Raw genomic sequence first — 57,671 nt, 5'->3', positions numbered from 1 at the left:
CATCCGGATTCAGGTTCAGTGCTCTACAGCGTGACTGGACAAACTGAGGCAGGCGGCTGAGGTCTGGCGTAAGACAATTTACCCAGCAGCCACGGGAAGATAAGGCTTTAAACCACTTAGCATTTTCTTGGGCTTTGGTGAGCTTAGTGCCAATCACGACTAAAATGATGTCACTGTGCAACACTTCTGAAATGCCTACTAGCTCTTTTGCAATCGCCGCGTTTACTCCTGATTCTGGGAGCTCTAACTCAATCAATTGGCGCGATGAAAACAGGCTTAATGCTTGGCAACTGTCATACACCAAGTTCCAATCAAAGCTGTTGTCTACTGCGAAACGGTGTCGTTCTTCAAAGCCCTGAGTGTAAGCGGCTTTTTGAATGGACTGACGAGATTCTTGTAGTAGTAATGGCTCATTGCCAAAAATCAGGTAAGTAGGGTGGAGCTGCTTATTGAGCTGCTCCACCAGCCGATCTGCGAAGATTCGCATAGGATTCTATTGAACCGCTGAGTTACTGTCAGACGCTCCTTGAGGCTCATCTGACGAATAGGTTTTGATTCGGTACTGCTCTTCGTCTGTTTTTAGTTGGATCTCTTGCTCTTCCATATCAAGCTCGTTAGCTTCGATATCTGCCTTTAAACGTGCCATTTGACGAATGATCTGAGTTGCAGCCAGTTTACGCATTTCATCTTCGATCATATCGCGTTCCACTGACTTCGCCAGTGCTGTTAGCGGGTTATCTAAGTAGCTGCGAGTAACACTGGTTGAAAAAGTCTTCGAACCTAGTTCAGGGATAGTTACACGGTAAGACGCTCGGAAGGTAAGTTCCTTCTCTGCTGCACGAGTATTTTGATAAAGAGAAAGTGTACGTTCACCAACACCTTCACTTGCTAAATGAAGATTCGGGATATTGTCAGAAGGCGGAACAACTTCAATCTCACTCATACGCAGTTGGGCTTTCATCATTCGGGTAAACGTACTGTACTGGTCATAACTGGTAAGAGACATCGTGTCGAGATCTTCCGGGATAGAGTAATCACCACGGAGATGGAAACCACAGGCAGACAGCAGGCTCGCTGCAAGTACAACGCTGGTGAGCTTAATAGTTGAGATTGAAAATAGGCGCATTAGTTGATGTTTCTCGATTATTTGAATACTTATCTAAGGCTACTCAGTGAATAGGCTGAGATAAGTAAAGCAGGGTAAATATACCCTGCTTAAGACTTTAGTTTAACGAATTAGTTCGCAACACTTTCTTTACTTTGCAAATGCTTAGTTTGCAACGATATTCAGAAGCTTACCTGGTACGTAAATTACTTTACGCACAGTCTTGCCGTCAGTGAACTTAGTTACGTTCTCATCGTTTAGACCTAGAGCTTCAATATCGTCTTTAGAAATATCGGCCGGAACAGTCAGTTTCGCACGTAGCTTACCGTTAACTTGAACGATGATTAGCTTCTCGTCTTCAACAAGGGCTTTTTCATCGTGAGTTGGCCATGTTGCGTTGTCGATGTCAGTTTCACCAAGACCTACCCACATTTCGCTAGAAATATGAGGAGTGATTGGGTAAAGCATTGCAACAACTGCTTTTAGCGCTTCATCAAGGATTGCACGATCTTGTGCAGATTCTTGTGGTGCTTTCGCTAGCTTGTTCATTAGTTCCATGATCGCTGCGATTGCTGTGTTGAACGTTTGACGACGAGCAACATCATCCGTCACTTTCGCGATAGTCTTGTGAACGTCACGACGAAGTGCTTTTTGGTCGCTAGACAGTGCCGAGGTATCCACTGCTTCTGCCGCGCCTTTCGATGCGTGCTCGTTTACGAGTTTCCAAACACGTTTCAGGAAGCGGTTAGCCCCTTCTACGCCAGACTCTTGCCACTCAAGTGTCATGTCTGCTGGAGATGCAAACATCATAAATAGACGTACTGTGTCAGCACCGTATTTGTCTACCATTTCTTGTGGGTCTATACCGTTGTTCTTCGACTTAGACATCTTGATCATGCCTGAGTGTTCAACGTCACGGCCAGTGTTGTCTTTCGCTGAAGTGATGCGGCCTTTACCGTCACGTTCAACAGTCACGTCAGTAGGTGCAACCCACTCAGTACCGCCTTTCTCGTTCTCGTAAGAGAATGCATCAGCCAGTACCATGCCTTGACATAGTAGGCGCTTGAATGGTTCATCAGAGGTTACGTAACCCGCATCACGTAGCAATTTGTGGAAGAAGCGAGAGTACAGTAGGTGCATACAAGCGTGCTCGATACCACCGATGTACTGGTCTACTGGTAGCCAGTAGTTTGCTTTTTCTGGATCTAGGATGTCGTCAGCTTGTGGTGAGCAGTAACGTGCGTAGTACCAAGAAGACTCCATGAAGGTATCGAACGTGTCAGTTTCACGTAGAGCTGGTTCGCCGTTAAATGTCGTCTTCGCCCACTCTTTATCAGATTTGATTGGGCTGGTTACGCCGTCCATTACCACGTCTTCTGGAAGGACTACTGGCAGTTGGTCAGCGGGTACTGGGTGAACTTCACCATCTTCAGTGGTTACCATTGGGATTGGTGCGCCCCAGTAACGTTGACGAGATACACCCCAGTCACGTAGACGGAAGTTAACTGTCTTAGTGCCTTTGCCTTCAGCTTCTAACTTCGCTGCGATTGCATCGAATGCTGCTTGGAATTCAAGACCGTCGAACTCACCTGAATCGAACAGTACACCTTTCTCTGTGTACGCTTCTTCAGAGATGTTCAGTTCACTGCCGTCAGTAGGCTTGATCACAGGGATGATGTCTAAACCGTACTTAGTCGCGAACTCGTAGTCACGTTGGTCGTGTGCAGGTACTGCCATTACAGCGCCTGTACCGTAGTCCATCAGTACGAAGTTAGCCACGTAAACAGGAACCTCACGGCCGTTCAATGGGTGAATAGCAGTAAGGCCAGTCGCCATACCTTTCTTCTCCATTGTCGCCATTTCAGCTTCTGCTACTTTGTTGTTCTTACACTCTTCTACGAAAGCAGCTAGCTCAGGGTTAGTTTTAGCGGCTTCTGCTGCTAGAGGGTGACCTGCTGCGATGCCTACGTAAGTCACACCCATTAGTGTGTCTGGGCGTGTTGTATAAACTTCTAGGTCAGCTTGACCTTTTACTTCGAACTTGAGTTCAACACCTTCAGAGCGACCAATCCAGTTACGCTGCATGGTTTTAACCATTTCCGGCCAGCCATCTAGCTTGTCTAGGTCATCGATCAGTTCTTGAGCGTATTCAGTAATTTTGATGAACCATTGAGGAATTTCTTTCTGCTCAACGATTGCGCCTGAACGCCAGCCGCGGCCGTCAACAACCTGCTCGTTCGCAAGAACTGTTTGGTCAACTGGATCCCAGTTAACTGTAGACATCTTCTTGTAAACTAGGCCTTTTTCGTAAAGCTTAGTGAAGAACTCTTGCTCCCAACGGTAGTACTCTGGCGTACAAGTTGCGAATTCACGGTTCCAGTCGTAACCCAAACCAAGCATTTTAAGCTGGTTCTTCATGTACTCAATGTTTTCGTAAGTCCATGGTGCAGGTGCCGTGTTGTTCTTAACCGCTGCGTTTTCTGCTGGTAGACCAAATGCATCCCAACCAATTGGTTGCATTACGTTTTTACCTTGCAGGCGTTGAAAACGAGATACCACATCACCGATGGTGTAGTTACGCACGTGACCCATGTGCAGTCGACCACTTGGGTAAGGGAACATAGAGAGACAGTAGAATTTTTCTTTATTTGGGTCTTCACTTACAACAAAGGTCTTGTTGTCATCCCAGTGCTTTTGAACTTTCTGTTCAATATCTTGCGGGTTGTATTGCTCTTGCATCGATGATATCCGGTTATCTTGGAAATTGTGAGTTCAGTTAGAACAGACATAAATAGATCGTCATAGAATACCTAAAGGAGAGGAGCACAACAATAGCCTACGGGCGCAATTCTCCCGAGTCGCTAGAAGGAGGTCACTATGCCAAAACGTAAAGCAGGTTATGAGGAGATGTTTGAGGATGTTGTGGAAGCGCTCAAACATAGCCCAGATGAAGTCAACCACGTTTTTGAAACCTCAGAAAAGGTCGTTGAGGCGGCCAACGATTTGACTAAAGATGAACTGGCTTTGGTGTCAGCGTATGTGAAGTCAGATTTGAAAGAGTTTGCTGATAGCTACGAGGAATCGAAAGGGGGGCCTTTTTATCTTATGGTGGCAGACTCTATCTGGCAGGGGCTATTGGATATCACAGACCGAACAAAGGTCGAATGGGTTGAATTGTTTGCTGACTTAGAACACCAAGGGTTGTATCAAGCCGGTGAAGTGATTGGGTTAGGTATTTTAGTGTGTGACGAATGTGGTCATAAAACGCAATACAACCATCCAACCGTGATCATTCCATGCACGAAATGTGGTGGGAAGGGCTTTAGCCGCCAGCTTCTGAAACCCTAAATGAAGTGTTCCTACTACTGACAAAAAGGGTGACGTTTGCACGTCACCCTTGCGATTAATCTACTATTACTTTCTCAAACGCCAACCGGTAACCAAACTTAGTATTACCCAGATGTAGAGTGGCCAAGTACCGAACTCTCGATAGGGAGTCTGCCCTTGGGTAGAGGTGACCTCTGCGCGCAATACCTCCGTCTCGAACTGAGGGATCTGTGTGGTGATGTTGCCTTTGTAATCGGTCACTGCGGTGACGCCATTATTGGTAGAGCGAATGACAGGTTTACCTAGCTCAAGCGCTCGCATTCGAGCAATTTCCATATGTTGCAATGGGCCGATTGATTTACCAAACCATGCATCGTTGGATAGAGTGAGGATAAAGTCAGTGTCATCTGTGACATTTTCACGCACTTGCTCGTTGAAAATAATCTCATAACACAGTGCCGGTGCCATCTGCTTGCCATTAGCCTCAATATTAGGCTGTATAAAGTCGCCACGACTAAACGAGGACATCGGCAGGTTAAAAAATGGCGCCAACGGCCTCAAAATCTCCTCAAAAGGCACAAACTCACCGAATGGTAACAGGTGATGCTTGTGGTAGCGCTCGCTCATATCAAAGCTGTAATCGCCATAAGGTGTTTTACCGACAGTAAGTATGCTGTTGTAAAACTGACGGTCTTCTCCTTGATTAACCACACCTGTTATGACAGCACTATTGTTCATTTTAGCGGCCGAGTCTAAGTTACTCAGATAGGAAGAGATTTCAAACTCAAACGCTGGAATGGCGGCTTCTGGCCATATGATGATATCAGCATCCCAGTTTTCGCGCGTCAGATCAGTGTATTTCATGATGGTCGGCCAGCGTTCTTGTGGTAACCATTTCTTTGCTTGATCGACGTTGCCCTGAATGAGGGCTATTTTGGTGGTGCTATTTGGGTCAACTGTTACCCAATTGGCTGACTTAAGTCCATAGCCGGTGGAAAAAATAACAGCAGGGATGAGAAGATGAAGCCACTGTCGTTGGCTAAAGGCATAGATGATACTGCCAGCACTGATTATCAGCAGTAGAGTCAGTAACTCAACGCCACCAATCGGAGCAAAATTCGCGAGGGGGCTGTCGATTTGGCTGTAGCCAAGCCATAACCATGGGAACCCTGTCATGACCCAACCGCGCAGCCAGTCACAAATCAGCCAAATAGCTGGAGCGGCAAGCAGAAAGCGTGTGCGGTTACTGTGTGGAAAGTAACGATTAAGGCTCCAAGCAAACAGCGCAGAATAAATTGCAAGATAGCCGACCAGTAGCGCCATGAGAAAAACGCTGGCGATTTTCGGCATACCACCAAAATTGTCAATGCTGATGTGTACCCAACTGATCCCAGTTGCAAATTGACCAATTCCCCACGCGTAGCCAATCCATAAAGCACGCTTTGCACTTTGTTGATGAATTAAGGCCAACAATAGCAGTGGGCTAAGGATCGCCAAAGGCCAGAGCTGAAACGGAGCAAATGCGAATGTAGTGAGGGCGCCAACAAAAACGGCCGCAAGCGGCCGTTTTAGGCGATGAAAAAGTGTTTTTATCATCGTTATACTTCTGAGTATCCCAGTTCGGGAAATTAGCGTTACTCTTCGGCTGGTTCCGGAAGAGGCTCTTCGTCGGGGATGGTTACTTGAAGCTGTAACACGCGACGATTGTCCGCAGAGGTAACCTTAAAGCTATAATTTTCCAATTCAACCACTTCACCGCGTGAAGGAAGATGACCGAAAGCTGTCATTACCATGCCACCAACTGTGTCGACTTCTTCATCACTGAATGAAGTGTTGAAAGTGTCATTGAATTCTTCAATTGTCGTTAGGGCTTTTACTGCATAGGTGTGTTTGCTGAGTTTACGAATATCCAGTTCTTCTTCATCGTCGAATTCATCTTCGATTTCTCCAACGATTTCTTCGAGAATATCCTCGATAGTCACAAGACCAGAAACTCCACCGAACTCATCTACGACAATGGACATGTGATAACGTTCCTCACGGAACTCTTTTAATAGGCGATCTACTCGCTTACTTTCAGGAACAACGACCGCAGGGCGGATCACCTGTTCGATATCAAATGGCGCACTGCCTGAGCCTAAATATTTAAGTAAGTCCTTCGCTAACAGGATGCCTTCAACATGGTCTTTATCTTCACTGATGACTGGGTAGCGAGAGTGCTGAGCGTCAGTGATAAGGTTAACCAATGCGTCTAAATCGTCGCTACGGTCAACGGTAACCATTTGTGAACGTGGGATCATAATATCGCGCACGCGCATTTCTGCGATTTCCATAACGCCTTCAAGCATGTCTCGGGTGTCATGGTCAATCAGGTCATTTTCTTCTGAGTCGCGGAATACCTCCACAAGCTCCTGGCGATCTTTAGGTTCGCCTTGAAATAGTTGACCTAGGCGTCCGAAGAAGGACTTTCTACTCGGACCTTCAGATTTTTCTTTTTTACCTTCTAGAGAAGAGGGCGAATTGTCTTCGTTCATTGTTTCTCAATTAAGTAACGCTATCAGAAGTGTGATAGCTCACGTTGAGGGTATGAGAGAGGTAAATAATGAACTCTCAAACCCTCACATGCGAGTGACCCTAAGGTGACTCTTTTTCAGCTATATATGGGTCTTCAAACCCCATACCCAGCATGATTTCTGTTTCGAGGGACTCCATCTCTTCGGCTTCGTCATCCTCGATATGATCATAACCTAGCAGATGCAGGCTACCATGTACAACCATATGCGCCCAGTGTGCCATTAATGGCTTAGATTGCTGATCGGCTTCTTGCTCAACCACCTGTCTACAAATGATCAGATCACCCAGCAAATCCATTTCAATACCCGGAGGTGCTTCGAAAGGAAAAGACAGCACATTGGTTGGTTTGTCCTTGCCGCGATAGTCATGGTTAAGCTGGTGGCTTTCTTGCTCATCGACAATACGGACAGTAACTTCGGCTTGAGGCTGAAACTTTGCCACAGCCGAAGTTAACCAGAGATGAACATCTTCAGAGCTCGGTAAGCCTTTTTCATCTTCGACTGCTAATTGAAGATCTAGTTCGATGCTCATGACGGTTTCGTCTCCGGAGTCACAGAAGACTGAGCCGCTGGCGCTTCCTGAAGTTTTGCTTCGCGCTCTTCACGACGACGCTTTTCGTATTCTTTACGCTCTTTTTGATCTTGCGCTTCCCACTTTTCATAGGCATTGACGATACGTGCAACCACTGGGTGTCGAACGACGTCGTCAGACTGGAAGAAGTTAAAGCTGATTTCATCCACTTCATTCAGCACTTCAATCGCATGGCGAAGGCCTGATTTTGCGCCGCGTGGTAAATCGATCTGAGTGACGTCACCAGTGATGACTGCACGGGAGTTAAAACCGATACGAGTCAGGAACATCTTCATCTGTTCTACAGTGGTGTTTTGACTTTCATCGAGAATGATAAAAGCGTCATTTAGTGTACGACCACGCATATAAGCCAACGGTGCAACTTCAATGACGTTACGTTCAATCAACTTTTCGACTTTTTCAAAGCCAAGCATCTCGAAAAGCGCGTCATAGAGTGGACGTAGATACGGGTCGACTTTTTGGCTTAGGTCACCTGGGAGAAAGCCCAGCTTTTCGCCCGCTTCGACAGCAGGACGTGTTAGTAGAATACGACGAATCTCTTGACGCTCTAGAGCATCTACGGCGGCAGCAACGGCAAGGTACGTCTTACCTGTACCGGCAGGGCCAATACCGAAAGAGATGTCATGTGTGACCATATTGACCAGATACTGAGCTTGATTCGGTGTACGCGGTTTAATCACGCCCTTCTTGGTCTTGATAAAGACTTCTTTACCATGCTCAAGGTTGGACTCAGTGTCTTGTTCAAGTACACCCGTCTCTTTGATAGCCAAATGAATTTCTTCTGGTTCAATATCCGGAATATTGCCGCGGACAGGCGCAGTATTGACGTAAAGGGTTTTGATGATTTCCAGTGCAGCCGCTGAGGTATGAGGTTTACCCACGATGGTAAAGAAGTTGCCTCGGTAGCTGATTTCGACACCTAAACGGCGTTCTAAGTGTTTGATGTTATCATCGAAAGGACCGCACAGACTCGCTAGACGGCGGTTGTCAGAAGGTTCTAGATCAATCTCTAGAGTCACAATTTTATTGCTCAAAGTTGCCTCTCATTATTGGCCATTTCCTAGAAGCCCGATTTAGACCGGGCTTCCAATGGCTTTATATACCTATATCTAAGATGGTCACTCAGATAGGTATTTTCAAGCTTAAGGCGTAAAGGTTGCTACACCTAGCTCATCTTCGCGTTTTGTTTTTGCCATCATCTGAGTTGGCGAAATCACAGTACGCAGATCCATGTCTTTCTCTGTTCGCACAATTTCACCACGTAATGAATTAGCGAAGACATCAGTAATTTTCACATCGACAAACTGACCGATGAGTTCAGCATTGCCTTCGAAGTTCACTACGCGGTTGTTCTCAGTACGTGCGCGAAGCTCCATTAGATTCTTTTTCGAAGGGCCTTCAACCAAAACGCGTTGCTCTGTACCAAGCATCAGACGAGAGAAACGCATTGCTTGCGCATTCACGGTTTGCTGAAGTTCGTACAAACGCTCTTTCTTGGTCTGCTCTGACAGATCACATGGATAGTCGGCAGCTGGCGTCCCTGGACGCGGAGAGAAGATAAAGCTGAAGCTCATGTCGAAATCGACATCTTTGATCAGCTTCATTGTTGCTTGGTGGTCCATATCGGATTCACCTGGGAAACCGACGATAAAGTCAGAGCTGATTTGGATATCAGGACGTGCTTTACGCAGTTTACGGATAATCGACTTGTATTCGATACCTGTGTGCGGACGCTTCATCATTGTTAGGATGCGGTCGCTACCACTTTGCACTGGCAGGTGCAGGAAGCTCACAAGCTCAGGTGTGTCTTCGTAAACAGCAATAATGTCATCTGTGAACTCAAGTGGGTGACTGGTGGTGAAACGAATTCGGTCGATACCATCAATCGAAGCGACAAGGCGAAGTAGCTCGGCAAAGCTACAGATATCACCTTCGTGCGTTGGGCCACGGTATGCGTTAACGTTCTGGCCGAGAAGGTTTACTTCACGAACGCCTTGTTCTGCTAGCTGCGCGATTTCGAACAAGACATCATCCATTGGGCGGCTGACTTCTTCACCACGCGTGTATGGAACAACACAGTAGGTGCAGTACTTCGAACAACCTTCCATGATGGAAACAAACGCGGTTGCGCCTTCTGCACGAGGTTCTGGTAGACGGTCAAACTTCTCAATCTCAGGGAAAGAGATGTCCATAACAGGCGCTTCATTACTTTGTGACTGCTTGATCATTTCAGGCAGACGGTGCAATGTTTGAGGGCCAAAGATAACGTCAACGAACGGCGCACGCTCGCGAATGTGGTCACCTTCCTGAGTAGCTACACAGCCCCCCACGCCAATAACAACACCTTCTTTTTTATCTTTAAGGGTTTTCCAACGACCTAGCTGGTGGAATACCTTTTCTTGTGCTTTTTCGCGGATAGAACAGGTATTCAGTAGTAGTACGTCTGCTTCTTCTGGTTCTTCCGTCAGCTCATAGCCGTTAGCAGCATTCAGTAGATCGGCCATCTTAGATGAATCGTATTCGTTCATCTGGCAGCCCCAGGTTTTAATTAGCAGTTTTTTACTCATGTTGTTCGCTCGATCGTTAGTTTAAATTAAGGGAGCAAATCGCCCAGTGTGGAACAGTGTCAACGCTGCATATTTCATGTGGTTGACTATATTTTAGCCGCCCTCTCGGCGGTAAGCGGCGTATTGTACTGCTTTAAAAACCTACTGACTAGTGCTGTCACACATTCAGTTAAATCCTATGTAGTGCAAGGGATTTGCCCTTATTTGTGTTGAGGTTTTTAGTTACATTTTAGTAATGAAAAAGTACAATGAAAATCAGCCAGATAATCAACAAATAAAGTACAAATTATGACCAGATATGATGTTGCCGTTATCGGTGGCGGTATGGTTGGTGCGGCGATTGCGATCGGTTTCGCCAAGCAAGGCAGAACCGTTGTTGTCGTAGAAGGCACGGCTCCTCAGGCGTTTTCAGCAGAGCAGTCGATGGATATTCGAGTTTCGGCGATCTCAGAGCATTCTGTATCGATATTGGAAGAGCTGGGTGCATGGCAGGCAATATCACAGATGCGAGTATGTCCTTATCGTAGGCTGGAAACTTGGGAACATCCAGAATGCAGAACCCGCTTCCATGCTGATGCACTGAATATGGAGCGGCTTGGCTACATTGTCGAAAACCGCTTGATTCAGTTGGGGCTGTGGGGGGAATTTGAGCGTTACTCTAATATTACGCTTTGCTGCCCAGACCGATTAGAGCATATTGAGTTTGGTCAACCTTGCTCTGTTAGCTTAAATTCCGGTCAGTCCTTTCAGGCTGACTTAGTTGTGGGGGCTGATGGAGCAAATTCTCAGGTCAGAACTCTGGCTGGGATTGGCGTGACGGCATGGGACTATCGTCAACATTGTATGTTGATCAATGTTGAGACAGAACTTCCACAGCAAGACATTACCTGGCAGCAATTTACGCCATCAGGACCGCATTCGTTTCTTCCGTTATGCGGTAATCAGGGGTCATTGGTCTGGTATGATTCTCCTCAGCGAATCAAACAGCTGTGCTCTATGACCAATGAGCAGCTAAGGCAAGAGGTTCTGAGTCATTTTCCTGCCGAATTAGGCGATATTAAAGTGCTCCAAGCTGGTTCATTCCCTCTAACCAGACGACACGCACAGTCCTATTCAGCGCTTGGTTGTGTGCTTGCCGGCGATTCGGCGCATACAATAAACCCGCTGGCAGGGCAGGGGGTGAATATTGGCTTTAAAGATGTTGAAGCGTTACTTGAAGTGACAGAAGGAAAAATACATTTTTCGCAGGAAGTGCTCAGGCTCTACGAACGTAAACGTCGCCCTGATAACCTGCTTATGCAATCGGGCATGGACTTTTTCTACAAGAGTTTTAGTAACGATCTGGCTCCACTGAAATTTGTCCGCAACGCGGCATTGAAAGTGGCTGAGAATGCTGGGCCGTTAAAAAGTCAGGTGTTGAAGTATGCGTTGGGGCTAAAATAATCTAAGATAAAGGCAATAAAAAACGCAGCTGAGTCGCTGCGTTTTTTTGTATTTGGCTAAGTAAAAATTACTTAGTTACGCGTAGGACTGGTGTTTCACCTACGGATACTGAACCAGATAGTTTGTTCAGCTCTTTGATTTCGTCCATGTTAGAGATAACGACAGGCGTTAGAGTTGATTTTGCTTTCTCTTCTAGAAGCGCTAGATCGAACTCGATGATAGTGTCGCCAGCTTTAACTGTTTGACCTTCTTCTGCAATACGCTTGAAGCCTTCGCCTTTTAGTTCAACAGTATCGATACCGAAGTGAACGAATAGCTCTACGCCGTCATCAGACTCGATTGAGAATGCGTGGTTAGTTTCAAAGATCTTACCGATTGTACCGTTTACAGGAGCTACCATTTTGCTGCCAGCAGGTTTGATAGCAATACCGTCACCAACGATTTTCTCAGCGAAAACGACATCTGGCACATCTTCGATGTTTACGATTTCACCAGACAGAGGCGCGATGATTTCAATTGCACCTGCGTCAGCACTGTCGTCAGATACTAGCTTCTTAAGTTTGTCAAACAGACCCATTGTGTCATGCTCCTAACGTTTTATTTAATTCTGTCGAATTATAGTATACCAATCTCACAAGATAGACGACTATTTTTAGCCGTCTATCTTAATGGTATCAGTCAATTATTGAGTTTTCTCTGCGATGAATTTTTCTACAACGGCTTCAATTTCTGCCGCTGTTGGTAGAGAAAGCGCTTCTTCTGCCATTGCTTTTACTTCTGCAAAGTTCGAGTTACGAATCACTTTCTTCACTTTAGGAATAGAGATGCCGCTCATAGAGAACTCGTCTAGCCCCATACCTAGAAGTAGAAGTGTCGCACGCTCATCACCTGCTAGCTCACCACACATACCAGTCCACTTACCTTCAGCGTGAGAAGCGTCAATCACTTGCTTGATTACTGTAAGTACAGCTGGAGACAGCGGGTTGTATAGGTGTGAGATCATCTCGTTACCACGGTCTACTGCTAGTGTGTACTGAGTAAGATCGTTAGTACCGATAGAGAAGAATGCGACTTCTTTCGCTAGGTGGTGTGCGATAGCAGCGGCTGCTGGAGTCTCAACCATTACACCGATTTCGATGTTTTCGTCAAATGCATGGCCTTCAGCGCGAAGTTCTGCTTTGTATTCTTCGATAGCTTTCTTCAGTTCACGGATCTCTTCAACAGAGATGATCATTGGGAACATGATGCGAAGTTTACCGTGTGCAGATGCACGTAGGATGCCGCGTAGCTGGTCACGAAGGATTTCACGACGGTCTAAGCTGATACGAACTGCGCGCCAGCCTAGGAATGGGTTCATCTCTTGTGGTAGATCCATGTATGGAAGATCTTTGTCACCGCCAATGTCCATTGTACGGATGATCACTGATTCACCGTTCATTGCTTCCGCAACTTCTTTGTACGCTTGGTACTGCTCTTCTTCAGTTGGCAGAGCGTCACGGTCCATGAATAGGAATTCAGTACGGTACAGACCGACACCTTCACCGCCATTACGGATAATGCCATCACAGTCTTTAACCGTACCGATGTTACCGCACACTTCTACACGGTGACCGTCAGTAGTCTCTGCGTGGAGATCTTTTAGCTTCGCTAACTCTTCTTTTTCAGCAAGGAATGCTGATTTCACCGCCTTCGCTTCTTCTAGTTCAGCTTCCGATGGGTTGATAACGATTTTGTTGTTCATCGCATCAAGAATCAGCATGTCGCCGTTCTTCACTTGCTTAGTGATGTCGTTAGTACCAACGATAGCTGGAAGCTCAAGAGAGCGCGCCATGATTGAAGTGTGAGAAGTACGACCGCCGATGTCACAAGCAAAACCAAGAACGTAATCTAGGTTGATTTGTGCAGTTTCAGATGGCGTTAGGTCGTAAGCAACTAGGATAACTTCTTCGTTGATATCGCTAAGTGAAACGATATTGATGCCAAGAGCATTTTTAACAAAACGTGTACCGATATCACGGATATCTGTTGCACGTTCCTTTAGGTATTCGTCGTCTAGAGATTCAAGAGCAGTCGCTTGTTCTTCGATAACCGTGTGAATCGCGTTATCGGCGTGCATCTTGTCGTTTTTGATCAGTGCTAGGATTTCTTCTTCTAGCTCTTCATCTTCAAGAAGCATGATGTGACCTTCGAAGATCGCTTCTTTCTCTTCACCGAATGTTTCAAGGGCTTTCTGCTTGATAGTTTCAAGCTGAGCTGCTGATTTGTTACGTGCGTCAAAAAAGCGAGCTACTTCTGCTTCAACTTGAGCATCAGTAATTGAGTGAGTGTTTAGGACAATTTCATCTTCTTGAAGTAGTAGTGCTTTACCAATAGCAATACCTGGAGATGCTAGGATGCCTGAAATCATAGCCTTACCTTAAATTGGTCAACTTTAAACGGGAGAAAATATGAGTGCGCTAACGATAATGTGTAGCTTAAATCTTGGTCTATTTCCAACAAAGCCACTTTGCTTTCACAAAATGGCTTTGAAAATAGGAGACCGGATTAGTGTAGTTGATCCATTAGAGCAACTAGGTGGTCAACAGCTTGTTGAGCTTGAGGGCCCTCAGCTGAGATAGTAACCTGCGTACCTTTTACTAGGCCAAGAGTTTGAAGTTTGAACAGGCTTTTCGCGCTAGCGCTTTTACCGTTAGAAGTCACAGTGATGTCTGCATCAAAGCCTTTTGCTTCTTTAACAAACTGTGCAGCTGGACGAGTGTGAAGACCGTTTTCTGCAGTGATTTCTACTTGCTTCTCGTACATGTTATATACCCCAATTGATTTATATTTTGATAGTTTCTAAATCAGATTCAGCTTAACCCCGAATGTCGCTTTGTGCCAAATACACAATATTCATTTAGTGTCATAGTCGATACTGATTGCAAATTTTCCAGTCATGATTCCAATCTGTGCTGGATCTCATCACTGGGATAAATTCTTATTTAGCTTTTATTTTGAAGCTAAAAATAAAACTGCCCTGATATTACCAAAGGTGAGGCAGGGATCAACAAAAAAGCCCCATAAAGGGGCTTTTTTAGACTAAAAATTGATTTGGCAACGAATTACTGTTGGTTCTCTTTCTCTGTAAAGATGCCCGCAAACAGCGCTGTACTTAAGTAACGCTCACCTGAACTAGGAAGTACGGTTACGATAGTTTTTCCTTCAAATTCAGGTAGTTCTGCCAGTCTATTAGCAGCGACAACAGCCGCGCCAGAAGAGATACCTGCTAGAATACCTTCCTCTTCCATCAGTCTACGTGCCATTTCGATAGCTTCTTCAGAAGTGACTGACTCAACACGGTCCAAAAGCTCTAAATCTAAGTTACCAGGGATGAAGCCAGCGCCGATACCTTGAATTTTGTGTGGTGCAGGTTGGATTTCTTCGCCTGCAAGTGCCTGTGCAATGACAGGTGATTCTGCTGGCTCCACGGCAACAGAAACAATGTTCTTACCTTTCTCACCCTTAATGTATCGGCTTGTACCTGTAATAGTACCGCCTGTACCCACACCAGCAACGAATACGTCAACTTCGCCATCAGTTGCTTCCCAGATCTCAGGACCTGTGGTTTTTTCGTGAATCTGAGGGTTGGCTGGGTTGTTGAATTGCTGAAGAAGTAGATATTTGTCTGGGTTAGCCGCAACAATTTCTTCTGCTTTAGCGATTGCGCCCTTCATGCCTTTTGCTGCTTCTGTTAGCTCAAGGTTTGCACCTAGCGCTTTTAGCAGTTTACGGCGTTCTAGGCTCATAGACTCGGGCATCGTTAATGTAAGTTTGTAACCACGAGCAGCTGCAACGAATGCAAGAGCAATACCTGTATTACCACTGGTTGGTTCAACAAGCTCTACGCCTGGTTTCAACGTACCAGCTTTTTCAGCTTCCCAAATCATGTTGGCACCGATACGGCATTTAACACTGAAGCTTGGGTTACGAGCTTCAATTTTCGCCAATACTTTACCTTTACTGACCTTGTTCAGGCGTACCAGTGGTGTGTTGCCGATGGTAAGAGAGTTATCTTCGTAGATTTTGCTCATGTCGTGATCCTTCATCTGTTAAAAGCTAATTTGTCTCTGAAAAACCGAGAGCGATTAGCTGGTAATCTGTGTGCTCATTATAGAGTTCGTGGATAGAAGAGTAGGCTAGCTAAAAATTCTAGAGAAGGATTAAAAAGTTATAACTTATTAGAATGGGATGAAGTGCATGTTATTCATCTAACATGCACTATTTGTTACTCAACGTTTGAACTCAGCAACCCAAATGGCTGTCGCACCACAGACTGCAACGGGCATCACGATAAGGTTTAAGATCGGGATGGTAGTAAAGATGGCCACCAACGCTCCAAAGCTGTAAGCCTTGCCTTGTTTTTGTTTCAAACTGTTACGCATTTCGTTAAATGGCACTTTGTGATTGTCAAAAGGGTAATCGCAATACTGAACGGCCAGCATCCAAGCGGTGAACCCAAACCAAAGAATTGGCCCAAGCGTCTGACCCAAAGCGGGAATCAGAAGCAAAATGAACAGGCCGATAGCTTTTGGCAAAACATAAAGTAGCTTTTTCCATTCGCGAGCAAGAATACGAGGAGTGTCTTTGACTACGGCTAACATCCCATCGTCGTTAACGGCTTTACCTGTCAGATGCTCTTCTACTTTTTCGGCCAATAGACCGTTAAATGGTGCGGCAACGAAATTAGCCAGCGTACTAAAGAAGTAGGAGAAGGTGGCAAGTATGGTCAGGACCAGCAAAGGCCACAATATGTAACTTAACCAGGAAAGAAATCCGGGTAGTTGCCCCATTAACTGCTCTATCCAAACATCTAAGTGTGAAAACAGATAAAACAGCGCACCACCCACAAGCAAGACATTTGCTAATAAAGGAAGCAGAACAAATTGACGGATACCGGGCTTGACTGCGAGTTCAAGTCCGTAGAAGAAGTAACCAAAACCGGATCGTTGTTGTATGTTTGAATTCATAAGCCCTGACTGTTGGTGGTGTAAAATCGAACGCTTTTTATCTTAACAAGAAAAAAGCGTGTTCAAAATCACAACATTGCGTGAACTTCTCACATTAAGTTGTTCTAAAACAGGGGAGAGTTTTGGTAGAGTTACTTATAGAAAGGTTTAACCAAATTCGATAAGTTGGTTTACGGACTAGGTATATCGAGTAATTTGAGAGCGAAAAATGCAGGAATTGCGATTTGTACTCATAATTGTCGGAGCTTTAGCAATAGCAGCGCTATTGTTCCACGGTTTATGGACAAGCAAAAAAGAAGGAAAGGCCAAGTTTGGCAGTAAGCCTCTTCGTAAATTGAATGCCGATAAAGAGGATGATCCTGAGGCGATGCCAGAACGTGCATTTGCACCCGAAGACGATTTTGAAATCATTCGTAAAGAGCGCAAAGAACCCGATTTCGCTGAAGAGAAACTCACAGCCGATCCATTGATCGATGGTTATGTTGAGCCAGACGTTGATCTTGAGCCTCAATCTCAGCCTGAGTTGCCTTCTGAGAACGTTGAGCAAAAGGTGATCGAAGAGCCTGATCTAGACGTGCCATCAATTTCTACCAAAGCGCTGGATGAGATTGAAGCGAGCGTGGAAACAGTTGTAGCCTCAGAGCCAGAAGACACAGAACCTTTGCCGGGAATCAACGAGCCAGTTGAGCCTGAAGCCACCGTTGCTGAGCCGGAAATGCAAGTGATTGTGCTTAACGTCCATTGTGCTGGAAGCGAGCCGTTTGTTGGAACTAAGTTGTTTGATAGCATGCAGCAAAATGGCCTGCTTTATGGAGAAATGGACATCTTCCATCGTCATTCAGATCTATCCGGAACAGGCAAGGTGTTGTTTAGCGTCGCTAATATGATGCAACCTGGTACGCTTGAGCATGCAGACCCAGCAGAATTTACAACCAAAGGTATTTCATTCTTTATGACGCTACCTTGTTATGGTGACCCAGAGCAGAACTTTAAGTTGATGCTAAAAACAGCTCAGCAGATTGCAGATGATTTAGGTGCGAACGTCCTCGATGACGCTCGTAACTTAATGACGCCAAATCGTCTGGATGCGTACCGAGCGCAAATTCAGAGTTTTAAAACAGCAGAATCTGCGTAAGCTACCCATAATTCATTCAAGGCTCCGAATCCGGAGCCTTTCTTTTTTTGAACAAGGTATAGTTGCGAACCAGACAAAGCCTGTTCATACTCCTGCAAACTATGATCCCGACATCGATACGATATCGGTCGTTAAAACGATTAAGTACAGAGTTAGTTATGTCACAAGAGATTCAAGAAAGACTCAATCAATTACGCGAGACGCTCCATTACCACGGAGTTAAGTACTATGTAGAAGACAATCCTGAGGTTCCTGATGCGGAATATGATCGTCTGATGCGTGAGTTATTGGAACTTGAGGCAGAGCATCCAGATTTGGTGAGTATTGATTCTCCAAGTCAGCGAGTCGGTGGGCAGCCACTTGACGGATTTCAATCGGTGGCGCATGAAATTCCGATGCTGTCTCTGGACAACGCTTTCGATGACGAAGAGCTAGAAAGCTTCCATAAGCGTATGTCTGATCGTATTCCAACGGCAGAATTCAATGTATTTTGTTGTGAACCTAAGCTAGATGGCTTAGCCGTTAGCTTATTATATGAAAATGGCATCTTAGTTCAGGCTGCAACTCGTGGTGACGGTACTACTGGTGAGAACATTACTGAGAATGTTCGTACTATCAAATCGATCCCGCTGAAGTTGAGTGGTCAAGGCTGGCCGCAACGTATTGAGGTACGTGGTGAAGTCTTTATGCCAAAAGAAGGCTTCGACAAGTTGAACCAACAAGCCCAGAAAAAGGGTGAGAAAGTCTTTGTCAACCCACGCAACGCAGCAGCAGGAAGTCTGCGTCAGTTGGATTCCCGTATTACTGCCACACGTCCTCTTAGCTTCTACGCATACAGCGTTGGTGTTGTGGAAGGAAATGCATTGTCTGACAGCCACTATGAGCGCTTTCTGCAACTGAAAGGCTGGGGGCTGCCAATGTGCCCTGAAACCCGTCGAGTTGCTAATTTGACCGAAGTTAAAGCTTATTATCAGGACATTCTAGAGCGTCGAGAAGCCTTACCTTATGAAATCGATGGGGTTGTGATTAAAGTCGACGATATTGCGTTACAAGAACAGTTAGGCTTTGTTGCTAGAGCACCACGATGGGCGATTGCTTACAAGTTTCCTGCGCAAGAAGAGATCACCTTGCTTAATGATGTTGAGTTCCAAGTCGGACGGACTGGAGCGATTACACCTGTTGCCAAACTGGAACCCGTGTTTGTTGGCGGTGTGACAGTAAGTAACGCAACATTGCACAATGCGGATGAAATTGAACGCCTTGGTGTGAAAGTTGGCGATAGCGTCATCATTCGTCGCGCAGGAGATGTAATTCCACAAATTGTTTCTGTGATTGAAGAGCGTCGACCAGATAATGCTCGCGACATCGTATTCCCTGAGCGGTGCCCTGTGTGTAGCTCAGAAGTGGAGCGTGTTGAAGGTGAAGCGGTTGCTCGTTGCTCTGGCGGTTTAGTGTGTCAGGCGCAACGCAAGGAAGCCCTTAAACACTTTGTGTCGCGCAAAGCTCTTGATGTTGACGGACTTGGAGAGAAGGTGATTGAACAGCTAGTGGATCGTGAGATGGTCGAAACACCAGCAGACTTATTCAAGCTATCTGCAGGGGTAATAACTGTCCTAGATCGTATGGGCCCGAAATCGGCGCAGAATATTGTTGATGCATTAAACCAAGCTAAGTTGACAACACTACCTCGATTCCTCTACTCCCTTGGCATTCGAGAAGTCGGCGAAGCCACAGCAGCGAATCTCGCTCAGCACTTTAAAACTCTGGATGCAGTAAAAGCTGCTAATCACGAACAGCTCATTGAGGTCTCTGATATTGGTGACATTGTTGCGAGCCATGTTATTGCTTTCTTTGCACAGGATAAAAACCAACAAGTCATCCAAGATCTTCTCGACCAAGGGATAGAATGGCCTGAGATTGAAGAGCAGAGTGAAGACACTCCCCAGCCGTTAGCTGGAAAAACGGTGGTTCTTACGGGCTCCTTGTCACAGTTATCTAGAAATGATGCGAAATCTGCACTGCAGGCGCTAGGTGCGAAAGTAACGGGTAGTGTGAGCAAAAAAACAGACATTTTATTTGCTGGTGAAAATGCAGGCTCTAAACTAGCAAAAGCACAAGAGCTAGGTATAGAAATCAAAACAGAGCAGGACTTAGTCGATCTGATCTAAATCTAGTTACAATAGTAGAAAGGCCACCCATATGGGTGGTTTTTTTTTGCGGTAAAAATACTGATGTTTTTAACGGTTGTAGAGACCAAAATTAATGCAGTGATCAAGATCTTATAACTGAGAAAGTTCCCTTTTTCATTATTTTTATGCGAGTCACTTCAAAGTTAATTTATCTGTTTTTATGTTTAAGTTTTTGATTTCTAATGATTATTTTGTTTTTATCTTAATTGTTATTAGGGTAGGTGGATCTTGATCACTATGTTTAGAAAAATTTGTAGCTGGTCATATTTTTTTATTTAGAAATTAAGTTCTGATTGATGTTTTTTGTCGCGAAGTTAGTCTTAAAGCCATGGATACACCGGGTGTATGCAGAATTAGAAAGTGAGGAATTAATGATTAATCTTTTGCTTTCGTCATAGGAAATGATTCTCCCTTCGGCGGCCAACTTAAGGTGAGAACAACAAAAACAGCTATATCCATTTTTAGGAGTTTTTCCATGGAAAAAATGTTCAAACGCACTCTTCTTGGTGCAGCAGTGGCGATGGTTTCTACAGGTGCATTAGCAGCTGAATCATCTCAGGTTGGTATTATCTCTGACTTCAATGTCCAAGCTTACGGTGTGGCAGCGATCTCGATCGTAAACTACGACTCTGAAGAGACGAAAGCAGGTGTTACTAAAGATACTGGTACCGGCTATGACTACGAAAACGAATCACGTATTGGTTTCCGTGCTAGCAAAGATATGTACGAGAACGTAAATGTTTTCATGCAGATTGAATCTGGCTACGTTGGTGAAAATGGCGATGGCGCATCACTGGGTAACCGTGATACTTTCCTTGGCCTAAAAGGCGATTGGGGTAAAGTGCGCTTTGGTCGTATGCTGACACCTATGTATGAAGTAATTGACTGGCCTTACGCGAACCCTGGTTTAGGTGCTGTATGGGACTGGGGCGGTGATGTTAAATACAACCGTGACCGTCATGGTGATATGGCTCGCTACGATTCGGTTGATTACAACGGTTTCACTTTCAATCTGGCAACTGGTCGTGGTGATGCAAGCGTAAAAGACAACTACTTCTACGGTGCAGCCGCGCACTATCGTCTGAATGACAGCCTAACTTTCCATGCTGCGCTGGAAACTGAAACGGATCGTCAAACTGATGCAGATGCTGGTACTCTGGCTGATACGTTTGGTTACCTAGTCGGCTTTGAAGCGTCTCTTCCTGCAGGCTTTGGTATTTCTGGAGCATATAAAGCTGGTGAGTCTGATGAGCAAGGTGGTGCAAAATCGGAACAGGCTTCATACTCTGTTATCGGTCAATACTGGACTGGACCATGGGGCTTCAAGCTAGGTTACGCAGCCAATATGGATTCAGAAACTGCAGGTGTTAAAACAAACAACGAAGATAGTGTTGTATCTGGTCAGTTAATGTATGTTCACAATGGTTTCGTACCATACGTGCGTATTGCACAGCGTGATATCCTTTCTTCAGATGGTTTAACAAACACAGAAACATTTGTTGTTCGTGTTGGTCTAGAGTACGGTTTCTAAGAGTTTTCCAATTTGTTCTTAATAAAATGCGCTGGCCCTTGTTGGCCAGCGTTTGTTGTATTGAGAGGTAGAGCCTGAAGATAAAGGGTAATTCGAATAGTATATAACGGAGTAATTTCCAGGGTGGTTTATATGAAGAAAATTATTTTAGCGTCACTTCCTTTATTGATGGTAGGTTGTACCACACTAGATTCAACGAGCGATTTTACTGATGTTGTAAAACGAGTTGAATCTAAACAGAACTATCAAATTATTGTTGGTAAATCACTAACGCCGAATGCACTTGAAGTGAATGGTAGTCAGTTGGTGAAGTCATCACTAGAGTTGAATTATGTAACTCCAACACAGAAAAAAAATGTACCAGATTCCTTTATTAAAATGGAATTGCAGTACTTTAAAAACTATAACGAATTTAAAACAGTAAAGGTTGAAGGTAGCAATAAAGAGGTTGCTCTAAAGCCTTACGCTGCATCAGCGGAAACCTGTAGTGATGTATGTACTCAAACTCAGTATGTCAGATTTCCAGTGTCTAGCCAGCTTCTCGCACAGCAGCCGTATCAAGATCTTAAATTTGATGTAACCGCTTCAAATGCTAATAACATTACTTTCTCTATCCCTTCAGGTTACATTGAAGCGATTGTGAACAGTGCCAATTCTAATGTAGATCCGGCTGTGGTAGCTGCTCCTGTTGCTGCCGCGACTCCTGTAGCTCACAGCTCGTCTTCAAAAGCGATAGAGATGACACAATATTGGTTTGAGCAAACGCCAAAAGAACAACGTGATGATCTATTGAGCTGGGCGGTTGAAAATCGCAACTCAACCAAACTGACGCTTACAACTGATTCCAAGCAACAAGAAATGTTTGGTTACTGGTATGGAAAAGCAACGAAAGAAGAAAGAAAAGCAGTCATTAAACAACTGCTAGAATTATAAAAAGAGAAGGAGCCGAAAAGGCTCCTTTTTTCATCTCATTACCGTACCATCGCTATTTTCACATATAACTATTGGCATACGTTCAACTACCCCTGAGCTTAATTCACATTTCACTATTGGGCCCGAAGCAGTGCTTCCTACGGGTGATTGTGCTGCTACCGAAAAACTAAAAATAAGACTACATGCTAACGCAACGAAATATTTCATAATAAACACCTCACTAAAGATCCCATTAAAGAGATATTTATCAGTATGTCGCTTAACGATAAAAGATCAAAAAAAAGTTTAGTTATTTAAAATTTTCTTTAATAAATAACTCTTACTTTTTGTGAGAAACTAATTAATAACTAAATGATATGGTTAGAATGTTATTTTGTTTGAAATGAGAAGATTGATTTTGATTAATGCTATTTGTCGGTATAAATAGCAACTTAATTCAAGACAATAATGCGTTAAGTATTTGAATACTATCACTTGTTACTTCAAGGGAAGTGTTTCTAGAAGAAAAAAGGCTCTTTGTTAAGCAAAGAGCCTGAGATAGAGATTATTTTTTTTCTTCTATAGTGAGAATAATACCGTTCACTTGAGTTATTTCTACGAGTGTACCTGCGGGTATCGCGTGTTCAGTTTGCGCTGACCAAGTGGTATCCCCCACTTTTATGCGATGCTTTCCTGGCGCTAGGTTTTCTTCAACCAGAACTGTCTGGCCAATGAGTTGTTTCTGCTTCTGGTTTAAGTCTCGGTTTAGGTCGTCGGAGGAGTCCTTCTTAAATTGTCGTCTCCACCATAGCCAGGTTGTCATGAGTGAAAATACACTAAAAGCAATCCACTGCAGTTGCCAGCTCATCGGAAGTAAAGTAAGTAGTAGGCCTACGATTAAAGCCGACAAACCCAGCCAAAGAAAGTAACCAGCAGTACCAAGCAGTTCCACAGCCAGTAAAGCTAGCCCGAAGGCAAGCCAGTGCCAATAATTGAGAGAATCTAGTAGTTCGAACAAGAGCACCTCTATTTATTCTGATCGGATTTATGCTTGAACATTTCTGCGATACCAGCCACGGAACCCATCAGTCCTGATGCCTCAAGTGGTAGCATGATAATCTTGCCATTTTCGGCTTGGCCAATCGCTCGTAATGCGTCCGTATAGCCTTGGGCAATGAAGTAATTCACAGCTTGCATGTCACCTTGGGCAATTGCTTCCGATACCATAGTTGTTGCTCTCGCTTCGGCTTCAGCTGCTCGTTCACGAGCTTCTGCTTGAAGTATCGCGGCTTGCTTATCACCTTCCGCTTTCAAAATTTCAGATTGCTTCTGACCTTCTGCTCTTAAGATTTCTGCCTGACGGATACCTTCAGCTTCTAAGATCTCAGCACGCTTGTTACGTTCTGCTTTCATTTGAGCATTCATGGCAGCGGTTAGATCCGTTGGTGGTTGCACATCTTTGATTTCAATACGTGTTACTTTCACACCCCAAGGGTTGGTTGCTTCATCGACAATAGACAGCAACTTGCTGTTGATCATATCACGTTGACTCAGCATCTCATCAAGCTCCATAGAGCCTAAGACGGTACGGATATTAGTCAGTGTCAGGTTGCGAATGGCGTGCTCTAGGTCGTTAACTTCGTACGCGGCTTTGGCTGCATCGACGACTTGAACAAAACAGACGGCATCAATAGTGACGTTAGCATTGTCTTTAGAAATGACTTCCTGAGCGGGGATGTCTAACACGCGCTCCATCATATTGATTTTATGACCTATACCGTCAATAAAAGGAATGATGATGTTCAAACCTGGTTTCAGAGTCAGGGTGTAGCGGCCAAAACGTTCGACGGTCCAGTGGTTACCCTGAGGTACAGTCTTGACCCCTGCCATGATGAACGCGATAGCGACAATGAGAAAAATGCCGATGGTAATGAGAGAGTCGATAGCCATATCTGAGTCCTTGTATAAGTTATTATGTCGATTGTTGCTTAATTCATGTGGCAGCACAATGACATAAATGAGAACCAGTGCTAAATTCGCGCAAAATTAAAGCCGGACATGCCGGCTTTAAAGGTGATTTGAGGGAAGGTTAATAGAGTACAGAGTAGAGCTGTCGACGATACTTCGCGGCAATTGGGTTTCCCTGACCTAGTGCTGCGAGAATATCCATAAAGTGCTTTTTCATGTCGCCATCAAGAGCATTTAAATCACTGCGTAAGAAGGTCCATAGTAATTCGAGTGCTTCTTCGTCACGATTAACTTGATGGTAGCTCAGTGCGAGTTCTGCGGCGTTCTTGGCATCCGCTGGATTTTCTTTCAACGTATTCTCAAGAGACTGGATTTCAGGGCTGTTCGCCGCTTGATCGTGTAGCTCCAGTTTTGCCACTAAGCCTTTGTAGTAGTTGTCCTGATATTCCATAGGGATGGTATCTAACAAGGCTTTAGCCTGATCAAAGCTTTGAGTTTCTAGTAAGCAATCTGCTAAAGCGAGCTTTACGTCGCCTTTCTGTTTTAGCTCATCTGGCAATGCCTGAAGAAGTGCTAAAGCCTGAGCATGCTGGCCTGATTGAAGAAATTCTACAGCTTGTTTTAGATTAAGCTCATCTTGGCTCGGTAGATGTTTGGCAAGCATAGCTTGAATTGCAGGGAGCTCTTGAGGACCGCCTAAGCCATCGACAGGTTGACCATTCACAAACAATGCAATGGTGGGCAGAGCTTGTACACCAAACTGGCTTGCGATCATCTGCTCCTGTTCGCAGTTGAGCAATGCCAGTGTGAACGCTCCATTATATTGTTGAGCAAGATTTTGCAGCTCGGGAATAATTTGAGTGCTTTCTTGGCTCATTGGGGCCCAGAAATGAATAAGTACGGGCGTTTGCATTGAGCCTTCCAGTACTTGACGGAAGTTCTGTTCGCTCAGTTCCACAATAAAAGGAGATTGCATCTGGTGATTCCTTGCAAAGAGTTGGATACAACAAACATATGGGCGGTTGCTATAGATATCAAGGGAATAGCAGATACAAAAACACCGCTTGTGAAAGCGGTGTGATTGCTGCCTAATGCAAGCGAAGGTGTTTATAAAACGATAAACAAAGTTAGCGCAACACCCACACTTAGCCAGTTTAACTGGTTTAATGTCATGTCTTTTACCGAATGCAACGCTTAAATGAGGTCATGAAGTGAACAACTTCAGGGTGTAAGTTAGCGTCTTATTGTTACGAAAAAATTACACTCGGTGATTTATTTTTAAGCAGCGCGTCGCAAAATACCATCCAATAATCGGCTAGGCAGTAACCGTTTTAACACGGCAAACACTTTGGTTGGTGTGGTGACTCTGTAGCGAATTTTAGGTTTGTCTGATTCTAATGCGTGTAGAAGAGGCGCAATACAAGATTCAGCTGGTAAAACGAAGGAGTTGTTAGAAGACTCCTTTTCTAATCGCTGTAATTGATTTTGGTATTGCTGATGATGGACGCTGTCTTTGATATCAATCCACTTTAGAAAAGCTTGGAGTGCATTTTTTCTGAATTCAGTCTCAATTGGCCCCGGCTCTATTAGGCTGATGTGAATGTCGCTGCTATGCAGTTCTAATCTAAGTGTGTCTGTCCAGCCTTCAAGCGCAAACTTGGAAGCGTTATACGCACCTCTATATTTCATCGCTGCAAAGCCAAGAACGGAACTGTTCTGAACAATTCTGCCGTGCCCATTCTGGCGCATAACCGGCAAAATTTCGCATACTAGCTGATGCCAGCCAAAGAAATTGGTTTCAAATTGTTCTCTTAAAGCTTGAGTGGGAAGGTCCTCCAAAGCACCCGGCTGACCATAAGCCCCATTGTTAAATAGAGCATCAAGCTTGCCGTTCGTCAGTTTTAGTGTCTGTTTAACGCCGCTTGAAATGCTATCGCTATCAGCCAGATCTAGCTGTATACACGTTAGCCCTTCGTTGCGCAGACGTTCAACATCATCAGTATGTCGACATGACGCAATGACTTGATAGCCTTTTTGGTTGAGTGCGTGCGCACAAACGTAACCAATACCAGTCGAGCAACCAGTGATGAGTATAGATTTAGACATGAGATCCTTTCTTCTAGCGCAACGGAGATAGCTTAGAGTAAAAGATTATTCATGATGTTGTAATAGATTTTTCAGAGCGGGCTCTAATCGGGAGTAACTGAAACGAAACCCGAGCTCCGTAAGCTTTTTGGGTTTAGCTCGAATACTATCAAACAGCAATACTGAACTTTCCCCCATAGCTAAACGCAGAGCCCATTTTGGGGTAAACAAGAGGTGAGGACGTTTGAGTGACTTCGCCAATGTTTGGCTAAACTGCTTGTTGGTCACAGGGTGAGGTGCACATAAGTTGAATTCTCCATGGGCATGCTCGGTCTCGAGTAAATAGACAATACCGCGAACCATGTCCAGCATGTGTATCCACGGCATGTATTGTCGGCCATTGCCGATTGGCCCACCTAGGCCAAGCTTGTAAGGCAGCAGCATCTTATCCAGTGCTCCACCGTCTTGCCCTAGCACGACTCCCGTTCTGAGTATGCATACTCGAGTGGATTCGGAACGAGCTCGATTAGCGATCTGCTCCCACTTTGCGCAAACATGATGAGGAAACCCTTCATTATGAACGTGCAGTCCTTCGTCGAAGGGGTGATCCTGCTGGTCGCCATAGTACCCAACTGCAGAACCGCTTATAAACACAGAGGGAGGAGATGTGCTCGCATGGATCAAATCAACGATTTTTTCTGTGGTAGCCCAACGGCTTTTACAAATGGCTTCTTTTTGTTTCTTATTCCAGCGTTTGTCAGCGATGGGCTCGCCCGCTAGATTAACGATGGCATCGAATTCATTGAGGTCATGGTACTGCTCTAAGTCTGATAGGTAGGTGATGTTACCTAAATCAGCATGGTTGACGGCCGCTTTTGCTTTGGCGGGAGAGCGGGTGAGCAGAACGACTTCGTACGTTGTGAAGTGCTTCAGCAATTCCCTGCCAATAAAACCTGTGCCACCAGTGAGTAGTACTTTCATTTCGCTCTCCTTTGCTCCTCCATAAATGCCAGATTACTCAGGTGGTATTTATGGTAATTCTAGTAATTATAGCGAGTTAGCAGCTATTAGGATCATTGATTATGCAAAACTAATGATTATCACAAAATTAACATTTTGTTACTTTTGTTGGCCATCCCGCTATGCGAGTCACATCAACTGTGCAATCCATTTGTCATCATAAACAAGTACTTCACGGATAAAGAGGTTTCTATGCAGGCAATTACTGCGCTGCTAAAAGCGTTCTTGGGCAGCATGCGGGATCTGTTGCCAATTGTTGCCGTAATTGCTTTTTTTCAGCTGGTGGTGCTGCAAGAGCCGCTGCCCAATATGTTATCGATATTGTTCGGTCTAATGTTGGTTGTCATGGGGTTGACGTTTTTTATCTTCGGGTTGGAGATGGGGCTGTTTCCGATTGGTGAGTCCATGGCACAGGCGTTTGCTAGAAAGGGCAGCGTTTTCTGGTTGATGATCTTCGCGTTTTGTTTGGGGTTTGGTACCACGGTAGCTGAACCCGCCCTCACTGCTGTAGCCGATGAAGCAGCAGAAGTTGCGGCTGAAGGGGGGATGATTGCTTCTGGAGAAGTGGCGAAGGACGACTATGCTAATGGTTTGCGCTACACCGTCGCCTTATCGGTAGGGATAGCCATCATGCTTGGGGTACTCCGTATTCTTAAAGGGTGGTCGATTCAGTACATGATTATCGGCGGATACATCGGGGTTGTCGTACTGACCATGTTTGCACCAGATGCCATTATTGGTGTGGCATACGATTCTGGCGGCGTGACCACATCAACCATCACAGTCCCTTTGGTGACAGCTCTCGGCGTTGGTCTTGCATCGGCCATTAAAGGTCGCAATCCGATGATAGATGGTTTCGGGTTAATCGCCTTTGCGTCCTTGTTACCTATGATGTTTGTGATGGTTTATGGAATGGTGGTGGCATGATTGAATGGTCGCACTTTGTTGACACTTTCCTTGGCACTATTAGCGATGTCATCCCTATCGCATCTATTATTTTCGGCTTTCAGTTTACAGTATTACGCCGCCCAGTAACGAATCTACCCAAAGTATTGCTTGGGTTCGGGTACGTGATTCTTGGTTTATCTTTGTTCCTTATCGGTTTAGAGCTGGCGTTGTTCCCACTCGGGGAAACGATGGCGACCCAATTGACGGCCCCTGCCTTTTTACAAGAATTCAGAACCAGCGTATCGGGCGCTATTGGGTGGCAGGATTACTACTGGGTGTATTTATTCGCCTTCTGTATTGGCTTTAGTACGACAATTGCTGAGCCTTCTCTGATTGCTGTCGCTATTAAGGCTAACCAAGTGTCGGGTGGCTCTATCAGTGTGAACGGCCTACGCATCGCCGTGGCGTTGGGAGTAGCAATTGGCATCTCTTTGGGGAGTTATCGGATCGTTGTTGGCGATCCAATCCATTACTACATTATCGCTGGTTACATTGTGGTCGTTATACAGACCTTTTACGCTCCCAAGTTAATTGTCCCGCTGGCCTACGATTCTGGCGGCGTCACGACATCCACAGTCACCGTGCCTTTGGTCGCCGCCTTAGGGTTAGGGCTTGCTTCTACCGTTCCAGGAAGAAACCCAATGATTGATGGTTTTGGCCTGATTGCCTTTGCCAGTTTGTTCCCGATGATTTCTGTTATGGGTTATGCCCAAATCACTCGTTGGCTCAACAAAGAGTCGACGAAGGAGGATAGTGAAAATGCGCTTTAAATTGATACTGGCTTTTGTCGAAGACAGTAAAACTGAAACGGTACTGGATGCGGCCAGGAGTGCAGGTGCAACAGGCGCTACCGTGATCAATCACGCCAGAGGGGAAGGCCTAAATAAGAAGCGCACCTTTTTTGGTCTGACCCTAGAAGTGCAAAAAGACGTATTGCTGTTCGTTGTCGAAGAGCACCTTTCTCGTCATATTCTTGAAACCATCAGTGAGGTTGGAGAATTTGATCAGGAGTCTGGGCAGGGAATAGCGGTACAGATCGACATTGAAGATGCAGTCGGCGTTGCTCATCAGGTGGAAAAACTAACCAAAGTAGTAGAGGACGAATTATGAGCAGTCATGAAAAAATCCGTGTACGTGATGTGATGGCGAGTACTTACGTCATGATTGATGGCCTGACAACCGTCAGAGAAGGTATTCAGCTAGCTCGCAGCCATGAAGTGAAAGCTTTGGTTGTGAACAAACGGAATGAAGACGATGAGTTCGGTCTGGTGCTAATGAATGACATTGCGAAAAAAGTGCTGGCAAAGAATCGCTCGCCTGATCGGATCAATATTTATGAGATTATGACAAAACCAGCATTATCGGTGGATCCTGATATGAATGTGAAATACTGCGCTCGTTTATTCGAACGCTTTGGTATCAGTCGAGCTCCTGTGATTGAAGATGGTCAGGTTATAGGGATGGTAAGCTACAACAATATTGTGATTAATGGCATGGCGAGAGATGACTAAACATCGTTGAGTCCGTAAAATAGCCTCAGTTATTTTGAGGAAATGATGTCATGAAATTGTTTTTTGCCTCAGACTTGCATGGCAGTTTGCCTGCAACCGAGAAAGTACTTGCGCAGTTCGACCAATCTGGCGCTGAGACTATAGTTTTATTGGGCGATATTCTTAATCACGGGCCGCGCAATCCGGTACCAGAAGGTTACAACCCTCCAGCAGTCGCGGAACGACTCAATCAATATGCGCAGAAGATTATTGCTGTTAGAGGTAATTGTGACAGCGAAGTTGATCAGATGCTGCTCTCTTTTCCTATGATGATGGATTACGCATGGGTGTTGCTCGAGAGCGGCCATCGCTTGTTTGTTACTCATGGTCATCTGTATAACACGGACAAACGTCCTCCTTTAAAGCGTGGGGACGTGATTACACATGGTCATACCCATGTGCCTGCTGCGCAGTGGCAAGGGGAACAAGTCATCTTTAACCCAGGCTCAGTGACGTTCCCACGTAATGGTTTTGAACCTAGTTTCGGTGTCTATGAAGAAGGAGAGCTAAAAGTGGTGACCTTCGATAATCAGGTGCTAGCCTCGATTCAACTATAAAAAATGCCCGCTAAAACGGGCATTTTTTACTTAGTATCAGAATGGCCAAGGTCCCTTTCTGGATCTATGATATCTCGGACTTTCTGTTTCAGTACTTTCGCTTCTGGGAAGCCACCATCACGCTTTCTTTCCCAAATAAGAAGACCATTGCAATGAATCTCAAAACGACCGCCTGTATCGGGATGCAAGGAGACGGTTTCGAGCTCTTCACTGAAAGTATGTAGCAGCTCCTGAGATAACCATGTAGATCGCAACATCCAATTGCATTGGCGACAGTAATAAATATCGATTTTTGCTTTGTCCATAAACACTCACAGTAATAACTTGATGCCGACCGCAAAGGTCAGCAATTCAAAACAAACCTTAATAACCTGATTACTATAACGAGTGCTCAGGTAAGCTCCTAGTCCTCCGCCAAGGAAGGAACCGAGCAATAAAATAGGTAGCCATGGCCAGTAAATTGGGGCGCCTGCTTGTGCCACCGCAGCACCGCCAATACCGTTCCAAAATAGCCCGACGCAAATCATTGTTAACGCGACAGCCTGCTTATAGCTATAACCAAACCAGCGAACTAAGAAGATAGTCACTAATAGCCCAGAGCCCGCCGTGAGAGAGCCATTCATTATCCCAATTAGAATCAGGCCCAGCCCGCCGAATATCCAACCTAGCGTATGACGATTGGTTGGAAGTTCTTGCTGGCCCAATTGTCGTTTGAAGCGAGAGTAGATACCGATAGCTAGAATCATCAGCCCCAATAACGTTTCGGCCAGCTTCTCGGGAATCATCAACACGATATTGGCGCCGATGATGACGCCGATACTGCCTACCGTAATCACATACAGAGCGACTTTGAAGTCTATCGTTTTTTGCTTAATGTGCGTGAAAGCTGCACCAATACCAAGCGCGACGCTGGCGACCTTGTGAGTTGCAAGCGCAACGGAAAATGGTAGGCCGAAGAAAATGAGCAACGGGAATTGCAAAAGTCCAGCACCCCCGCCAGACAAGGAAGCAAGCGTATTTGAGATAAATGAGCCGATCAATAGCCCAATTGAGTGAATCCAATCCATGATGAGTAAGATAAAATTAGGGGAGCATCATGCTCCCCTTAGGTAGAAATTAGTTAGAGAAAAGTACCGTAGAGCCGTGACTTAAGCTCGTTAGAAGTAATGTTTTCTCATTCACAATGTCTATTCGGCGGCTCTGTTGAGCATCCATCTTAAAGATCTGAGTGATGAGTTTTAGCTGATCGGCAGTGAAGTCTTTGCTTTGTGCTGAAGAAACGTCTTTGAACTCGATAGGTGAGACCAGCAGGTAGTTATCACTGATATCCCATTCGCCCGTTTCAGAGATGTTGATGACGTTTTCACTTTCTGCATTGTTAGCATACAGACGAACAGTAGCAACTCGAATGTAGCTACCGTTAGGTAGGTACTTCACGTTAGAGGTGACATCTACTTTGCGAAGCGGGCCAACTGACTCTTCTTGAAGGCTGTCTGTAATTACTGTCACCATTTTTGACTGCCATTCCTTCGCGGTCAGCACTTGCTCAACTTTTAGATCACTGCCCCAGTATAGCCAGCCACTGAACAGAGCTGACAGAACAAGTAACCCAGCTGCGATTTTCTGATTCATGTCGTTATTCCTATTGGCAAACTTTACTGAGGTCTTGTTGTTCAGCAAAAATACGAACGGTGATGTTTTCACCAGAGTTGTCTAGTGAATGAATGTAGTTCAGTACTAACTGATTGTTCTGGCCACCAGTCGCGATTACTTCGACGGGAGCGACGGTTGCATGAGCGGCATTGTAACGTTTCACACATTGCTCAATTGATGGGTACCACTCACTGAGATCAGGATGATTAATCGGCGTTTTCACCGGAGTATTATCGTAAACCGCAACCTGGCGGAATTTTGATTCTGCAGGGTTGGTAAATAGTACAACGCACAAAGGGATAAGCAGTGCCAAAACCAACATAATACGCATAGCCCATCTTGATTGAGGCTTAACTTGCTTTGCGACGCTTGGTGCTGATTTTGTTTCCGTAACGGTCGACTTAAGTGGGCTGACTTCGTCTACATGAGAGTCTGTAGGTAGTTCAACCGAAACATCTTCTGCTTCAAGTGCTTCCTCTTCCGCTACTGAAGTGTCTCCACTCATAAATGGGGTTGCACGTTCTACATTACAAATAAGTTGATAGCCGCGCTTAGGTACTGTTTTGACATATTGAGGAGACTTGGTTGAGTCTTGAAGCTGCTTGCGTAATGTCGAAATCGCCTGAGTTAGGCTGGAGTCATCGACTTCAAAGCCTTGTTCTCGCCAGACGAAGTCATGCAGTTCGTTGCGGGATACGATGTCATTGGGTTTTTCTGACAGTAAAAGAAGGATGCGACTTTCATTGCTTCCCAGACGAATGACTTCATTGTCGTTTGATTTGTCCACCAGAGAGTTCGTATTGGGGTCAAAAGTGAATCTGTTAGCAAGATTGAACTTAGTGCCTATGTTACTCATTGGATATGACCATTATTGTTGTATAGATTTCATCAGATGCGCGCAAAAATCCCTATATCAGGGAGGTGACGTTTAGTTTTTTTGATTTTTTGAGGTGCAAGAATAGTCAAAATAAGATCAAAAAAACACTGTTTTTATGATTTTTGACCTTGAATTTACAATTGTCACCCTCATGTTAACTTGCAGATTATCTCAGTATCGCCCCCGTTGACAATGCGGAGGCTTGATAAATATAGATGTTACGGAGCTATCATGAGCGATACAGCAACACAAAACAAAGAAACTCGTGGCTTTCAATCTGAAGTAAAACAGCTACTTCACTTAATGATTCATTCTCTTTATTCCAATAAAGAGATCTTTTTGCGTGAACTGATTTCGAACGCATCTGATGCTTCAGATAAGTTACGTTTTCAGGCGCTATCTAATCCTAATTTATATCAAGGCGATGCTGAATTAGGTGTAAAACTTTCATTTGATGAAGCGTCAAATACCCTAACTATTTCTGATAACGGCATTGGTATGAGCCGTGATGATGTGATCGAGCATTTGGGTACGATTGCAAAATCAGGTACAGCCGAATTTTTCTCAAAGCTGTCGGAAGACCAATCTAAAGACTCTCAACTGATTGGTCAGTTTGGTGTTGGTTTCTACTCTGCATTTATAGTTGCCGATGCAGTAACAGTTCGTACTCGTGCTGCTGGCCTGTCAGCTGATGAAGCAGTTCAGTGGCATTCTGCTGGTGAAGGTGAATACACCATCGAGACAATCTCAAAAGAATCTCGTGGTACTGATATCGTTCTTCACATGCGCGATGAAGGTAAAGAGTTCCTAAACGAGTGGCGCTTGCGTGAAGTGATCAGCAAGTACTCGGATCACATTGGCATCCCTGTTGCCATTCAGACTGCCGAGCGCGACGAAGAAGGTAAAGAAACAGGTGAGAAGAAGTGGGAGCAAATCAACAAAGCTCAAGCACTTTGGACACGCAACAAATCTGATATCTCTGAAGAAGAGTATCAAGAGTTCTACAAACACGTTTCTCACGACTTCGCTGATCCACTGGTGTGGAGCCACAACCGTGTTGAAGGTAAGAACGATTACACCAGCTTACTGTATATCCCAGCAAAAGCGCCTTGGGACATGATGAACCGTGACCACAAATCGGGTCTCAAACTGTACGTTCAGCGTGTATTTATCATGGACGACGCTGAGCAATTCATGCCTTCTTACCTGCGTTTCGTTCGTGGCTTAATTGATTCAAACGATCTGCCATTGAACGTGTCACGTGAAATTCTACAAGACAACAAAGTGACGCAATCTCTGCGCAACGCTTGTACTAAGCGTGTTCTTACGATGCTTGAGCGCATGGCGAAAAATGACGAAGAGAAGTATCAGTCATTCTGGAAAGAGTTTGGTCTGGTTCTAAAAGAGGGCCCTGCAGAAGACATGAGCAACAAAGAAAAAGTTGCTGGTTTGCTGCGTTTTGCTTCTACAGAAGTGGATTCCTCGGAGCAAACGGTCGGTTTAGCCTCTTACGTTGAGCGTATGAAGGAAGGTCAGGACAAGATTTACTACCTGACAGCAGATAGCTACGCTGCTGCGAAGAACAGCCCCCACTTGGAGCAGTTCAAAGCAAAAGGCATCGAAGTCATTCTGATGTTTGATCGTATCGATGAGTGGTTGATGAACTACCTAACAGAGTTTGATGGTAAGCAGTTCCAGTCGATCACTAAAGCAGGCCTTGACCTCAGCAAGTTTGAGAACGAAGAAGAAAAAGAAAAGCAGAAAGAAACGGAAGAAGAGTTTAAGTCTGTTGTTGAACGTACGAAGGACTACTTAGGCGAACGCGTAAAAGAAGTACGTACTACGTTCAAGCTAGCTTCAACTCCAGCGGTTGTTGTGACCGATGATTTTGAAATGGGTACACAAATGGCGAAGCTGCTTGAAGCCGCTGGTCAGGCTGCACCTGAAGTGAAGTACATCTTCGAAATCAATCCAGAACACCAGCTTGTCAAACGCATGGCAGACGAAGCCGATGAAGAAGCGTTTGGTCGTTGGGTCGAAGTGCTTCTTGGTCAGGCAATGCTAGCTGAGCGTGGTTCGATGGAAGACCCGTCTCAATTTGTAGGCGCCATCAACTCGCTTTTGACTAAGGGCTAATAGTCAAACGGTAACAAAAAGCTCGCATTATGCGGGCTTTTTGATTTATTTGCGCTTATCGTGAATAAAACAACGTAAGTTTACAGCTTAATGTGAGTGTTTAAGCATTCTTTAGTCGTAAGCTGCGCTACGCGAACAGATTGTGTGATAGAATGCAATCTTGAAACAAAGTGAGCAGGCGTGTAATGTGCACGCCTGTTTTATTGTCAATTGAAAGAACAGTTATACCGAAACTTACCGTGAGCTAAGGCTGTTGTTTGTTATGAACACCATAGTGAGCTTCGGTATAAATCATCATTATCTTAAGAGGATTCAACATGCGCATCATTCTTCTAGGTGCTCCAGGTGCAGGTAAAGGCACACAAGCAAATTTCATCATGGAAAAATACGGTGTTCCGCAAATCTCTACTGGTGACATGCTACGTGCTGCTATCAAGGCAGGTACAGAGCTTGGTAAACAAGCTAAAGCTGTTATCGATGCTGGTCAGCTAGTTTCTGATGAAATTATCCTAGGTCTAATCAAAGAGCGCATTGCTCAAGATGACTGTGAAAAAGGTTTCCTACTAGATGGTTTCCCGCGCACGATTCCTCAGGCTGATGGTCTGAAAGAAATGGGCGTTGATGTCGATTACGTTATTGAATTTGACGTTGCTGATGACGTTATCGTTGAACGCATGGCTGGTCGTCGTGCTCACCTACCTTCTGGCCGTACTTACCACGTAGTGTACAACCCGCCGAAAGTTGAAGGCAAAGACGACGTAACAGGTGAAGACCTGGTTGTGCGTGATGACGACAAAGAAGAAACTGTTCGTGCTCGTCTAGGTGTTTATCATGAGCAAACTGCACCGCTTATCGACTACTACGGTAAAGAAGCGGCAGCAGGTAACACCAAGTACCTTAAGTTCGATGGTACTAAACAAGTTGCCGAAGTTAGCGCTGATATTGAGAAAGCACTGGCTTAATTTTGCTAACGGCAGAATTTAAAAGTTTGATATAGTTGAAGCGACCCAGATGGGTCGCTTTTTTTATCGCTACATATTGATCGATAAAGAAGTTTCCAACGTAAAGCCTCTTTTAAAGTGTCGACAGGGTCCTATGCAAAACAATAAAAAACAGGGTGTGCTACTGGTTAACCTAGGTACACCAGATGCACCTACAGCTCCTGAAGTAAAGCGTTTTCTCAGCCAGTTCTTGCATGACCAACGTGTTGTGGATATGACACGTTGGTTATGGTGTCCGATCCTACATGGCGTCATTTTGCCTATTCGCTCACCCAAAGTTGCCAAGTTGTATGAGAGTGTTTGGATGGAAGAAGGCTCTCCTCTTATGGTTTACTCTAAGCGCCAAGCTGAGAAACTGGCTAAATCGATCGATATCCCAGTCGAACTTGGCATGACTTATGGTAATCCGAGTCTTCAGTCTGGGATGGAATCCTTGATAGAAAAGGGTGTGGAAGAGGTGATTGTATTGCCACTTTACCCACAATACTCGGGAACAACCACTGCCGCAGTTTCTGATGGTTTAACCAAAGCATTTAAAAATATTCCGGTGATGCCAGGGTATAAAATGCTCCGCGATTATCATGACCATCCAACTTACATTAAAGCGTTGGCAGAGAGTGTAAGGCGTTCTTGGGCAGAAAAAGGACGTGGTGACTATTTACTGTGTTCGTACCATGGTATTCCTCAGCGTTACGCAGATAACGGGGATATATATCCCAAGCATTGTGAGGCAACCACAGAGTTATTAAGATTGGAATTAGGCTTGAACAAAGAGCAGATTGGAATGACCTATCAATCCCGCTTCGGTCGTGAAGAATGGCTGCAACCCTACACGGATAAAACCCTGGAAAAGTTGCCTGAAAAAGGTATCAAGAAGCTGGATATCATGACGCCCGCCTTTTCTTCGGACTGCCTTGAGACTTTGGAAGAGATTTCGGAAGAATGCAGAGACGTATTTCTTGAGCAAGGAGGAGAAGTCTTTAACTTCATTCCATGTTTAAACGATGATGATCTCCATATTCAGATGATGGTTGAACTTATTGGTCGCTAGGCAGCTCAGTTTGATTAGAAAATCCACCTCACGAGGTGGATTTTTTGTGCCTCAATAATTAATCGTAAGGTTGGCAGAATTGCTCAATACCTTGCCATAGAACCGACTGCGGTTCCTGAATGTACTTAACGTCTTTTAGTACCTCACGCCAAAGATCGAGGCATGACTGCTGTCTGTCGGGGCTAGAGTAGTGATCGAGTACCCGCTCAGCCTCAATGGTACTGGTGAGTGCTGAAATAGCTTTGAGATAGTGGGCAACATACATTTGCTTGTTGCCTATTTTTCGGTTGATGTTGGCTTGCAGTAACAAGATCAGCGCATTTTCTGGTATCTCGGTTACATACTCTCTTTGCAACATTCGTAAACTGCGTTCAACTTCACCCGAACGATAAGTAAGGAGTGCCAGCAGCATATGCAGATCTGGTGGAGGCACTGGAGTTTGCTTCCTCACCTTTTTTATCCAACTCTTTAATCCATCGCTAGATTGCTGAGTGAAAAGTAACTCTCGAGTATAAAACAGTACTTCAATCCCAGATAGCTGGCGGGAGAGCAGTTGTTCAAGAGTCAGCTCTGATAAAGGTACAATTTGGCTAGACAACTTCGAAGATAACGGCTTTATCGGCTGTGGGAGCTTGAAGTACTCACTTAAATCCACATTAAGCTGGTTAATCGTCGCAGCTAAGTAGGGAGGCTGAAGATGATATATTTTGCGCCAAGCGACTCGGCCAGAAGCAGAGTGGTGAAGAAGGCTCTCCAAGTTCAACACTCCGTTTGTATCTTCCCACAGATTAAAGCTCAGAGTGTAATCTGAGTCATAAAAGGCTTCTGAGCCGGGGAAGTTTTCATGTTCGCTTAGGCTTTGTAGGTAGTAGGTTGGCGAACTCATATTTGATAGATGGATATACGGAGAACAGCTTTGTGAGTGCAGGATCAGTGCTTTTAATTTGAGTACGGTTTGGTTCAAGCTCTGTTCTTCATGGTTGATACTATCGAGAAGCAGCCTAACCTGAGGGATATGCAGAGTATTCCTTTTTTTATCTTCTTCAAAATGAGACCAAGTGTGGATCGCGAACACTACAGCGATCGCACTCAAAATCAAATTTAAACTCCAGGAAAAATAGCGCAGCGCTGTTTGCTTTTTTTCAACTTTCTTGTTAACTGCTTGCGGAGCTTTGTTTGAGTCTGATGTTTTTGCTACAAGCTGAACACCGCTTTCTGGAATGTAATAGCCCCGTTTTGGGTAAGTGATGATGATCTTCGATGGATCGGCTTCTTCAGAGTGTTCACGGAAGAGGTTCCGCAATAGGCTAATTCTGTTGGTGACCACATTTTTGGAGATGTACTGACTTTCCCAGACCGACTCTATAAATTCTTCAATTGACGTTGGGTTCCCAACGTTTGTGAGTAAAATTTCCAGTAACGCCAAGTTTCTTGGTTCAAGAGATATTTCTCCTTGTTTGGAATGGAGAGTTTTATCCATTGGATTATAGGTAAGATCTGCAATAGCAATATTGCATTGTTCTGATTTAGCTTTTTCAAGTAGATTCATGCAGTGCTATCGAAGTACGTCGTGATTGAACAGAGGACGCGAATTCTACCGCAATATCAATGTTGCTTATAAGTCCTGAATGTGACATTAGATGTCTTAAAAATGAGAACTTGAACCGAGATTGTTTAATTTTAAATGATAGAGATGGGAAATTCAGGTGTGGAGAGTCCAACCACACCTGATGGACGTTAGCTTAGAAAGAGTAGCTAGCGTTTAGGTAGCCAGTGTTTGAAGCATCCACACTCAGCTTAATTACACCAACCTCGTGATCGTTTCCGAAGAAACGGCTGTGTCGGTAGCCGAGTTCCATACTAAAGTTATCCGTAAAGTTGTAACCCATACCTAAGTTTACGCCAGCTGCTAAACCCGTGTTGGTACTGTCTTTTGAAAGACCAAACTCAGAGACTTCATAGGTACTGTTATAAATACCTAGGTTACCACCAGCTAGAAGGTAGAACTTGTCTGTTAGGTTGTGAAGATAATCAGCACCTGCACCAAACTCATGAGTGGTAATACTAGACTTAGCATAGGTATAGCCAAAGATGTTTTGGTACTCGATGGTAGATTCTGCACCAGCTTGAAGGTATCCATAAGCACGGATGTTATCGCTAAAATAATGGCCAGCTTTAAGGCTTAAAAAACCCGTATCGTCATTGATAACATCTGAGTTGGCATCTTGGCCAGACGTGGTGTAAGAGCCAGCGCCTAGTTCAACTGCAATGTAGTTTTCATTAGCAAGTGAAGGCATTGAAACCAGTGCAGCTGTTGCCGCTAAAAGTAGAGTTTTTTTCATAGTATTACGCTCAAATAATTGGTTGTATTTAGTTGTGATTGCCTGGACTGATTTGATGAGAAACAGTGGTTGCCATCAATTAGCAGCAATATTAGAAATGCGTCACGTATGCTCGCTTTTTCGCCGGAGGGAAGTTAACTGAGGATGTTGAAAGAGGCGAAAAATAAATTTACAAATAGTTGAATAGAATTACATTTTTCATCTAACTAATTGCTAATGCTGGTTTTTTTTTGGCCTGTGTAAAGTAGAAACGCCTGACAAAGTCAGGCGTTTAAAAATATAAAAGCATCAACAGAAATGGTTATTACTAATTTCCAGGGTAAGAGCGGTATTCAAATACCTGACCTTGTTCGTTAAACGCATAAACAGAATAGGCGTCTTTTTCATTACCATATTCCATACCAGGCGAACCCATCGGCATGCCAGGAACGGCTAAACCTTTAGCATTTTTAGGTGGGTTCTCTAAAAAAGCTTTAATGTCCTGTGCCGGAACGTGCCCCTCAAATACAAAACCGTTAATTTCAGCTGTATGGCAAGAGGCCAATTGTGGCTTTATCCCCAGCTTTTGTTTGATTGGGTTCATATCATCGTGCAATTTTTCTTCAACCGTGAATCCGGCTTCCTGCATGTGTTTGGTCCATTCTGTGCAGCATCCACAATATGGTGACTTGTGGTTGAGCACGTCTGCCGCCAGTACGTGACCGGACAGTAAAAGAAGGGACGCAAAGGAAATAACTTGAGTTTTCATACACACCTCTATGAACGAATCGAAGATTTAAAGAGTCTTAATCGGTTGGCATTGCTCACGACTGTGATTGATGAGAGCGCCATTGCTGCACCAGCGACTACTGGACTGAGCAAAAATCCGAATGCTGGATACAGTACGCCAGCTGCGACCGGAATACCTAAAGAGTTATAAATGAACGCACCGAATAAATTCTGCTTCATGTTTTTAATCGTTGCTTTGGAAAGTTCGATGGCTTTAACAACGGCCAGCGGTGATGAGTTAAGCAAGGTCATTTGTGCACTTTCGATTGCGACGTCGCTACCGCTACCCATTGCGATACCGATGTCTGCGAGCGCGAGAGCCGGTGCATCGTTGACACCATCACCAATCATAGCAACTCGCTTTCCACTTGCCTGAATTTGAGCCACATGACCTGCTTTTTCATCAGGCAGTACTTGAGATATCACCTGTTCGATACCCAGTTGTTGGGCTATCGCTTTAGCCACATGCTGGTTGTCACCGGTTAACATGACAGGAGTAATTTGCATTGCGAACAGGGCATCCACAGCTTGTTTCGCGTCTTGTTTAATTGGGTCGGCAATGGCGATTAAACCTGATACCTGATTTTGCTGAACGACGATCACTGGAGTCCAGGCATTGTCTGCACAGCGCTGCAGTTCTTGTTCAATTCCTTCAAGCTTGAGTTCTTGTTTCTGAGCATAAGGCAAAGAAACCACCGCAATACTTTCATTTTCTAATACGCCAGTCACTCCCATGCCGCGCATGTTATTGAAATCGCGAACTTCACCCAAACTTAGCTGATGCTCTTGAGCGTGTTTTACGATGGCTTTTGCTAGTGGATGCTCTGAATATTGCTCTAAGCTAGCCGCTGCGGTTAGCAGTTGTTTATCGTCCTGATTAAGAGCAAAGATATGCTGAACGTCAGGTTTTCCCTGAGTTAATGTACCTGTCTTATCAAATACAACCGTATCGATATTGCTTGCAGATTGAAGCACATCCGCATCTTTGATTAAGATCCCCATTTCAGCGGCTTTACCAATACCAACAGTCACCGACAGCGGGGTCGCTAAGCCTAGCGCACAAGGACAAGCAATGATCAGTACGGTGGTGGTAACGACCAACATGTAGCTCGCTTTCGGGTCAGGGCCAACCATAAACCACACTAGGGCAGAGAACAGAGCAATTGCGACAACGACAGGGACAAAGATAGCCGAAATTTGATCTGCCAGTTTGGCGATGGCTGGTTTGCTGCTTTGCGCTTCCCGTACCATGGTAATAATGCGCGACAGCATGGTATTGCTACCGACTCCCGTTGCTTCAATGACTAAGCTGCCATCCTGATTTAACGTGCCTGCAGAAATCGTATCGCCAGATTGTTTGTAGACGGGGACAGGTTCGCCAGTAAGCATAGACTCATCGAGGTAAGACTCACCTGAAACGACGTGCCCGTCGATAGGAGCTTTTTCACCGGGTTTGATTCGCAGTTGCATGCCTTCTGTTATCTGGTCAATTGCAATCACTTGGTCGCCAGATTGGGTAATCAACACAGCTTCATTGGGCTGAAGGTTGATCAAAGCCTGCAAAGAACGAGTGGTTTTGGCCTTCGCTTTTGCCTCAATGTAGTGGCCTAAAGAAATCAGACCGACAATCATCGCGCTGGCTTCAAAGTAAACATGACGTGATGCTGGTGGAAACCAATCTGGGAAAGCCACTACTAACATTGAGAACAGCCAAGCGGCCCCCGTACCCAACGCAACGAGGGTATCCATGGTTGCACGCTTGTGAGTAAGAGCTTGCCAAGCGTTGGAGAAGAAGCTTTTTCCCGCGGTAGCAAGAAGCCAGAAGCAAATAATCCCAACGACGCCCCAAATTAACTGATCCTGACTGGTACGGATCATCATATTGCCACCCAACACACCCCAAAGCATGAGTGGTACGCCGATCACAATACCAGCCCACGCACTTTTCTTATGATGAGCTTGCACGGCCATTTGTTGGGCCTGCTGCTTCTCTTGTTGTGTTGCTGGATCGTCAACAATTTCAGCCTGATAGCCAGCTTCTTCTACTGCATTGGCTATAGTGTTTATGGTTTTGTTGTCTTTAGAGGTACTGAAAACTAAGGCACTTTGCTCCGCAAGGTTAACCTGAGCTTTGTCTACGCCTTCTACCTGAGTCAGTGCTCGCTCTACAGACGCCACACAACTGGCGCATGTCATTCCTGATATCAAAAAATGAAGGGTTTCTTTGTTATTGGAAGAGTGAAGGTGCGAGCTTGGCTGAGTGGCTTGTGGTTGAGTCTCCGGCTCTTCTATTTCTGATTCAGACTCGCTGGCCTGGTAGCCGAGAGAGGCGACAAGATCTTTCACTTGTTGCTGTGTTAGTAACGTCGAAAGAGAAAGCGTGGTTTTCGATACATCAAATTGTCCAATATCGTCACTTTCTTCTAAAGCAGACTCAAGCTTGGCCACACATTTACCGCAGCTTAGTCCTGATAGGTGGAACTGATACTGATGACCTGCCTTATACCCCAGAGATTGAATTGATTGTTCTAAATCTACAAAGGGGCTGTCGCTATCCAGAGTGATATGTTGTGGCGTTAAATCATGGATGTTAACCCGATGCTGAGAGGTAAGTTCTCGCTCAACTTTCCGAGCGCAACCCATACAGCTTAAACCTGATAGTGGAATATCGAACTGACGCATAACATAACCCTCAACGATGAACTGTTGCTGAGAATAAACCTTACCTCAAGGGGAAGGTCAAGCACTGTCAATGAACAAATACCAAAACGTCAAAACCCCCGATAGAACAGTGTTTTCTTTGTCTTATCTTGCGAGACATTTCAAATTTTTTATAGGGAATATATCAATTGAGGTAAATCACTCAAAATTGGGCGTGATCCGATAGGCAAATATAGTGAGGGCAAGGTTGTTAAAAAGATTAATAGTTCAGTTTTGACGTTTTTATTTCTTTGCCTTTGATTTCAATATTCTGATTTTAATAGATTTATTGTTTTTTTCTTTTTTAGACTTTGACGCTAATCAGATATTGTTCCTCGCAATTTTTTGGCAAAAAAAAAGTTTGCCAACATATCCCTGTCCATAAATAGTTCCCTTCAAAACATGAACTTAAAAGTGCCTGAGGGGAACGACGAAAAACATAATGACTAGGGGTTAATGTATGTCTAACTATAAAAAGACACTTGTTGGTGCGGCAGTTTCCAGTGCGATTCTGGCATTTTCAGGTGCAGCAGTAGCGGATACAAATTTAGAAGCAAAGTATGAACAAGGCATTTACGGTTTGATTGCGATGCAGGTGGCCAACCGCGACTACGACAACTCACCAGCAAATGATGGTGTTCAGTTCAACAACGAATCCCGTTTAGGTTGGCGTGGTACTGCCAAGTTTGACAGCTTAGAAGATTGGACCTTTTTGTGGCAAATCGAGTCGGGTTACGTCGATGAGTCTTTTGCTGGCGAAGATGGGGGCAATGGCTACCTCGGTCGACGTGATACTTTTGTCGGTTTTGAACATGACTCTATCGGTCAGATTAGGCTGGGCCGTGTATTAACTCCTATGTATGAATTGATTGACTGGCCTGCGACTAACCCTGGAATGGGTAACGTCTGGGACTGGGGCGGAAACATTGGTGGTAACAACTTTAACGATCGCCAGTCTGACACCATTCGTTGGGATACCAAGGAGCTGTGGAGTGGCTTCACCATGGATATCGCCGTAGGTGCTGGTGCAGACCGTGCTGGATCCACAACGAGTACTGAAGCTGGGAGCAACTATTGGCATGGTATGGCCGCACACCAGAAATTTGATGGTGACTGGGGTTGGGTTCAGTTAGATCTCGCTTATGAAATGAACTACGACACCATGCAAGGTGACAATGAGAAGTACTGGGACAACCAAACCTACCTAATGGGCGCTCAAGGTGGTTTCAACAATGGCATTGGTTATTTCGCTTACTACCGTATTGCTGAAGCGCAAGATACGTTGGGCAGTGACGAGACTGAAAACTCTTACTCTGTTGGATTGACTTACAACTTTGGTGAAGGTGATAAGTGGCAAGCTAAGATTGCTCGAGCGGAAAACCTTGGCCTAGAAGTCGATGGTCAAGACATTGAGGGGACGAAAGATAACGTAACCTCTATGCAACTAATGTATGCGGTTGATACCAATGCGGTGGTTTACGCGCGTTACGCTATCAATGATCTTGAAAACACGGGTAAAACAGGGGAAGGCTACCAAGGTCGCTGGAAATCAGACAGCTTTGATGAAGCGTCTGTCGGTATTGAATACTGGTTCTAAATTAGCTTCATTTTATGATAAGGCGGCGATATGCCGCCTTTCGCGGTTTTAAAAATTTAGTGTGAGAAAAGTATGAAAAATTGGTTACCTGCAATCTTACTGGGTGCTGTCGCTTTGCCTGTCAGCGCAAATGAACTCAAGATTATTGATGAGATTGAACCGTTAGCACTTAATGGCAAAGAAATGTCAGCGAGCGATTTCCAAAGTCGACAAGTTATCAATCTCAAAGAGGGCGAGAATCAGTTGCTGTTTGGGTTAGACCAGATTGTGGTTGAAGACGGCCGAAGAAATAAGCTGGTATTTCCTTCTGTTGTGATGCGCTTTGAATCTTCTCAAGAACCACTCACTTTAAGCTACCCGGTATTTCGTCAAATAGATCAGGCGAAGAAGTTCCGCCAAACTTTGGATTTCTCATTGGTTGATAAAAATGGTAGCCCTGTTGATTACCAAGTGGATTTGATTCAGGTGAAAGGTTTCTCTTCGTTCAAAAACTATGAAGCTGCGATAGAAGAATACAATCAAACTGGCGCTATAGCATCGCTCTCGTCTCAAGCTCATGGTAGCGATAATCACACTACGCAAGCGGTCGCTGCGTCTACCATCGACTCAGCCTCGACTTCAGAGGTAAAAACGACGGCGAGTGCAGATTTACAAAGCGAGTTTCTTAAGATGACACCGCAACAGCGCCAAGAGTTTATCTCGTGGGCAGTAAAACACCTCAATGAATGATGAATTCTGCGCAAGACGGATTGTAGATTTGTACATCAGTGCTAAAATACGCGCAATTTTGGCACCATTCATGGCCTCTATTGAATGGTGCAGTCATTTAGACAATCAAGGTATTTTACATGACGGTTAAAACTCGTTTTGCTCCTAGCCCAACAGGCTACCTTCACGTTGGTGGTGCACGTACTGCACTTTACTCTTGGCTTTTTGCTAAAAACCAAGGCGGTGAATTCGTTCTACGTATCGAAGATACGGATTTAGAGCGTAACTCTCAGGAAGCAGTTGATGCAATTCTTGAAGGGATGCAGTGGATGGGTCTTGAGTGGAATGAAGGGCCTTATTTCCAGTCAAAGCGTTTTGACCGTTACAACGAAATGGTTGATAAGCTACTAGCAGAAGACAAAGCCTACAAATGTTACGCGTCTAAAGAGCTGCTAGACGAAATCCGTGCCGAGCAAGAAGCAGCAAAAGAGATGCCTCGTTACGATGCGAACCACCCGAAAATTGTTGCTGCAAATGCAGAAGCGAAAGAAGGTGATGCGTTTGTTATCCGTTTCCGTAACCCGAAAGAAGGCAGCGTAGTCTTTGAAGACCAAATCCGTGGCCGTATTGAGATCGCTAACGAACAGCTAGATGATCTAATCATCCGCCGTACTGATGGCGCTCCAACTTACAACTTCGTTGTTGTTGTAGATGATTGGGATATGGGTATCACTCACGTTGTTCGCGGTGAAGACCACATCAACAATACGCCTCGTCAAATCAACATTTACGAAGCGCTAGGTGCACCCGTACCAACATTTGCTCACTGTGCAATGATCTTAGGTGATGACGGCGCGAAACTGTCTAAGCGTCACGGTGCTGTATCTGTGATGCAATACCGCGATGAAGGTTATCTTCCAAATGCTCTAAACAACTACCTAGTGCGCCTTGGCTGGTCTCACGGTGATCAAGAAATCTTCTCTCAAGAAGAGATGATCAACCTATTCTCTCTAGATGCCATTTCGAAGTCAGCGTCAGCGTTTAACACTGAAAAGCTACTTTGGTTGAATAACCACTACATCAAAACTTCGGCTCCTGAGTACGTGGCTGAGCACCTACAATGGCACCTAGACAACCAGAATCTAAACATTGAAAACGGCCCTGCAATCACCGAAGTGATCAAGCTTGTGGGCGAGCGTTGTAACACTCTAGTAGAGCTTGCAGAGCAAATCCGCTACTTCTACGAAGATTTCTCTGAGTTTGAAGCTGGCGCCGCTAAGAAGCACCTGCGTGGTGTTGCTAAAGGCCCGCTAGAATTGGCTTTAGCAAAAGTTGAAGCGCTAGAAGAGTGGACAACAGCAAACATCAAAGATGGTGTGATTGCAGCCGTTTGTGAAGAGCTAGAAATCGGCATGGGTAAAATTGGCATGCCACTGCGTGTTGCAGTCACAGGTGGCGGCCAGTCTCCTTCTGTTGATGCTGTCATGGAGCTTGTAGGTAAAGAGCGCGTTATTGCTCGTATCAAGATGGCGATTGCGTTTATTGAAGAGCGTGAAGCTAACGCATAAAAAATCAAATATACAGCATATAAACCGCAGCTTCAGGCTGCGGTTTTTTTGTGTCTCAACTTTAATGAGACAATTTAAACCTTAGATAACACCTTAATCGGCCTGTGATTATGGTTCCAGTTTCTTATTCACAATGCGCCGGGACGACGCAAAGTTATCTAATTAGATGAAATTAAATAAAAACTCACAAAGTTATTTGTTATTTATCTCGTTAAGGTGTAGTGTCCGCACATCTGTACGGTAACTCTCTATGTATTTGTTTTTGTACGGATTGTCTATAGCGTCGCAAATCTAGCGCGTATTAATAAGGTATGAAAAATGAAAAAATTAGCAGCGGTAGTTTCTGGCACACTCCTTCTTGCATCAGCGTCAGCGAATGCGCAGTTTTATCTAGGTGCAAAAGCAGGGGCGAGTTGGGTAGATGATTTATGTACAACGGGCGAGTGTGATGATAACTCTTGGGCACTTGGCTCATTTGTTGGTTACGAATTTAACGATTACCTGGCGCTCGAAGCTGGCCTAGATACGCTAGGTGAAACGACAGGTTCAGGCTATCAAGATGCGGGTTTAGTCTCGTATTCATTGGCGCCACGTTTTAGTTTGCCTCTGACTGAAAATATTGATGCATTTGCCAAAGCTGGTGGTGCTTACGTTGAGTATGGAAACAAGAGTGACAGCTCTTTTGTTGGTGGCGTTGGTTTGAGCTACACCGTGTTGCCAAACATTGATATTCAAGTTGAGTACCAACGTCTGACGGACATCGATATTGATACGCATGGTATTTCTGGTAACGCCGTTACTCTGGGCTTTACAACTAAGTTCGGCGGAAGTGATGAGCAAGCTGAAGCACCGGCACAAGAAGAAATGCTGGTAGAGGAAACTGTCGAAGAGACGGTTGTTGTTAAGCCAGTATTCCAAACGTTTGAGTCAGAAGTGGTTTACTCAGTGAGCTTCAAATTTGATAGTGCGGAGCTAACACCTGAAAGTGAAATGGCTCTTAAAGAAGTGGCTTCTTTCATGGGTGAATACCCACAGGCAACGGTTGACGTTGTTGGTTACACAGATACCAGCGGTCCGGCAGTATACAACCAGAAGTTATCTGAGCAGCGCGCTCAGTCAGTAGCCGATGTGATTGCAGAATACGGTGTGAACCAATCACGTATTCATGTTGAAGGCGCAGGCGAGAGTAATCCAATCGCGACCAACGAAACACGTGACGGACGCATTGAGAACCGCCGTGCAGAAGTTACCGTGAATGAGTTTGAATATGAAGTTCAGCCATAGTTTGGACTGAATCAATCATTCTTGAACCAAAGCCCTGTTTTGACAGGGCTTTGTCATATTTATGAGAAAGTTACTTGCTAGTATGCAAAAGGTGAAATTAATCCATAAACCGATTTGTACATTCTATGGGTCAGGGTGTACTGTTAATGTGGCCATACTGTAACTAGATGATTGTTATCGTGTTGGTTGTCAGTTATAACGCGCGTGCGTTGTCGGTATATAAGGAAAAAACAATGAAAAAATTAGCAGCGGTAATTTCCACCACACTTCTTCTTGCTTCCACATCTGCAAATGCTCAGTTTTATCTTGGTGCTAAAGCGGGTGCATCTTGGCTCAATGATTCATGCTCGACTGGCCCTTGTGATGATAACTCCTGGGCGCTAGGTTCATTTGCAGGTTACGAGTTCAATGACATGATTAGTCTTGAGCTGGGCCTTGATACACTGGGGGAAACCACTGGTTATGGTTACACAGATGCAGGTTTGAGTTCTTACTCTCTTGCACCGCGATTCACCATGCCGCTTTCACAAAAGTTTGATGCGTTTGCTAAAGTTGGTGGTGCCTATGTGGAATACGGAAACAAAGATGATAGCTCTCTTCTTGGTGCTTTAGGTGTCACCTATGCCTTTATGCCTACCATCGATTTCCAACTTGAGTATCAGCGTTTAACTGACATCAACATTGATACACATCGCTTTAAAGGCAACGCTTTAACACTAGGTTTTATTGCTAAGTTTGGTGGCAGTGATGAGCCTGCGGCACAACCTGTACAAGAAGAGTTAATGGTTGAGGAAGTAGTTGAAGAAGAAGTGGTTGTTGAACCTATCGTGAAAACGTTTGAGACCAAAGTTGTTGACTCTAGCAGCTTCGCTTTAAATAGCGCAGAGTTGAAACCAGAAAGCAAAGCGATGCTAGCTGAGTTGGTCGCGTTTATGACGGAATTCCCGCAATCTACGGTTGAAGTTGTTGGTTACACTGACTCTAGTGGTGCTGCGTCATACAACCAGAAACTGTCCGAGCGACGTGCTCAATCAGTGGCTGATGCGCTAGAAGAGCAGGGAATTGATGCTTCTCGAATCAGTGCTCGTGGTGAAGGGGAAAATAACCCAATCGCTTCTAATGAAACACAGCAAGGGCGTGAACAGAATCGTCGTGTAGAAATCATGGTGCCAGCGTTTGAGTATCAAGCTCAATAACTAATTGATGTTCTTATTAATGACAACGCCTCGAATGAAAATTCGGGGTGTTTTTATTTGAGGTCAATACTGTTTAGTCTTCCCATGAATTCGAGAATTTCTAGGTTGTCTTTATTGGCTTCCAGTAACGCTTTCTTAGTTTTGGTGTATGCAGCCAATCTACCGTGCTTTTTGATTGAACATACGACGCTTTGATAGATTAGCTTGCCGCTTTTGTCGTAAGTTCGCCAAGCAGCAATATAGCATTCATCTTTCGCGTCAGGATTGGTTTTGGTTGGGCGTGGTTTAAAGATGATCTTAGGTTCTACAGAGTGAGGCAAACGGGTCATTAAGTAAGGGTCTTTGAGCAACTTACGCCAAAATTTCCCCCACATTTCACTTCCAAGCTCGTTACGAAGTTTAATTGCCTTCTGCAGCCCTTTCTTCTCACCGATACGAACATAACCCACAGAACGGTGCAGCACCGTGTCATCAGGTGTATGGATGTGGATTTTAAAAGCGGTTTTGGCTTTAGATATAAAGCGATGACCAGTGTTGGTGGTCAAGTTACTTTTCTTCATTAAATTCTTATGAATAATTTTATTAATAACTATTTTAGTTGAATGTCAGCAATTGTTGAAGCCCCGATTTTTCTCTCACGAACTAGCTCGAGTAGTCCCTTCTCGTTTCATTGATATGCGCATGACATAGGCTGACATTCCATTACTCAAGTACGACAGAATTCGATAATAAAACACTGTACATTTGATCTCAGATTTATGAGGGAGTATTTGAAATGTTGAGAACATTTTCTGTGATAGCGCTGTCTGCCGGCTTGACAGCATGTGCTTACAACCAAAAACCCGTAGTGGATATGGCTGGTGTCGATCAGCAGCAATACGATGCCGATTTTACGTATTGCCAAGGGTACGCTGAGCAAGTCGACAAAGGAGAAGCGGCGAAAACCGAAGCAACAAACGGTGCAGTATCAGGCGCTGTCATTGGAGCCGTGGCTGGCGTTATTCAGGATGGTGTCGGAGGCGCGGTTGTTGGTGCTGCGGCTGGTGGCGCTGTCGGCGCGAGTGCTGGGGCTTTGGGTGGCGCTAATGACTCGACGAAAACTCAGTCTTTGGTCTTACGTAAGTGCTTAGCCAACAAAGGTTATACCGTGTATGACCTTGAGTGATTGCTTTTAAAGGCATCACAAGAGTATGACGCTAAGCAATGCAAGTTCTGTGCGAGTAGCGCAGCGACGCGTTGCTCCCTGTCCGGTTAACACAAATGATGTAATGCTATGAACGGATTGAATACTGATAGGTCGAAAGGCATCAGCTATGCCATTTTTACCGCCTTACTTGCACTGTACTTTACCGTTGTCGTTAATTTACCGTTTTACAAAGAGTTGCACACGATATACAGCCACTCAGATACTGTAAATATTGGCTTCTTGCTGTCTATTCCTCTGTTTCTGTGGGCATCTCTGAACTTTCTGTTTAGTCTTTTTAGTTGGCCGTATCTGACTAAGCCTTTCTTCATTGTACTGCTGATTTGCTCAAGTATTGTCAGCTATGCCGGATACAATTATGGGGTGTTATTCGACCTGTCGATGATGGCTAACCTGTTTGAGACCAATCAAAGTGAAGCACTTTCTTATATCAGCGTTTACTCTGTTGGGTGGGTCGCTGTGATGGGCGGGCTTCCAGCACTGGCCGTCGCTAAAATTAGATTTAAATCGCCTCACCCATTGGGTTTGATCCAAAGCAAGTTGCTTTCGATGGTGATCTCTATTGTTGTGGTGACGGGTGTTGTTGGGTTGTACTATCAGAATTATGTTTCCGTTGGTCGCAATCATCATACGTTGAATCGAGTGTTGATTCCGACCGAGTTTTTTTCCAGCCTCTCTCGTTATATTAAAAGGCATTACTTTGTCGTTCCAGTGAAATACCACCAGTTGGGGTTGGACGCACAACAATCTGCCGAGGCTTTAGAAGCTGCCAAGTCTAAACCAACGTTAGTGGTATTTATGGTCGGTGAAACAGCGCGAGCACAAAACTACCAATTGAACGGCTATAACCGGGAAACCAATCCTTACACTCGGGATATGGGCGTGATTTCGTTCCAAGATGTGAGTTCATGTGGCACCGCGACTGCAGTATCGGTCCCCTGTATGTTTTCTAATATGGATCGATATCACTTTGATCGCCAACTCGCTGATAATCAAGATAACGTCTTAGACATTCTAAAGCGGGCGGGAGTCGATGTGCTTTGGCGTGATAATGATGGTGGTGATAAGCAGGTAGCCAAAAATGTTGCTAAGGAAGAGATAGCGCATGCACCGACCGATCCGCAATGCAATGGAACTACGTGCTATGACATGGCGTTGCTTGAGAATTTTGAACAACATGTCGATTCCCTTAAAGGTAACCGAATGATGGTGATGCATTTGATTGGCAGTCATGGCCCGACTTACTTTCAACGTTATCCGAAAGACAGAGCAATGTATTTTCCTGATTGTGAACGCTCCGACATCGAAAACTGCACACCAGAGCAAATCATCAACTCCTACGACAACAGCATCCTTTATACCGATTACGTCGTGAGTCAGACGATAGGCAAACTGGAAGCACTGCAGGAACAATTCAACACGGCGCTCATCTATGTTTCCGACCACGGAGAGTCGCTGGGTGAAGAAGGCATCTACTTACATGGCTTACCTTATAGCCTTGCCCCAAACTTTCAAAAACGAGTGCCTTTCTTGTTGTGGATGTCGCCAGGTTTCAAGCAAGTGAAACACATTAATACGCGTTGCCTTCAGCAAGAGGCTCAACAAACGGGTATCTACTCTCACGACAATGTCTTTCATTCGCTGCTTGGGATGATGGACGTAGCGACACAAGAGTATCAGAGCAAACTTGATATTTTCAGTGCGTGTCGGGTTGAGAATAATTAATCCCACGCGGGAAAAAAGTTCGTGAGTAATTCTTGACCTGTCTAAAGCTTCACACTTTATGATGCGTTCATCTTGAAAGAGAAGAAGGAAAAAGATCTATGCATTATTCGTTGTATCACCCGAGTCAGGCTGAAGAGATCAAGCAACTATTTTTAAACACTTTCAGCGATTCGGAGGGGGAAAGTGAGGGGCTGCTTGTATCGAATCTAGCGTTTGACTTGATGAAAAATACCGAAGCCTCCAAGGTTGAGGTCTATGTCGCTACAGAAGAAAGCCGCATTGTTGGGTGTATCTTGCTGTCAACAATGAACTTTGACTCTAAGGCGAGTGCGTATTTATTGTCTCCGGTCGCTATTGCTACCCAGTATCAGGGCAAGGGCATTGGTCAGGCATTAATAGGTTACGCCTTGAAAGAGCTTAAAGAGAAAGGCGTCGAATTGGTAATGACTTATGGTGATCCAAACTTTTATTCTAAAGTGGGCTTTCAACAGGTGGAGACATCCATCATTGCATCGCCGTACCCATTTACTCAACCGCAAGGCTGGCTTGCAAATTCACTCAATGGTAATGCTTTTGACACTGTTTTAGGTAAGCCTGTTTGTGTCGAAGTGTTCAATCATCCCGATCTTTGGTAGTTGAGATTCATCAGACGCTGAGTGTTGGAAGCGCTTTTATTAAGGCTTTACGTTCTCACCTATTTTATTGTGTAAATGCCAGATAAGAAGCGTGGTATTTGACGTGTATCTTACAGTTACTCAGTGGCTTTTGAATTATCATCTTGCGCCTGAAACAGAGATGAGTGCGTTATGAATTACAACAAAGAATACCATCGCAATGGAATCGTACAGTTTGATGCCGCTAAAGAGTTGATTCGACTTTTACCCACTAAGGTTGGGCGTTTGCTTGATGTCGGATGTGGCTCAGGTAAAGTCGCTCACTTGATACACGATCACTCATCACCTCAAACCATGGTGGCGATAGATGTGTCGTCGGAAATGCTCGAACAGGCACTACACCTTTACCCTGACAGCCCGATTGACTTCGTGCATGCAGACATTGTTGATTATGCCTCTGAGGAAGGGTTTGATGTCATCACATCGAATTCCTCTTTTCAGTGGTATCAAGACTATGATGCCGCATTGTCGGCAATTAGAACGGCCCTGAAACCAGATGGTATGTTTGTGCTTCAGACTCCTTATAAACAAGACTGGTGTCCACAGGTCTCAAACCTAATGAGTGAGTTTTTTCGAGACTTTTACCCTCAACTTGGGCGAGACTTTCGCATGGTCTGTATGCACTTAGAGCATGAGAGGGAATACCGTGAAATGTTTGAGTCGAGAGGTTTTAGTGTGATTTCAATGATGCCAAAAGAGTTTGAATATTCTTTTAGTGGGGAGGAATTCAGACAGTTCTTCATGTCAGGGGCATATAAAGTGTATACCTCGGAGAAAAGCTACTCTCTACCGATACCGCCAGCGTTTGCTGCTGATCTAGAAAATTTTATCGATAAGACGGTACGCAGTCAGCAATGTATCGAGGTGAGTATTTCTAGGATATTGGCTTGCTTTGGTCGTGATGACTAGATCAGATAGCATAGGTAAGTCATGAACAATAAAAAGCTCGGACAACAGTCCGAGCTTTTTGGTTTTGAAGAAGGCTAATTAAGCATAGTTGGAGTTTTCATCTAACTCAGAAGAGTCATTTTGTTTCTTTGCTTTTAGAATGTTGTAAGTAAACACTAAAGCATAAAGTACAGGAATTAGTGCCACAGCATAGCCGACTTTAAATAAATAATTATCAGCAATCTTTTGTAATAGTGTTAATGATGTTGATGAATTAAAGAATAATCCGATCCAAATAACAGTATATAATGCTTGGCCAATAGTACTTGAAATAATAGAACGTGCCCAAATTGGCGCTTTATGCAACTTCATACTGAGTTTTCTGAAAATAAAGTTGTTAGCTTGGTCAGCAGCAAGAATACACAGGCTATTAATCAGGTATAAATATATAAGTGGCTCGAATACCTCTTTATAAGGAGATTTAATATCAAAGGTAAAAAAGGTAACCGCGATTAATCCAGAGGCGAGTGCACACATTCCTGCGCCAAAATAGGTTGTCGATTTAGCATACTCGTATCTAAGTGTTGCGTTGATCGTATCGAGGACTAGGAAGGTTAATGGGAATATTAAAATACCAGCAGGCTGCCAGGTGCCGAATATTTCAACACTATGCGGCGACATAGGAATCGCAACTAAGAGAGAGGCGAGATAAAGCGCGGTAAGGAACCCATACCATTTAATATCAAATTTGGTAATAGGATCCATCGCGTGGATCAAATCTCGATGCTCTTTTTTGAAAAATACAACCAGTCCTTTGTTGATAAGCCCTCTAGCTGGTGAGCTTAAAACATAGTCATTGTCTTCGTTTGTGTAATATATTAAGCCATTTTCAACCTTCAACAAGTTTAAGCTTCTTGTCATTGATATGTTCCTTACTTATTTTTGTTATAACCTTGCCAATTGGAATATAGTCTTTTTCAGGTTCATGAGGATACCAAGCTAAGTTGATAAAATTGTCAACTCTAAACAGCTCTATAATATCTTCACCGTTCTGAAATAAATAATTTCCAGCACCAAGCTTCTTAGTGCTGACTATATTTATAGATTCATCATTGTAAATGAGTTTGTGGAACTTGGATATTGGCATACCAGTTTCAAAAAAACCAATCTTTTGAAGCTTTGAGTTAACAATTCCTTCGACATCATAATCACGTTCGTAGGTACCAGTGCGCTCAACACCGGTCATCAGCCATTCGTAGGATACATTAAGTGTCTTCGCTATTTGGGTCATGTTCTTATGTGGGTTTTTAATTTTGTTATTAAGAAGCTTGCTCATATAGCCTCTTTCAATACCCACTTTCCTAGATAGCTCAGCTGCAGAAACGCCTTTAACAAAAAGAATTTCTTTTAACCGCCCGCCAATAGTGGTGACATCTTTCAATATGCTTCTCCGAGTCGTTTTTTATGAACTGTTACACAGTATGAGATTATTTTTTGTTGAAAAAAGTTTCACGTTTGACAACAAATTGATGCATATATTACACTTTTTTCCATCGAGAAGCTCAAGTGTCAGTGAGCACTTCTTGTAGGACAATGCTTAGATTGAGATCTAAGCACTCATTTCTCATGGCTAAACTGGTTTTAGGTATGGGTTATGTGCTCTGACGATTGTTCGAACTTGCCACTTTAGCCAGGTGGCATTATTGGAATCCGCCTAATGAACACCTTGGTATGGAACCAATGTTAATTATCCTTGTTTCAACACTCTTCTTGTTGGACCTCTTCCTTGATTGGGAAGAGGTTTTTTATTGCTTTACAGAGAAGTTGTCGTAATGGATGGAATAGACAGGCGAGAGATAAAATTATAGATACAAAAAAGCCAGACCTACTTACGTTAGATCTGGCTTGTATATGATGTGGCGCTCCCGACAGGATTCGAACCTGTGACCTATCCCTTAGGAGGGGATCGCGCTATCCAGCTGTGCCACGGGAGCTTGGGTTCATCATACTGAATTAAAACAGGATGTTAAACCTTAACTCACTGATTTAAAGCATCTTGTGCATAACATCGCCAATTTGAATGCTGCCTGCAAGCTCAGGCTGATCAACGGTAAGCTCCGCTTCGTTTTCATACACTCGAGACACGGTGAGAGTAATGTCTGATTCTGTCACCTTATTACGCGGCAAACCACGTTGATCGATAAAGGAACCTGTGTGCCAAAGTTTGAGTTTATCGCCTTGCTGAACGCCGTGGATACGGCCTAAATCCATGGTAAGGACATTGTTCCACTTTGAAATGATCTCTGGGAGTGTGATCTTACATGACACTTCTGACTCCAGATCTAACATGATGTTACGGCTGACACGGAGCATCATGTCACCGTATGTTGACGCCCAGAAGCGGGCACTTTTCGTATCCACTTGGCTGGTTTTGGGGAATGGCCAACGCGCAACTTCACGATAATTGCGGTTATAAACTTCATTACCTGTTTTTCCATCAAATACGGTCATCTCTAGTGCAAACTGACGGTTGATGATGTCATCTCTTAACAGCTTCTGTTCAATAGTGGCAGTTAAGTCGGTGATGACGCCACCAATGATATATTGAGCGCCGGTGTCTTGCGCGATCATTTTGAGGCGTTCAGGGTAACGTTGGCTGATCTCATAGTCTGTGGTGCCAACAGAGACAAAGTTGGCTGATTGCTGGTCAAGTTGGCGATTAATTACCATAGCAAAATCGTCCCCCACACTATAAATCTGGCCCATTACTGCTTGTTGAGGTGACTCTACATCGATATTGCCGACCAAAAACGTTTTCTTGTACTGGCTGACATGGCAACCCGTTGCCGATGGGTAGATATCAATACGCGCTTTGACAAACATGACGCCACTGCGGACTTTCTGCTCATCGACCAAGATATAGCGAACTTCGGTATTGCTGAATTGGTACTCTTTACGCTCACTTTCGAGTAGCGGCCTCAAGTTGGAAATGCTGCCGATATCGGCGCCAGAAAAGCTGACGGCTTTATAAATAGCATCTTCCAATGCATGAATACGAGCGACTTCTTCAGAGGAAACCACAGTGGCGGTTCCGGTCACTTCATACCATCCGGCAGACGCTATACTCGCGTACAGCGAGGCGTAAATGGTTGAAATCAGGACAAGAAGCGATTTTTTCATATTCATCTTCCAAGTTGGTTCATTTTTTGCTTGTTCTATCTTAGCTGATTTAGGCATTGCCGTTCTGAATGGTTGCAGATTTAGAAAAGCAAAGACTGTTCCACTTTTTATGAGAGATAGGAAATGGAACCAATCAGTGCCTAATATGTATCGGAGATTAGAGAATGAAAAGATGGCTAACGCTAGTGCCAGTGGTGTTTCTCACCGCTTGTGCCTATGCCCCAATATACAACGGTAAAGAACCGTACCCAGGCTCCCAGTTTATGCTGATGGAGAGTCCGCGTCATACTCTTGACTTCTTTATTGAGAGTATGACTGAAGATCTGATGATCTCGAACACCAGTGTGTCTGCGCGGACACCAATTGCCGTCACCTCTTTTGTTGATCTACAAAATATGGACGCGACGAACTGGTTGGGTAATTCGGTATCAGAAGGGTTCATTCACCAATTCCAACGCCGTGGCTTTAAAGTGGTTGATTACAAAACGACGGGATCTATCCAAGTGACGCAGCAAGGAGACTTCGCCTTCAGTCGTGACTGGAAAGATTTATCTCAGGAGCAAGATATCCAATATGTCCTGACAGGGACCATGCTTCGTCAAGAAGGCGGT

General features: G+C 44.5%; 54 protein-coding genes and 1 tRNA gene (2 of these 55 cut by a window edge). 24 read left to right on the top strand and 31 right to left on the bottom strand.

Annotated elements, in window-relative coordinates; genetic code table 11:
• The 3 genes from holA to leuS form a co-directional block, all read right to left on the bottom strand.
• Positions 1-487: the start of a DNA polymerase III subunit delta gene (gene holA, locus FIU99_RS12570; protein ID WP_006957359.1), read on the bottom strand. It extends 527 nt beyond the left edge of the window; only the first 487 of its 1,014 coding nucleotides appear in the window; it begins with the start codon at positions 485-487; its stop codon lies beyond the left edge, outside the window.
• Positions 488-493: 6 nt separating this feature from the next.
• The gene (lptE, locus tag FIU99_RS12565) at positions 494-1,126 is read right to left on the bottom strand and encodes an LPS assembly lipoprotein LptE (RefSeq protein WP_006957360.1); all 633 of its coding nucleotides are present in this window, start codon (positions 1,124-1,126) and stop codon (positions 494-496) included.
• A 144-nt stretch (positions 1,127-1,270) separates the two neighbouring features.
• Positions 1,271-3,844: a leucine--tRNA ligase gene (gene leuS, locus FIU99_RS12560; protein ID WP_006957361.1), complete on the bottom strand. Its 2,574-nt coding sequence runs from the start codon at positions 3,842-3,844 to the stop codon at positions 1,271-1,273.
• A gap of 138 nt (positions 3,845-3,982) precedes the next feature.
• Here leuS and FIU99_RS12555 point away from each other — a divergent pair, with 138 nt between their 5' ends.
• Positions 3,983-4,453 (top strand): zinc ribbon-containing protein, encoded by a 471-nt coding sequence (locus FIU99_RS12555; protein WP_006957362.1) that lies wholly within the window; start codon positions 3,983-3,985, stop codon positions 4,451-4,453.
• 66 nt (positions 4,454-4,519) lie between these two features.
• Here FIU99_RS12555 and lnt read toward each other — a convergent pair whose 3' ends face one another.
• The 5 genes from lnt to miaB form a co-directional block, all read right to left on the bottom strand.
• On the bottom strand, positions 4,520-6,028 hold the full coding sequence (gene lnt, locus FIU99_RS12550) for an apolipoprotein N-acyltransferase (RefSeq protein ID WP_006957363.1): 1,509 nt from the start codon (positions 6,026-6,028) through the stop codon (positions 4,520-4,522).
• Positions 6,029-6,066: 38 nt separating this feature from the next.
• Positions 6,067-6,966, bottom strand: coding sequence for a CNNM family magnesium/cobalt transport protein CorC (gene corC / locus FIU99_RS12545; RefSeq protein ID WP_006957364.1), 900 nt, complete (start codon positions 6,964-6,966; stop codon positions 6,067-6,069).
• 100 nt (positions 6,967-7,066) lie between these two features.
• Complete coding sequence (gene ybeY / locus FIU99_RS12540; protein ID WP_006957365.1) at positions 7,067-7,537, bottom strand: rRNA maturation RNase YbeY; 471 nt, start codon at positions 7,535-7,537, stop codon at positions 7,067-7,069.
• Entirely contained in the window at positions 7,534-8,631 is a 1,098-nt protein-coding gene (locus tag FIU99_RS12535; RefSeq protein WP_006957366.1) for a PhoH family protein, read from the bottom strand. The genes ybeY and FIU99_RS12535 overlap by 4 nt, the downstream gene beginning before the upstream one ends.
• Before the next feature lie 108 nt (positions 8,632-8,739).
• On the bottom strand, positions 8,740-10,164 hold the full coding sequence (miaB, locus tag FIU99_RS12530) for a tRNA (N6-isopentenyl adenosine(37)-C2)-methylthiotransferase MiaB (RefSeq protein WP_006957367.1): 1,425 nt from the start codon (positions 10,162-10,164) through the stop codon (positions 8,740-8,742).
• A 288-nt stretch (positions 10,165-10,452) separates the two neighbouring features.
• On the opposite strand from miaB, the gene FIU99_RS12525 reads away from it, so the two are divergent.
• Positions 10,453-11,607, top strand: coding sequence for a 2-octaprenyl-3-methyl-6-methoxy-1,4-benzoquinol hydroxylase (locus FIU99_RS12525; RefSeq protein ID WP_006957368.1), 1,155 nt, complete (start codon positions 10,453-10,455; stop codon positions 11,605-11,607).
• A 67-nt stretch (positions 11,608-11,674) separates the two neighbouring features.
• Here the strand turns inward: FIU99_RS12525 and crr are convergent, their stop codons facing one another.
• From crr to cysZ, 5 genes are all read right to left on the bottom strand, one after another.
• Positions 11,675-12,184 carry a PTS glucose transporter subunit IIA gene (crr, locus tag FIU99_RS12520; RefSeq protein ID WP_006957369.1) on the bottom strand — a complete coding sequence of 170 codons (510 nt, stop codon included), beginning with the start codon at positions 12,182-12,184 and terminating at the stop codon, positions 11,675-11,677.
• A 105-nt stretch (positions 12,185-12,289) separates the two neighbouring features.
• The gene (gene ptsI, locus FIU99_RS12515) at positions 12,290-14,014 is read right to left on the bottom strand and encodes a phosphoenolpyruvate-protein phosphotransferase PtsI (protein WP_021457651.1); all 1,725 of its coding nucleotides are present in this window, start codon (positions 14,012-14,014) and stop codon (positions 12,290-12,292) included.
• Positions 14,015-14,151: 137 nt separating this feature from the next.
• Positions 14,152-14,409, bottom strand: coding sequence for an HPr family phosphocarrier protein (locus tag FIU99_RS12510; RefSeq protein ID WP_006957371.1), 258 nt, complete (start codon positions 14,407-14,409; stop codon positions 14,152-14,154).
• A gap of 299 nt (positions 14,410-14,708) precedes the next feature.
• On the bottom strand, positions 14,709-15,677 hold the full coding sequence (gene cysK, locus FIU99_RS12505) for a cysteine synthase A (RefSeq protein WP_006957372.1): 969 nt from the start codon (positions 15,675-15,677) through the stop codon (positions 14,709-14,711).
• A gap of 198 nt (positions 15,678-15,875) precedes the next feature.
• Complete coding sequence (cysZ, locus tag FIU99_RS12500; protein ID WP_006957373.1) at positions 15,876-16,613, bottom strand: sulfate transporter CysZ; 738 nt, start codon at positions 16,611-16,613, stop codon at positions 15,876-15,878.
• A 208-nt stretch (positions 16,614-16,821) separates the two neighbouring features.
• Between cysZ and zipA the strand changes: the two genes are divergently transcribed.
• The 4 genes from zipA (at position 16,822) to FIU99_RS12480 (ending at position 22,401) form a co-directional block, all read left to right on the top strand.
• Entirely contained in the window at positions 16,822-17,748 is a 927-nt protein-coding gene (zipA, locus tag FIU99_RS12495; RefSeq protein ID WP_152472298.1) for a cell division protein ZipA, read from the top strand.
• Positions 17,749-17,906: 158 nt separating this feature from the next.
• Entirely contained in the window at positions 17,907-19,916 is a 2,010-nt protein-coding gene (ligA, locus tag FIU99_RS12490; protein ID WP_152472297.1) for an NAD-dependent DNA ligase LigA, read from the top strand.
• Between the two features lie 496 nt (positions 19,917-20,412).
• On the top strand, positions 20,413-21,468 hold the full coding sequence (locus tag FIU99_RS12485; protein ID WP_006957376.1) for a porin: 1,056 nt from the start codon (positions 20,413-20,415) through the stop codon (positions 21,466-21,468).
• Between the two features lie 132 nt (positions 21,469-21,600).
• Positions 21,601-22,401, top strand: a complete 801-nt coding sequence (locus FIU99_RS12480) for a hypothetical protein (protein WP_006957377.1) — start codon at positions 21,601-21,603, stop codon at positions 22,399-22,401.
• 544 nt (positions 22,402-22,945) lie between these two features.
• Here the strand turns inward: FIU99_RS12480 and FIU99_RS12475 are convergent.
• The 5 genes from FIU99_RS12475 to FIU99_RS12450 all read right to left on the bottom strand — a co-directional run bounded on the left by FIU99_RS12475 (position 22,946) and on the right by FIU99_RS12450 (position 27,414).
• Positions 22,946-23,398, bottom strand: coding sequence for an NfeD family protein (locus FIU99_RS12475; RefSeq protein WP_006957378.1), 453 nt, complete (start codon positions 23,396-23,398; stop codon positions 22,946-22,948).
• Positions 23,399-23,406: 8 nt separating this feature from the next.
• Positions 23,407-24,330: an SPFH domain-containing protein gene (locus tag FIU99_RS12470; RefSeq protein WP_006957379.1), complete on the bottom strand. Its 924-nt coding sequence runs from the start codon at positions 24,328-24,330 to the stop codon at positions 23,407-23,409.
• Positions 24,331-24,469: 139 nt separating this feature from the next.
• On the bottom strand, positions 24,470-25,324 hold the full coding sequence (locus FIU99_RS12465; protein ID WP_006957380.1) for a co-chaperone YbbN: 855 nt from the start codon (positions 25,322-25,324) through the stop codon (positions 24,470-24,472).
• 302 nt (positions 25,325-25,626) lie between these two features.
• Entirely contained in the window at positions 25,627-26,454 is an 828-nt protein-coding gene (locus tag FIU99_RS12455; protein ID WP_152472296.1) for an SDR family oxidoreductase, read from the bottom strand.
• 45 nt (positions 26,455-26,499) lie between these two features.
• The gene (locus FIU99_RS12450; RefSeq protein ID WP_006957382.1) at positions 26,500-27,414 is read right to left on the bottom strand and encodes a TIGR01777 family oxidoreductase; all 915 of its coding nucleotides are present in this window, start codon (positions 27,412-27,414) and stop codon (positions 26,500-26,502) included.
• 231 nt (positions 27,415-27,645) lie between these two features.
• Here FIU99_RS12450 and FIU99_RS12445 point away from each other — a divergent pair, with 231 nt between their 5' ends.
• From FIU99_RS12445 to yfcE, 5 genes are read left to right on the top strand one after another with little or no spacing between them, the layout of a single operon-like run.
• Positions 27,646-28,380: a DUF1538 domain-containing protein gene (locus tag FIU99_RS12445; RefSeq protein WP_021457029.1), complete on the top strand. Its 735-nt coding sequence runs from the start codon at positions 27,646-27,648 to the stop codon at positions 28,378-28,380.
• Positions 28,377-29,171, top strand: a complete 795-nt coding sequence (locus tag FIU99_RS12440; protein WP_039951155.1) for a DUF1538 domain-containing protein — start codon at positions 28,377-28,379, stop codon at positions 29,169-29,171. Before FIU99_RS12445 ends, FIU99_RS12440 begins: the two co-directional genes overlap by 4 nt.
• The gene (locus FIU99_RS12435) at positions 29,161-29,511 is read left to right on the top strand and encodes a P-II family nitrogen regulator (protein ID WP_006957383.1); all 351 of its coding nucleotides are present in this window, start codon (positions 29,161-29,163) and stop codon (positions 29,509-29,511) included. The genes FIU99_RS12440 and FIU99_RS12435 overlap by 11 nt, the downstream gene beginning before the upstream one ends.
• Complete coding sequence (locus tag FIU99_RS12430; protein ID WP_006957384.1) at positions 29,508-29,912, top strand: CBS domain-containing protein; 405 nt, start codon at positions 29,508-29,510, stop codon at positions 29,910-29,912. Before FIU99_RS12435 ends, FIU99_RS12430 begins: the two co-directional genes overlap by 4 nt.
• 50 nt (positions 29,913-29,962) lie before the next feature.
• Positions 29,963-30,508 (top strand): phosphodiesterase, encoded by a 546-nt coding sequence (gene yfcE / locus FIU99_RS12425; protein WP_006957385.1) that lies wholly within the window; start codon positions 29,963-29,965, stop codon positions 30,506-30,508.
• Between the two features lie 26 nt (positions 30,509-30,534).
• Here the strand turns inward: yfcE and FIU99_RS12420 are convergent, their stop codons facing one another.
• From FIU99_RS12420 to FIU99_RS12405, 4 genes are read right to left on the bottom strand one after another with little or no spacing between them, the layout of a single operon-like run.
• A complete protein-coding gene (locus tag FIU99_RS12420) occupies positions 30,535-30,813 on the bottom strand; it encodes a SelT/SelW/SelH family protein (RefSeq protein ID WP_006957386.1) in 279 nt (92 codons plus the stop codon).
• Between the two features lie 6 nt (positions 30,814-30,819).
• Positions 30,820-31,575 carry a sulfite exporter TauE/SafE family protein gene (locus tag FIU99_RS12415; RefSeq protein WP_039951157.1) on the bottom strand — a complete coding sequence of 252 codons (756 nt, stop codon included), beginning with the start codon at positions 31,573-31,575 and terminating at the stop codon, positions 30,820-30,822.
• Positions 31,576-31,624: 49 nt separating this feature from the next.
• On the bottom strand, positions 31,625-32,140 hold the full coding sequence (locus FIU99_RS12410) for a regulatory protein ToxS (RefSeq protein WP_006957388.1): 516 nt from the start codon (positions 32,138-32,140) through the stop codon (positions 31,625-31,627).
• Between the two features lie 10 nt (positions 32,141-32,150).
• Positions 32,151-33,017, bottom strand: a complete 867-nt coding sequence (locus tag FIU99_RS12405; protein WP_038510058.1) for a transcriptional regulator — start codon at positions 33,015-33,017, stop codon at positions 32,151-32,153.
• 252 nt (positions 33,018-33,269) lie between these two features.
• Between FIU99_RS12405 and htpG the strand changes: the two genes are divergently transcribed.
• The 3 genes from htpG to hemH all read left to right on the top strand — a co-directional run bounded on the left by htpG (position 33,270) and on the right by hemH (position 37,226).
• On the top strand, positions 33,270-35,174 hold the full coding sequence (htpG, locus tag FIU99_RS12400; protein ID WP_006957390.1) for a molecular chaperone HtpG: 1,905 nt from the start codon (positions 33,270-33,272) through the stop codon (positions 35,172-35,174).
• Between the two features lie 317 nt (positions 35,175-35,491).
• The gene (gene adk, locus FIU99_RS12395; protein ID WP_006957391.1) at positions 35,492-36,136 is read left to right on the top strand and encodes an adenylate kinase; all 645 of its coding nucleotides are present in this window, start codon (positions 35,492-35,494) and stop codon (positions 36,134-36,136) included.
• A gap of 133 nt (positions 36,137-36,269) precedes the next feature.
• Positions 36,270-37,226: a ferrochelatase gene (gene hemH, locus FIU99_RS12390; RefSeq protein WP_006957392.1), complete on the top strand. Its 957-nt coding sequence runs from the start codon at positions 36,270-36,272 to the stop codon at positions 37,224-37,226.
• A 58-nt stretch (positions 37,227-37,284) separates the two neighbouring features.
• On the opposite strand, the gene FIU99_RS12385 is transcribed toward hemH, so the two are convergent.
• The 4 genes from FIU99_RS12385 to FIU99_RS12370 form a co-directional block, all read right to left on the bottom strand.
• Positions 37,285-38,775 carry a winged helix-turn-helix domain-containing protein gene (locus FIU99_RS12385; protein WP_006957393.1) on the bottom strand — a complete coding sequence of 497 codons (1,491 nt, stop codon included), beginning with the start codon at positions 38,773-38,775 and terminating at the stop codon, positions 37,285-37,287.
• A gap of 193 nt (positions 38,776-38,968) precedes the next feature.
• Positions 38,969-39,568, bottom strand: a complete 600-nt coding sequence (locus tag FIU99_RS12380) for an outer membrane protein (protein ID WP_006957394.1) — start codon at positions 39,566-39,568, stop codon at positions 38,969-38,971.
• Between the two features lie 307 nt (positions 39,569-39,875).
• A complete protein-coding gene (locus FIU99_RS12375) occupies positions 39,876-40,316 on the bottom strand; it encodes a DUF411 domain-containing protein (protein ID WP_006957395.1) in 441 nt (146 codons plus the stop codon).
• An 8-nt stretch (positions 40,317-40,324) separates the two neighbouring features.
• Positions 40,325-43,018 (bottom strand): heavy metal translocating P-type ATPase, encoded by a 2,694-nt coding sequence (locus FIU99_RS12370; protein WP_006957396.1) that lies wholly within the window; start codon positions 43,016-43,018, stop codon positions 40,325-40,327.
• A gap of 478 nt (positions 43,019-43,496) precedes the next feature.
• Here FIU99_RS12370 and FIU99_RS12365 point away from each other — a divergent pair, with 478 nt between their 5' ends.
• The 5 genes from FIU99_RS12365 (at position 43,497) to FIU99_RS12345 (ending at position 49,389) form a co-directional block, all read left to right on the top strand.
• The gene (locus FIU99_RS12365; RefSeq protein ID WP_006957397.1) at positions 43,497-44,633 is read left to right on the top strand and encodes a porin; all 1,137 of its coding nucleotides are present in this window, start codon (positions 43,497-43,499) and stop codon (positions 44,631-44,633) included.
• A 72-nt stretch (positions 44,634-44,705) separates the two neighbouring features.
• Positions 44,706-45,362: a DUF2057 domain-containing protein gene (locus FIU99_RS12360; RefSeq protein ID WP_006957398.1), complete on the top strand. Its 657-nt coding sequence runs from the start codon at positions 44,706-44,708 to the stop codon at positions 45,360-45,362.
• 119 nt (positions 45,363-45,481) lie between these two features.
• A complete protein-coding gene (gltX, locus tag FIU99_RS12355) occupies positions 45,482-46,909 on the top strand; it encodes a glutamate--tRNA ligase (protein ID WP_006957399.1) in 1,428 nt (475 codons plus the stop codon).
• 318 nt (positions 46,910-47,227) lie between these two features.
• Positions 47,228-48,193: an OmpA family protein gene (locus FIU99_RS12350; protein ID WP_006957400.1), complete on the top strand. Its 966-nt coding sequence runs from the start codon at positions 47,228-47,230 to the stop codon at positions 48,191-48,193.
• 233 nt (positions 48,194-48,426) lie between these two features.
• Positions 48,427-49,389, top strand: a complete 963-nt coding sequence (locus tag FIU99_RS12345; protein ID WP_038510084.1) for an OmpA family protein — start codon at positions 48,427-48,429, stop codon at positions 49,387-49,389.
• A 53-nt stretch (positions 49,390-49,442) separates the two neighbouring features.
• Here the strand turns inward: FIU99_RS12345 and FIU99_RS12340 are convergent, their stop codons facing one another.
• Positions 49,443-49,949 carry a hypothetical protein gene (locus FIU99_RS12340; RefSeq protein ID WP_006957402.1) on the bottom strand — a complete coding sequence of 169 codons (507 nt, stop codon included), beginning with the start codon at positions 49,947-49,949 and terminating at the stop codon, positions 49,443-49,445.
• Positions 49,950-50,164: 215 nt separating this feature from the next.
• Between FIU99_RS12340 and FIU99_RS12335 the strand changes: the two genes are divergently transcribed.
• From FIU99_RS12335 to FIU99_RS12320, 4 genes are all read left to right on the top strand, one after another.
• The gene (locus tag FIU99_RS12335) at positions 50,165-50,554 is read left to right on the top strand and encodes a glycine zipper family protein (RefSeq protein ID WP_006957403.1); all 390 of its coding nucleotides are present in this window, start codon (positions 50,165-50,167) and stop codon (positions 50,552-50,554) included.
• A gap of 108 nt (positions 50,555-50,662) precedes the next feature.
• Entirely contained in the window at positions 50,663-52,318 is a 1,656-nt protein-coding gene (locus FIU99_RS12330; protein WP_006957404.1) for a phosphoethanolamine transferase, read from the top strand.
• A gap of 98 nt (positions 52,319-52,416) precedes the next feature.
• Complete coding sequence (locus FIU99_RS12325; RefSeq protein ID WP_006957405.1) at positions 52,417-52,953, top strand: GNAT family N-acetyltransferase; 537 nt, start codon at positions 52,417-52,419, stop codon at positions 52,951-52,953.
• A gap of 171 nt (positions 52,954-53,124) precedes the next feature.
• Positions 53,125-53,901: a trans-aconitate 2-methyltransferase gene (locus FIU99_RS12320; RefSeq protein ID WP_006957406.1), complete on the top strand. Its 777-nt coding sequence runs from the start codon at positions 53,125-53,127 to the stop codon at positions 53,899-53,901.
• Between the two features lie 78 nt (positions 53,902-53,979).
• Here the strand turns inward: FIU99_RS12320 and FIU99_RS12315 are convergent, their stop codons facing one another.
• The 4 genes from FIU99_RS12315 to FIU99_RS12300 all read right to left on the bottom strand — a co-directional run bounded on the left by FIU99_RS12315 (position 53,980) and on the right by FIU99_RS12300 (position 57,060).
• Positions 53,980-54,801, bottom strand: coding sequence for a VUT family protein (locus FIU99_RS12315; protein ID WP_006957407.1), 822 nt, complete (start codon positions 54,799-54,801; stop codon positions 53,980-53,982).
• A complete protein-coding gene (locus FIU99_RS12310) occupies positions 54,770-55,321 on the bottom strand; it encodes a helix-turn-helix domain-containing protein (protein ID WP_006957408.1) in 552 nt (183 codons plus the stop codon). The genes FIU99_RS12315 and FIU99_RS12310 overlap by 32 nt, the downstream gene beginning before the upstream one ends.
• A gap of 476 nt (positions 55,322-55,797) precedes the next feature.
• Positions 55,798-55,874 (bottom strand) — tRNA-Arg (locus tag FIU99_RS12305).
• Between the two features lie 52 nt (positions 55,875-55,926).
• Positions 55,927-57,060: a flagellar assembly protein FlgT gene (locus FIU99_RS12300; RefSeq protein ID WP_039951160.1), complete on the bottom strand. Its 1,134-nt coding sequence runs from the start codon at positions 57,058-57,060 to the stop codon at positions 55,927-55,929.
• A 164-nt stretch (positions 57,061-57,224) separates the two neighbouring features.
• Between FIU99_RS12300 and FIU99_RS12295 the strand changes: the two genes are divergently transcribed.
• Positions 57,225-57,671, top strand: partial view of a FlgO family outer membrane protein gene (locus FIU99_RS12295; protein ID WP_019274762.1) — the 5' portion only. The gene runs 189 nt beyond the window's last position; 447 of the gene's 636 nt are visible here — the first part of the coding sequence; it begins with the start codon at positions 57,225-57,227; its stop codon lies beyond the right edge, outside the window.

The sequence above is a fragment of the Vibrio sp. THAF64 genome (assembly GCF_009363455.1).
GTDB lineage: Bacteria > Pseudomonadota > Gammaproteobacteria > Enterobacterales > Vibrionaceae > Vibrio > Vibrio coralliilyticus.
The sequence above is the reverse complement of the archived record's forward strand: the minus strand, read 5'-3'. Positions and strand labels throughout refer to the sequence as shown.

Bases quoted from the DNA above. Each gene is read 5' to 3' on its own strand.
- lptE (WP_006957360.1), bottom strand. From the start codon at position 1,126: ATGCGCCTATTTTCAATCTCAACTATTAAGCTCACCAGCGTTGTACTT.
- leuS (WP_006957361.1), bottom strand. From the start codon at position 3,844: ATGCAAGAGCAATACAACCCGCAAGATATTGAACAGAAAGTTCAAAAG.
- FIU99_RS12555 (WP_006957362.1), top strand. From the start codon at position 3,983: ATGCCAAAACGTAAAGCAGGTTATGAGGAGATGTTTGAGGATGTTGTG.
- lnt (WP_006957363.1), bottom strand. From the start codon at position 6,028: ATGATAAAAACACTTTTTCATCGCCTAAAACGGCCGCTTGCGGCCGTT.
- corC (WP_006957364.1), bottom strand. From the start codon at position 6,966: ATGAACGAAGACAATTCGCCCTCTTCTCTAGAAGGTAAAAAAGAAAAA.
- ybeY (WP_006957365.1), bottom strand. From the start codon at position 7,537: ATGAGCATCGAACTAGATCTTCAATTAGCAGTCGAAGATGAAAAAGGC.
- miaB (WP_006957367.1), bottom strand. From the start codon at position 10,164: ATGAGTAAAAAACTGCTAATTAAAACCTGGGGCTGCCAGATGAACGAA.
- FIU99_RS12525 (WP_006957368.1), top strand. From the start codon at position 10,453: ATGACCAGATATGATGTTGCCGTTATCGGTGGCGGTATGGTTGGTGCG.
- crr (WP_006957369.1), bottom strand. From the start codon at position 12,184: ATGGGTCTGTTTGACAAACTTAAGAAGCTAGTATCTGACGACAGTGCT.
- ptsI (WP_021457651.1), bottom strand. From the start codon at position 14,014: ATGATTTCAGGCATCCTAGCATCTCCAGGTATTGCTATTGGTAAAGCA.
- FIU99_RS12510 (WP_006957371.1), bottom strand. From the start codon at position 14,409: ATGTACGAGAAGCAAGTAGAAATCACTGCAGAAAACGGTCTTCACACT.
- cysK (WP_006957372.1), bottom strand. From the start codon at position 15,677: ATGAGCAAAATCTACGAAGATAACTCTCTTACCATCGGCAACACACCA.
- cysZ (WP_006957373.1), bottom strand. From the start codon at position 16,613: ATGAATTCAAACATACAACAACGATCCGGTTTTGGTTACTTCTTCTAC.
- zipA (WP_152472298.1), top strand. From the start codon at position 16,822: ATGCAGGAATTGCGATTTGTACTCATAATTGTCGGAGCTTTAGCAATA.
- ligA (WP_152472297.1), top strand. From the start codon at position 17,907: ATGTCACAAGAGATTCAAGAAAGACTCAATCAATTACGCGAGACGCTC.
- FIU99_RS12485 (WP_006957376.1), top strand. From the start codon at position 20,413: ATGGAAAAAATGTTCAAACGCACTCTTCTTGGTGCAGCAGTGGCGATG.
- FIU99_RS12480 (WP_006957377.1), top strand. From the start codon at position 21,601: ATGAAGAAAATTATTTTAGCGTCACTTCCTTTATTGATGGTAGGTTGT.
- FIU99_RS12470 (WP_006957379.1), bottom strand. From the start codon at position 24,330: ATGGCTATCGACTCTCTCATTACCATCGGCATTTTTCTCATTGTCGCT.
- FIU99_RS12465 (WP_006957380.1), bottom strand. From the start codon at position 25,324: ATGCAATCTCCTTTTATTGTGGAACTGAGCGAACAGAACTTCCGTCAA.
- FIU99_RS12455 (WP_152472296.1), bottom strand. From the start codon at position 26,454: ATGTCTAAATCTATACTCATCACTGGTTGCTCGACTGGTATTGGTTAC.
- FIU99_RS12450 (WP_006957382.1), bottom strand. From the start codon at position 27,414: ATGAAAGTACTACTCACTGGTGGCACAGGTTTTATTGGCAGGGAATTG.
- FIU99_RS12445 (WP_021457029.1), top strand. From the start codon at position 27,646: ATGCAGGCAATTACTGCGCTGCTAAAAGCGTTCTTGGGCAGCATGCGG.
- FIU99_RS12440 (WP_039951155.1), top strand. From the start codon at position 28,377: ATGATTGAATGGTCGCACTTTGTTGACACTTTCCTTGGCACTATTAGC.
- FIU99_RS12435 (WP_006957383.1), top strand. From the start codon at position 29,161: ATGCGCTTTAAATTGATACTGGCTTTTGTCGAAGACAGTAAAACTGAA.
- FIU99_RS12430 (WP_006957384.1), top strand. From the start codon at position 29,508: ATGAGCAGTCATGAAAAAATCCGTGTACGTGATGTGATGGCGAGTACT.
- yfcE (WP_006957385.1), top strand. From the start codon at position 29,963: ATGAAATTGTTTTTTGCCTCAGACTTGCATGGCAGTTTGCCTGCAACC.
- FIU99_RS12420 (WP_006957386.1), bottom strand. From the start codon at position 30,813: ATGGACAAAGCAAAAATCGATATTTATTACTGTCGCCAATGCAATTGG.
- FIU99_RS12415 (WP_039951157.1), bottom strand. From the start codon at position 31,575: ATGGATTGGATTCACTCAATTGGGCTATTGATCGGCTCATTTATCTCA.
- FIU99_RS12410 (WP_006957388.1), bottom strand. From the start codon at position 32,140: ATGAATCAGAAAATCGCAGCTGGGTTACTTGTTCTGTCAGCTCTGTTC.
- FIU99_RS12405 (WP_038510058.1), bottom strand. From the start codon at position 33,017: ATGAGTAACATAGGCACTAAGTTCAATCTTGCTAACAGATTCACTTTT.
- htpG (WP_006957390.1), top strand. From the start codon at position 33,270: ATGAGCGATACAGCAACACAAAACAAAGAAACTCGTGGCTTTCAATCT.
- adk (WP_006957391.1), top strand. From the start codon at position 35,492: ATGCGCATCATTCTTCTAGGTGCTCCAGGTGCAGGTAAAGGCACACAA.
- hemH (WP_006957392.1), top strand. From the start codon at position 36,270: ATGCAAAACAATAAAAAACAGGGTGTGCTACTGGTTAACCTAGGTACA.
- FIU99_RS12385 (WP_006957393.1), bottom strand. From the start codon at position 38,775: ATGAATCTACTTGAAAAAGCTAAATCAGAACAATGCAATATTGCTATT.
- FIU99_RS12380 (WP_006957394.1), bottom strand. From the start codon at position 39,568: ATGAAAAAAACTCTACTTTTAGCGGCAACAGCTGCACTGGTTTCAATG.
- FIU99_RS12375 (WP_006957395.1), bottom strand. From the start codon at position 40,316: ATGAAAACTCAAGTTATTTCCTTTGCGTCCCTTCTTTTACTGTCCGGT.
- FIU99_RS12370 (WP_006957396.1), bottom strand. From the start codon at position 43,018: ATGCGTCAGTTCGATATTCCACTATCAGGTTTAAGCTGTATGGGTTGC.
- FIU99_RS12365 (WP_006957397.1), top strand. From the start codon at position 43,497: ATGTCTAACTATAAAAAGACACTTGTTGGTGCGGCAGTTTCCAGTGCG.
- FIU99_RS12360 (WP_006957398.1), top strand. From the start codon at position 44,706: ATGAAAAATTGGTTACCTGCAATCTTACTGGGTGCTGTCGCTTTGCCT.
- gltX (WP_006957399.1), top strand. From the start codon at position 45,482: ATGACGGTTAAAACTCGTTTTGCTCCTAGCCCAACAGGCTACCTTCAC.
- FIU99_RS12350 (WP_006957400.1), top strand. From the start codon at position 47,228: ATGAAAAAATTAGCAGCGGTAGTTTCTGGCACACTCCTTCTTGCATCA.
- FIU99_RS12345 (WP_038510084.1), top strand. From the start codon at position 48,427: ATGAAAAAATTAGCAGCGGTAATTTCCACCACACTTCTTCTTGCTTCC.
- FIU99_RS12340 (WP_006957402.1), bottom strand. From the start codon at position 49,949: ATGAAGAAAAGTAACTTGACCACCAACACTGGTCATCGCTTTATATCT.
- FIU99_RS12335 (WP_006957403.1), top strand. From the start codon at position 50,165: ATGTTGAGAACATTTTCTGTGATAGCGCTGTCTGCCGGCTTGACAGCA.
- FIU99_RS12330 (WP_006957404.1), top strand. From the start codon at position 50,663: ATGAACGGATTGAATACTGATAGGTCGAAAGGCATCAGCTATGCCATT.
- FIU99_RS12325 (WP_006957405.1), top strand. From the start codon at position 52,417: ATGCATTATTCGTTGTATCACCCGAGTCAGGCTGAAGAGATCAAGCAA.
- FIU99_RS12320 (WP_006957406.1), top strand. From the start codon at position 53,125: ATGAATTACAACAAAGAATACCATCGCAATGGAATCGTACAGTTTGAT.
- FIU99_RS12315 (WP_006957407.1), bottom strand. From the start codon at position 54,801: ATGACAAGAAGCTTAAACTTGTTGAAGGTTGAAAATGGCTTAATATAT.
- FIU99_RS12300 (WP_039951160.1), bottom strand. From the start codon at position 57,060: ATGAAAAAATCGCTTCTTGTCCTGATTTCAACCATTTACGCCTCGCTG.